Source organism: Paractinoplanes tereljensis (assembly GCF_016862435.1).
Taxonomy (GTDB): domain Bacteria; phylum Actinomycetota; class Actinomycetes; order Mycobacteriales; family Micromonosporaceae; genus Actinoplanes; species Actinoplanes tereljensis.
Genome location: NZ_BOMY01000021.1, coordinates 114,054 through 170,002, shown reverse-complemented (window position 1 = coordinate 170,002; position 55,949 = coordinate 114,054). Strand labels below are relative to the sequence as shown.

55 protein-coding genes (2 of these 55 cut by a window edge) are annotated in these 55,949 nt (G+C 70.2%); 35 read left to right on the top strand and 20 right to left on the bottom strand.

The genetic code is table 11. From position 1 onward, the window contains the following. The 8 genes from Ate02nite_RS15145 to Ate02nite_RS15110 form a co-directional block, all read left to right on the top strand. Positions 1 to 961 carry the 3' portion of a DHA2 family efflux MFS transporter permease subunit gene (locus Ate02nite_RS15145; RefSeq protein WP_203805784.1) on the top strand. Its footprint begins 458 nt before the window's first position, so 961 of the gene's 1,419 nt are visible here — the last part of the coding sequence; its start codon lies beyond the left edge, outside the window; its stop codon occupies positions 959 to 961. 107 nt (positions 962 to 1,068) lie between these two features. After that, positions 1,069 to 2,340, top strand: a complete 1,272-nt coding sequence (locus tag Ate02nite_RS15140; protein WP_203805782.1) for a GAF domain-containing protein — start codon at positions 1,069 to 1,071, stop codon at positions 2,338 to 2,340. Between the two features lie 180 nt (positions 2,341 to 2,520). After that, a complete protein-coding gene (locus tag Ate02nite_RS15135) occupies positions 2,521 to 3,006 on the top strand; it encodes a GNAT family N-acetyltransferase (protein ID WP_203805780.1) in 486 nt (161 codons plus the stop codon). A gap of 269 nt (positions 3,007 to 3,275) precedes the next feature. Then, on the top strand, positions 3,276 to 6,077 hold the full coding sequence (locus tag Ate02nite_RS15130; protein WP_203805778.1) for a S8 family serine peptidase: 2,802 nt from the start codon (positions 3,276 to 3,278) through the stop codon (positions 6,075 to 6,077). Positions 6,078 to 6,138: 61 nt separating this feature from the next. Continuing rightward, positions 6,139 to 6,630, top strand: a complete 492-nt coding sequence (locus tag Ate02nite_RS15125) for a beta-class carbonic anhydrase (protein WP_203805776.1) — start codon at positions 6,139 to 6,141, stop codon at positions 6,628 to 6,630. Between the two features lie 33 nt (positions 6,631 to 6,663). Continuing rightward, complete coding sequence (locus Ate02nite_RS15120) at positions 6,664 to 7,629, top strand: cation diffusion facilitator family transporter (RefSeq protein WP_203805774.1); 966 nt, start codon at positions 6,664 to 6,666, stop codon at positions 7,627 to 7,629. Between the two features lie 85 nt (positions 7,630 to 7,714). Then, on the top strand, positions 7,715 to 8,815 hold the full coding sequence (locus tag Ate02nite_RS15115; protein WP_239147425.1) for a cellulose binding domain-containing protein: 1,101 nt from the start codon (positions 7,715 to 7,717) through the stop codon (positions 8,813 to 8,815). A 280-nt stretch (positions 8,816 to 9,095) separates the two neighbouring features. Further along, positions 9,096 to 9,830, top strand: coding sequence for an SDR family oxidoreductase (locus Ate02nite_RS15110; RefSeq protein WP_203805772.1), 735 nt, complete (start codon positions 9,096 to 9,098; stop codon positions 9,828 to 9,830). Here the strand turns inward: Ate02nite_RS15110 and Ate02nite_RS15105 are convergent. From Ate02nite_RS15105 to Ate02nite_RS15075, 7 genes are all read right to left on the bottom strand, one after another. Then, entirely contained in the window at positions 9,790 to 10,620 is an 831-nt protein-coding gene (locus tag Ate02nite_RS15105) for a helix-turn-helix transcriptional regulator (protein ID WP_203805770.1), read from the bottom strand. The genes Ate02nite_RS15110 and Ate02nite_RS15105 overlap by 41 nt on opposite strands. Next, positions 10,598 to 11,482: an SDR family oxidoreductase gene (locus Ate02nite_RS15100; RefSeq protein WP_203805768.1), complete on the bottom strand. Its 885-nt coding sequence runs from the start codon at positions 11,480 to 11,482 to the stop codon at positions 10,598 to 10,600. The genes Ate02nite_RS15105 and Ate02nite_RS15100 overlap by 23 nt, the downstream gene beginning before the upstream one ends. Before the next feature lie 55 nt (positions 11,483 to 11,537). Beyond that, a complete protein-coding gene (locus tag Ate02nite_RS15095; RefSeq protein WP_203805766.1) occupies positions 11,538 to 11,870 on the bottom strand; it encodes a sigma-70 family RNA polymerase sigma factor family protein in 333 nt (110 codons plus the stop codon). Between the two features lie 25 nt (positions 11,871 to 11,895). Next, positions 11,896 to 12,768, bottom strand: coding sequence for a sigma-70 family RNA polymerase sigma factor (locus Ate02nite_RS15090; protein ID WP_203805764.1), 873 nt, complete (start codon positions 12,766 to 12,768; stop codon positions 11,896 to 11,898). A 132-nt stretch (positions 12,769 to 12,900) separates the two neighbouring features. Continuing rightward, positions 12,901 to 13,116: a hypothetical protein gene (locus Ate02nite_RS15085; RefSeq protein ID WP_203805762.1), complete on the bottom strand. Its 216-nt coding sequence runs from the start codon at positions 13,114 to 13,116 to the stop codon at positions 12,901 to 12,903. A 21-nt stretch (positions 13,117 to 13,137) separates the two neighbouring features. Further along, complete coding sequence (locus tag Ate02nite_RS15080) at positions 13,138 to 15,489, bottom strand: ATP-binding cassette domain-containing protein (protein WP_203805760.1); 2,352 nt, start codon at positions 15,487 to 15,489, stop codon at positions 13,138 to 13,140. 78 nt (positions 15,490 to 15,567) lie between these two features. Beyond that, positions 15,568 to 15,912 carry a VOC family protein gene (locus Ate02nite_RS15075; protein WP_203805758.1) on the bottom strand — a complete coding sequence of 115 codons (345 nt, stop codon included), beginning with the start codon at positions 15,910 to 15,912 and terminating at the stop codon, positions 15,568 to 15,570. Positions 15,913 to 16,134: 222 nt separating this feature from the next. Between Ate02nite_RS15075 and Ate02nite_RS15070 the strand changes: the two genes are divergently transcribed. Next, positions 16,135 to 17,058, top strand: a complete 924-nt coding sequence (locus Ate02nite_RS15070) for a glycosyltransferase family 2 protein (protein ID WP_203805756.1) — start codon at positions 16,135 to 16,137, stop codon at positions 17,056 to 17,058. Further along, positions 17,039 to 18,196, top strand: a complete 1,158-nt coding sequence (locus Ate02nite_RS15065; protein WP_203805754.1) for a mannosyltransferase family protein — start codon at positions 17,039 to 17,041, stop codon at positions 18,194 to 18,196. The genes Ate02nite_RS15070 and Ate02nite_RS15065 overlap by 20 nt, the downstream gene beginning before the upstream one ends. Here Ate02nite_RS15065 and Ate02nite_RS15060 read toward each other — a convergent pair. Together Ate02nite_RS15060 and Ate02nite_RS15055 are read right to left on the bottom strand one after the other, a co-directional pair. Further along, positions 18,168 to 19,247 carry a sensor histidine kinase gene (locus Ate02nite_RS15060; RefSeq protein WP_203805752.1) on the bottom strand — a complete coding sequence of 360 codons (1,080 nt, stop codon included), beginning with the start codon at positions 19,245 to 19,247 and terminating at the stop codon, positions 18,168 to 18,170. The genes Ate02nite_RS15065 and Ate02nite_RS15060 overlap by 29 nt on opposite strands. Then, entirely contained in the window at positions 19,244 to 19,903 is a 660-nt protein-coding gene (locus tag Ate02nite_RS15055; RefSeq protein WP_203805750.1) for a response regulator transcription factor, read from the bottom strand. Before Ate02nite_RS15055 ends, Ate02nite_RS15060 begins: the two co-directional genes overlap by 4 nt. 86 nt (positions 19,904 to 19,989) lie before the next feature. On the opposite strand from Ate02nite_RS15055, the gene Ate02nite_RS15050 reads away from it, so the two are divergent. Beyond that, entirely contained in the window at positions 19,990 to 20,925 is a 936-nt protein-coding gene (locus Ate02nite_RS15050) for a S1 family peptidase (protein ID WP_203805748.1), read from the top strand. Between the two features lie 120 nt (positions 20,926 to 21,045). Here the strand turns inward: Ate02nite_RS15050 and Ate02nite_RS15045 are convergent, their stop codons facing one another. From Ate02nite_RS15045 to Ate02nite_RS15030, 4 genes are all read right to left on the bottom strand, one after another. Further along, on the bottom strand, positions 21,046 to 21,966 hold the full coding sequence (locus Ate02nite_RS15045) for a pectate lyase family protein (RefSeq protein ID WP_203805746.1): 921 nt from the start codon (positions 21,964 to 21,966) through the stop codon (positions 21,046 to 21,048). After that, positions 21,966 to 23,495, bottom strand: a complete 1,530-nt coding sequence (locus Ate02nite_RS15040; protein WP_203805744.1) for a pectate lyase family protein — start codon at positions 23,493 to 23,495, stop codon at positions 21,966 to 21,968. The genes Ate02nite_RS15045 and Ate02nite_RS15040 overlap by 1 nt, the downstream gene beginning before the upstream one ends. 77 nt (positions 23,496 to 23,572) lie before the next feature. Further along, positions 23,573 to 24,334 (bottom strand): HpcH/HpaI aldolase family protein, encoded by a 762-nt coding sequence (locus Ate02nite_RS15035; protein ID WP_203805742.1) that lies wholly within the window; start codon positions 24,332 to 24,334, stop codon positions 23,573 to 23,575. Continuing rightward, a complete protein-coding gene (locus Ate02nite_RS15030; RefSeq protein WP_203805740.1) occupies positions 24,331 to 25,212 on the bottom strand; it encodes a 2-hydroxy-3-oxopropionate reductase in 882 nt (293 codons plus the stop codon). The genes Ate02nite_RS15035 and Ate02nite_RS15030 overlap by 4 nt, the downstream gene beginning before the upstream one ends. Before the next feature lie 118 nt (positions 25,213 to 25,330). Between Ate02nite_RS15030 and Ate02nite_RS15025 the strand changes: the two genes are divergently transcribed. Continuing rightward, on the top strand, positions 25,331 to 26,152 hold the full coding sequence (locus tag Ate02nite_RS15025) for an NAD-dependent epimerase/dehydratase family protein (protein WP_203805738.1): 822 nt from the start codon (positions 25,331 to 25,333) through the stop codon (positions 26,150 to 26,152). Here Ate02nite_RS15025 and Ate02nite_RS15020 read toward each other — a convergent pair. Then, positions 26,149 to 26,898, bottom strand: a complete 750-nt coding sequence (locus tag Ate02nite_RS15020; RefSeq protein WP_239147424.1) for an IclR family transcriptional regulator — start codon at positions 26,896 to 26,898, stop codon at positions 26,149 to 26,151. The genes Ate02nite_RS15025 and Ate02nite_RS15020 overlap by 4 nt on opposite strands. A gap of 198 nt (positions 26,899 to 27,096) precedes the next feature. On the opposite strand from Ate02nite_RS15020, the gene Ate02nite_RS15015 reads away from it, so the two are divergent. From Ate02nite_RS15015 to Ate02nite_RS14955, 13 genes are all read left to right on the top strand, one after another. Continuing rightward, positions 27,097 to 28,419 (top strand): sugar ABC transporter substrate-binding protein, encoded by a 1,323-nt coding sequence (locus tag Ate02nite_RS15015; RefSeq protein WP_239147423.1) that lies wholly within the window; start codon positions 27,097 to 27,099, stop codon positions 28,417 to 28,419. Continuing rightward, on the top strand, positions 28,416 to 29,336 hold the full coding sequence (locus Ate02nite_RS15010) for a carbohydrate ABC transporter permease (protein ID WP_239147422.1): 921 nt from the start codon (positions 28,416 to 28,418) through the stop codon (positions 29,334 to 29,336). Before Ate02nite_RS15015 ends, Ate02nite_RS15010 begins: the two co-directional genes overlap by 4 nt. Next, entirely contained in the window at positions 29,333 to 30,196 is an 864-nt protein-coding gene (locus Ate02nite_RS15005; protein WP_203805734.1) for a carbohydrate ABC transporter permease, read from the top strand. The genes Ate02nite_RS15010 and Ate02nite_RS15005 overlap by 4 nt, the downstream gene beginning before the upstream one ends. Then, entirely contained in the window at positions 30,193 to 31,455 is a 1,263-nt protein-coding gene (locus tag Ate02nite_RS15000) for a glucarate dehydratase family protein (RefSeq protein ID WP_203805732.1), read from the top strand. Before Ate02nite_RS15005 ends, Ate02nite_RS15000 begins: the two co-directional genes overlap by 4 nt. Beyond that, positions 31,449 to 32,558, top strand: coding sequence for a hypothetical protein (locus Ate02nite_RS14995; RefSeq protein WP_203805730.1), 1,110 nt, complete (start codon positions 31,449 to 31,451; stop codon positions 32,556 to 32,558). The genes Ate02nite_RS15000 and Ate02nite_RS14995 overlap by 7 nt, the downstream gene beginning before the upstream one ends. A 284-nt stretch (positions 32,559 to 32,842) precedes the next feature. Next, positions 32,843 to 34,132 (top strand): glycosyl hydrolase family 79 C-terminal domain-containing protein, encoded by a 1,290-nt coding sequence (locus Ate02nite_RS14990; RefSeq protein WP_203805728.1) that lies wholly within the window; start codon positions 32,843 to 32,845, stop codon positions 34,130 to 34,132. Then, a complete protein-coding gene (locus Ate02nite_RS14985) occupies positions 34,129 to 35,424 on the top strand; it encodes a BNR-4 repeat-containing protein (RefSeq protein WP_203805726.1) in 1,296 nt (431 codons plus the stop codon). Before Ate02nite_RS14990 ends, Ate02nite_RS14985 begins: the two co-directional genes overlap by 4 nt. A 36-nt stretch (positions 35,425 to 35,460) precedes the next feature. Beyond that, positions 35,461 to 35,850 (top strand): ankyrin repeat domain-containing protein, encoded by a 390-nt coding sequence (locus Ate02nite_RS14980; RefSeq protein WP_203805724.1) that lies wholly within the window; start codon positions 35,461 to 35,463, stop codon positions 35,848 to 35,850. A gap of 39 nt (positions 35,851 to 35,889) precedes the next feature. Next, positions 35,890 to 36,933, top strand: coding sequence for an NAD(P)-dependent alcohol dehydrogenase (locus tag Ate02nite_RS14975; RefSeq protein WP_203805847.1), 1,044 nt, complete (start codon positions 35,890 to 35,892; stop codon positions 36,931 to 36,933). Positions 36,934 to 36,965: 32 nt separating this feature from the next. Beyond that, positions 36,966 to 37,868: an NADP-dependent oxidoreductase gene (locus Ate02nite_RS14970; RefSeq protein WP_203805721.1), complete on the top strand. Its 903-nt coding sequence runs from the start codon at positions 36,966 to 36,968 to the stop codon at positions 37,866 to 37,868. A 67-nt stretch (positions 37,869 to 37,935) separates the two neighbouring features. Further along, the gene (locus Ate02nite_RS14965; protein ID WP_203805719.1) at positions 37,936 to 38,367 is read left to right on the top strand and encodes a protealysin inhibitor emfourin; all 432 of its coding nucleotides are present in this window, start codon (positions 37,936 to 37,938) and stop codon (positions 38,365 to 38,367) included. Between the two features lie 42 nt (positions 38,368 to 38,409). Further along, complete coding sequence (locus tag Ate02nite_RS14960; protein ID WP_203805717.1) at positions 38,410 to 38,592, top strand: hypothetical protein; 183 nt, start codon at positions 38,410 to 38,412, stop codon at positions 38,590 to 38,592. A 239-nt stretch (positions 38,593 to 38,831) separates the two neighbouring features. After that, positions 38,832 to 39,497, top strand: coding sequence for an esterase/lipase family protein (locus Ate02nite_RS14955; RefSeq protein ID WP_203805715.1), 666 nt, complete (start codon positions 38,832 to 38,834; stop codon positions 39,495 to 39,497). Between the two features lie 52 nt (positions 39,498 to 39,549). Here the strand turns inward: Ate02nite_RS14955 and Ate02nite_RS14950 are convergent, their stop codons facing one another. From Ate02nite_RS14950 to Ate02nite_RS14940, 3 genes are read right to left on the bottom strand one after another with little or no spacing between them, the layout of a single operon-like run. Beyond that, positions 39,550 to 40,053 carry a DinB family protein gene (locus Ate02nite_RS14950; protein ID WP_239147421.1) on the bottom strand — a complete coding sequence of 168 codons (504 nt, stop codon included), beginning with the start codon at positions 40,051 to 40,053 and terminating at the stop codon, positions 39,550 to 39,552. After that, entirely contained in the window at positions 40,050 to 42,230 is a 2,181-nt protein-coding gene (locus tag Ate02nite_RS14945; protein WP_203805713.1) for a putative bifunctional diguanylate cyclase/phosphodiesterase, read from the bottom strand. Before Ate02nite_RS14945 ends, Ate02nite_RS14950 begins: the two co-directional genes overlap by 4 nt. Before the next feature lie 38 nt (positions 42,231 to 42,268). Further along, entirely contained in the window at positions 42,269 to 42,556 is a 288-nt protein-coding gene (locus Ate02nite_RS14940) for a hypothetical protein (protein WP_239147420.1), read from the bottom strand. 100 nt (positions 42,557 to 42,656) lie between these two features. Here Ate02nite_RS14940 and Ate02nite_RS14935 point away from each other — a divergent pair, with 100 nt between their 5' ends. From Ate02nite_RS14935 to Ate02nite_RS14920, 4 genes are read left to right on the top strand one after another with little or no spacing between them, the layout of a single operon-like run. Continuing rightward, positions 42,657 to 42,983 (top strand): PadR family transcriptional regulator, encoded by a 327-nt coding sequence (locus Ate02nite_RS14935; RefSeq protein WP_203805711.1) that lies wholly within the window; start codon positions 42,657 to 42,659, stop codon positions 42,981 to 42,983. Further along, positions 42,983 to 44,008: a hypothetical protein gene (locus Ate02nite_RS14930; RefSeq protein ID WP_203805709.1), complete on the top strand. Its 1,026-nt coding sequence runs from the start codon at positions 42,983 to 42,985 to the stop codon at positions 44,006 to 44,008. Before Ate02nite_RS14935 ends, Ate02nite_RS14930 begins: the two co-directional genes overlap by 1 nt. A gap of 16 nt (positions 44,009 to 44,024) precedes the next feature. Then, positions 44,025 to 44,462 (top strand): YciI family protein, encoded by a 438-nt coding sequence (locus Ate02nite_RS14925; RefSeq protein ID WP_239147419.1) that lies wholly within the window; start codon positions 44,025 to 44,027, stop codon positions 44,460 to 44,462. Next, complete coding sequence (locus tag Ate02nite_RS14920) at positions 44,462 to 45,688, top strand: RNA polymerase sigma factor (protein ID WP_203805708.1); 1,227 nt, start codon at positions 44,462 to 44,464, stop codon at positions 45,686 to 45,688. The genes Ate02nite_RS14925 and Ate02nite_RS14920 overlap by 1 nt, the downstream gene beginning before the upstream one ends. Here Ate02nite_RS14920 and Ate02nite_RS14915 read toward each other — a convergent pair whose 3' ends face one another. After that, entirely contained in the window at positions 45,689 to 46,429 is a 741-nt protein-coding gene (locus tag Ate02nite_RS14915) for a hypothetical protein (protein ID WP_203805706.1), read from the bottom strand. It abuts the gene before it with no gap. Between the two features lie 129 nt (positions 46,430 to 46,558). Here Ate02nite_RS14915 and Ate02nite_RS14910 point away from each other — a divergent pair, with 129 nt between their 5' ends. Continuing rightward, positions 46,559 to 47,737: an MFS transporter gene (locus Ate02nite_RS14910; RefSeq protein ID WP_203805704.1), complete on the top strand. Its 1,179-nt coding sequence runs from the start codon at positions 46,559 to 46,561 to the stop codon at positions 47,735 to 47,737. 161 nt (positions 47,738 to 47,898) lie between these two features. After that, positions 47,899 to 49,731, top strand: a complete 1,833-nt coding sequence (locus Ate02nite_RS14905; RefSeq protein ID WP_239147418.1) for a right-handed parallel beta-helix repeat-containing protein — start codon at positions 47,899 to 47,901, stop codon at positions 49,729 to 49,731. Here the strand turns inward: Ate02nite_RS14905 and Ate02nite_RS14900 are convergent. Then, the gene (locus Ate02nite_RS14900; RefSeq protein WP_203805702.1) at positions 49,681 to 50,313 is read right to left on the bottom strand and encodes a hypothetical protein; all 633 of its coding nucleotides are present in this window, start codon (positions 50,311 to 50,313) and stop codon (positions 49,681 to 49,683) included. The two genes, Ate02nite_RS14905 and Ate02nite_RS14900, sit on opposite strands and share 51 nt — an antisense overlap. A 208-nt stretch (positions 50,314 to 50,521) precedes the next feature. Between Ate02nite_RS14900 and Ate02nite_RS14895 the strand changes: the two genes are divergently transcribed. Next, entirely contained in the window at positions 50,522 to 50,947 is a 426-nt protein-coding gene (locus Ate02nite_RS14895) for a hypothetical protein (protein ID WP_203805701.1), read from the top strand. Then, positions 50,944 to 53,529: an FxSxx-COOH system tetratricopeptide repeat protein gene (fxsT, locus tag Ate02nite_RS14890; protein ID WP_203805699.1), complete on the top strand. Its 2,586-nt coding sequence runs from the start codon at positions 50,944 to 50,946 to the stop codon at positions 53,527 to 53,529. Before Ate02nite_RS14895 ends, fxsT begins: the two co-directional genes overlap by 4 nt. A 194-nt stretch (positions 53,530 to 53,723) precedes the next feature. Here fxsT and Ate02nite_RS14885 read toward each other — a convergent pair whose 3' ends face one another. Next, on the bottom strand, positions 53,724 to 54,179 hold the full coding sequence (locus tag Ate02nite_RS14885) for a hypothetical protein (protein ID WP_203805697.1): 456 nt from the start codon (positions 54,177 to 54,179) through the stop codon (positions 53,724 to 53,726). A 151-nt stretch (positions 54,180 to 54,330) separates the two neighbouring features. On the opposite strand from Ate02nite_RS14885, the gene Ate02nite_RS14880 reads away from it, so the two are divergent. Both Ate02nite_RS14880 and Ate02nite_RS14875 read left to right on the top strand, forming a co-directional pair. Next, entirely contained in the window at positions 54,331 to 54,906 is a 576-nt protein-coding gene (locus Ate02nite_RS14880) for an NUDIX domain-containing protein (protein WP_203805695.1), read from the top strand. Next, a protein-coding gene (locus Ate02nite_RS14875) for a hypothetical protein (RefSeq protein ID WP_203805693.1) crosses the window boundary here: on the top strand, positions 54,899 to 55,949 show its 5' portion. The gene runs 350 nt beyond the window's last position; 1,051 of the gene's 1,401 nt are visible here — the first part of the coding sequence; its start codon is at positions 54,899 to 54,901; its stop codon lies off the right edge, out of view. The genes Ate02nite_RS14880 and Ate02nite_RS14875 overlap by 8 nt, the downstream gene beginning before the upstream one ends.

Sequence of the window (55,949 nt, the reverse complement as noted above, 5' to 3'; positions counted from 1 at the left end):
CGGCCTGATCCTCGGCGCCGGCGACTGGCGCTGGCTGTTCCTGGTGAACGTGCCGCTCTGCCTGGCCGGCCTGTTCCTCGCGTGGCGGATGATCCCGGCCGACGCTCCGGGCCGGCGCGTACGGCTTGATGTAGTCGGCCTGGCTTTGTTGTCTCCCGCCCTGGTGGCTTTGCTGTGGGGTCTGTCCAACGTGAGCGGTGGCGGTGGTTTCGCCCAGCTCGACGTGCTGCTGCCGCTGATCGGCGGAGCGCTGCTGCTGGCCGGTTTCGTGCTGTGGGCGCTGCGCCGCCGCGGCGACGCCCTGGTCGACCTCGAAGTGCTGCGGTCCCGCCCCACCTGGGCGGCCACCACGCTGATGTTCCTGTCCGGCGCCTCGCTCTACGGCGCGATGCTGCTGCTGCCGCTGTACTGGCAGGAGCTGCGCGGCGAGACCGCCCTGGCGGCCGGGCTGCTGCTCATCCCGCAGGGGGTCGGGTCGCTGCTGAGCCGCACCGCCGCCGCCCGCCTGATGGACCACGTCAGTGCCCGGTGGGTCGCGCTGATCGGGTTCGTGCTTGTCGGCGTGGCCACCGTGCCGTTCGCGCTGGCCGGCGCCGACACGGCGACCTGGCCGCTGCTGGTGGCGCTGTTCGTGCGCGGCCTCGGGATGGGCATGGTGATGATTCCGCTGATGACGGTCGCTTTCATCGGCCTCGAACGGGAGAAGGTCCCGCACGCCAGCATCGTCACCCGCATCGCGCAGCAGGTCGGTGGCTCGGTCGGGGTGGCCCTGCTGGCCGTCATCCTGGCCACCGCCGCGACCGGCAACTCGCTGGTCTCCGCGTTCGACATCGCCTTCTGGTGGACGGTCGGCTTCACCGCGGTGGCGGTGCTGCTGTCCTTCCTGCTGCCCGGCCGGGTCGCCACCGAGGGCGGCGCGCCGGCCTCGCCGGAACCCGCGCTCGCGCCGGCCAAGGCCTGACCCCGAATCGTGATGGCGCGCCCGTGGGCTCGGCGAACGTTTGCTGGTAGACAAGTACGTCCGGCGGCTTCAGCTTTCCGGTGACCGGCACCGAAGCGGAGGACGACATGACGGCGATATCAGGAGCGGACGAGGACCTACGGGCGTTGTCCGGCCAGTCCACCGCCGTCTTCGCCTCGCTGACCGGCCCGGAACACCGGGTGGAGACCGCGAACGCGGCGTTCCTCGCCACCATCGGCGACGACCCGTCCCGCGCCGGAGCCGCCCTGGTAAAGCTGATCGACGAGGCCTACCGAACCGGCGAGCCCAGCGTCGGCCGAGACATCCCGGTAGGCGCCGGCTCGGGTGAGCCGGTCGATGCCGCCGGCCCCCGCGAAGGTTCGGGCGCGTTCGGCTCTTCCGGGTCTCGCGTCGGCCCGGGCGCGTTCTTCGACTTCACCGTCGAGCCGCTCCGGGGTGCTGACGGCGAGGTGACCGGGGTTCACCTGATCGGCGTGGAGACCACCCAGATCCGGCACGCTCAGCGGCTGATGGCCGAACATCGGGCCCTGCTGGAGCAGATCGCCCGCCAGGCACCGCTGACCGAGGTGCTCGACGGGATGGCCCGCTGCATCGAGCAACTCGCCCCGCAGGAGGTGCTCGTCTCGGTGCTGCTGGCCGACCCGGACGGCCGGCACCTGCGGCACGGTGCCGCGCCCAGCCTGCCCGCCTTCTACAACGAGGCGATCGACGGGATCGCCACCGGCGACGGTGTCGGCTCCTGCGGCACTGCCGCCCACCGGCGGGAACCGGTGATCGTCACGGACATCGCCACCGACCCGTTCTGGGACGACTTCCGCGACCTGGCCGACCGGGCCGGCGTGGCCGCCTGCTGGTCCACCCCGATCCTGGCCCGCGACGGCGGCCTGCTCGGCACCTTCGCCATGTACCACCGGGTCCCGCGCGTCCCGGCGGAGAGCGACCTGGCCCTGGCCCGGGTTTTCGCCGGGACAGCGGCCCTGGCCATCGAACGCCATCACGACGAGCAGGCCCGGCTGGCCGCGGAGGCCCGCGCCAAGGCCGCGAACGACGAGCTGGCCCGGGCGAACGACGGCCTGGGCACGGCGATGCGCGCCGAGCAGGAACTACGGGCCGCCGCGGAACTCGCCGACCGGATGCACGCAGCGGCGGCCGCCCAGGCTGCCCGGCCGCACCCGGAGCGCTGCCAGCTAGGCGGCTCGGCAGGTTGTACGGCCCCGGCCGAGATCAAGCTCGCCGACTCGTGGGGCGACGCGGCCTGGGGCTGCCCGGCCCATGTCGAGGAGGCCATCATCAACGTCCGCTCGGTCTTCATAGCCAGCGAGGAACTAGGCGGCCTGGCCGCCTACCTCAACCGCTGACCTCGCCCACGCGAACCGGGCCGCCGCCGAAAGCCGGCCGTCGGCCCCGCCTGCGCAACCTCGGCTGCTGGTTTCGCTTGCGGAGGCTGGGCTGCCGCCGAGGAGGCCGGTGGCCTGGTCGCTGGCCTTGCCTGCGGAAACGGGGTCGCCGGCGGGGAGGCCGGCCGGTAGCTTGCGGCGATGCGCGTACGTGAGTATCAGGAAGCCGACTGGGCGGCGGTGTGGGCGATCGTCCACGACGTCGTCCGGGCCGCGGAGACCTTTCCCTTCGACCCGGACATGAGCGAGGAACTGGCCCGCTCGATCTGGGTCGAGGTGCCGCCGGGCCGGACCGTCGTCGCGGTCGACGGCGACCGGATTTTGGGGACCGCGAAGATGGGCCCCAACCGGGGCGGCCCCGGCGCGCACATCTCCACCGCGAGCTTCATGGTGGCGGCAGGCGAACGCGGCCGCGGCGTCGGCGCGGCCCTCTGCCGCGACGCGCTCGCGTGGGCCGAGGCTCAGGGGTACGCCGGGATGCAGTTCAACGCGGTGGCCGAGAGCAACCGGTCGGCCGTCCAGCTCTACGAACGGCACGGCTTCCAGGTGCTCGGCACCGTCCCGCGGTCGTTCGAGCATCCGGCGCTCGGCCGGGTCGGCCTGCACCTGATGTATCGCGAGTTCTGACAGTTCTTGCAAGACCGACCACAATGCCCGCTGGGGGAGCGTCCGCGCAACCCCAGGCGGGCCTTTCTTCGCCATCCGCGTTTGAATGTGGTTGCTGGCAACAAATCCCCGACCTGGGTCAACGTCTCCCACCTGCCGATGTCTCACCGTTGACATAGTCCCGAAACGGCTCTGCAAGAACTGCAAAAACTTGCAAGAACGCGATCGGCGTCGATACCTTCCGTCCGTTCGCGGGGGCGACCGTTCCCCGCGGCAGGGGGGAACAACGGATGAGACTCCGATCTTGGGCGGCCGCCTTCGGCGCGGCCACCGTCATGACAGGAGTGGCCGGCGCGCCGCCGGCCGCCGCGGCCCAGGGGGTGGCAGCGGCTCAGGGGGCGACCGTGGCTCACGGGAACGCGGTCCAGGGGGATTCCGCGGCCCATCACAAGGTCGCGGCCAAGGTGAAAACGCAGGTCGCGAACGGGAAGACGGCGTCGTTCTGGGTCATGCTGCGCGGTGGCGACGGCCTGGCGGCGGCCCGGGCGGCAAAGGGCAAGGCGAAGGCCACCGCCGTTTACCGGGACGTCCGGGCGGGTGCGAATCGCGATCAAGCTGCCCTGCGTACGCTCCTGGGTAAGCGCAAGGCGAAGTTCCAGGCCTATTGGATCGCCGACACCATGCGGGTCACCGGCGACGCCGGGACCCTGGCGGCGGTCGCCGCCCGGCCCGAGGTCAAGGCGGTCCTGCCGGACGACCCGATCCGGCTGCCGGCCGTGCAGGCCGGCGCCGCGCAGGCCGAGGTGCAGAGCGTCGAGTGGAACATCGACCGGATCGGCGCGCCCCGGGTCTGGAGCGAGCGCGGCGACACCGGCGCCGGCATCGTGGTCGCCAACGTGGACACCGGCGTCCAGTTCGACCACCCGGCGCTGGCCGCGAACTACCGCGGCCGCAACGCCGACGGCAGCGTCAGCCACGACTACAACTGGTACGACCCGTCGCACACCTGCGCCGACAACCTGCCCTGCGACAACGCCGGCCACGGCACGCACACGATGGGCACGATGGCCGGCGCCGACGGCATCGGCGTCGCGCCGGGGGCGAAGTGGATCGCGGCCAAGGGCTGCGAGACCAACTCCTGCTCGATCGGCGCGCTGCTCGCGGCCGGCCAGTGGATCGTCGCGCCGACCGACCGGGCCGGCGCCAACCCACGGCCGGACCTGGCCCCGGACGTCGTGAACAACTCGTGGGGCGGTGGCTCCGGCTTCGACCCGTGGTATTCCGAGGTGGTCAACAACTGGGTCGGGGCCGGCATCTTCCCGGCGTTCTCCAACGGCAACAACGGCCCGATCTGCGGTTCGTCCAGCACGCCGGGCAGTTACACGGCGACGTACGCGTCGGGGGTGTTCGACGTCAACAACACCATCGCGTCGTTCTCCAGCCGCGGTTCCGGCCAGGACGGCACGGTCAAGCCGGACATCGCCGCCCCGGGCGTCGACGTGCGTTCGAGCATCCCCGGCGGTTACGGCGTCTACAGCGGCACGTCGATGGCGTCGCCGCACACCGCGGCCACGGTCGCGCTGATCTGGGCGGCGGCCCCGGCGCTGCGGCACGACATCGCCGCCACCCGGGAGATCCTCGACGAGACGGCGATCGACACCGACGACACCTCGTGCGGCGGCACGGCCGCCGACAACAACGTCTGGGGCCAGGGCAAACTCGACGCGTACGCGGCGGTCACACTGGCCGTCAGCCCGGCCGGAAGCCTGTCCGGCACGGTCACCGGCGCCGGATTCCCGGTCTCCGGAGCAACCGTGACGATCGCCGGCCCGGCCTCGAAGTCACTGACCACGACCGCCGACGGCGGCTATCGCTATGCCCGGCTGCTCGCGGGCAACTATCACGTGCGGATCACCGCGTTCGGCTACGACACGTTCGAGGGGGACGTGTCGATCACCGGCGGTGGTTCGGCCCGGCTCGACGCCGCGCTGACCACCAGCGCTTCCGCGCTGATCAACGGCCTGCTCACCAGCGGCGGCAGTCCGATTCCGGGTGCGTCGGTGGCCTTGACGGGTACGCCGGTGTCCGTCACCAGCGATTCCGGCGGCCACTATCGTCTGGCGGTGCCGCTGGGCAGCTACGAACTGGTGGCCCGGCCGGCCGGTGGATGTGCCGCGCCGACCACCCGTCCGCTCACCGTCACCGGCGACCAGACGCTCGACCTCGACCTGCCACTGTTGTCCGACCACTACGGCTACACCTGCGCCGCGGCCACCGAGGGTTATAGCGAGGGCAGCCAGCAGTTGCAGATCACTGGCGACGACAGTTCTATAGCTGTCACGCTGCCGTTCTCGTTTCCGCTCTACGGAGTTGCACACACCCAGGCGTGGGTGGGCAGCAACGGCCTCATCGCGTTCGACAACGCCTCGACATCGTTCTCGAACACCACGCTGCCGTTGAACACCGAACCGAACAACGCGCTCTACCCCTTCTGGGACGACCTCTATATCGATGCGGCGGCCGGGGTCTACACCGCGGCCACCGCCGACACCTTCGTGGTCGAGTGGCGCAACGTGATGTTCTTCGGTGATTCGGCCCAGCGGGTGTCGGTCAGCGCCATCCTGCACACCGACGGCACCGTCACCTACCGCTATCGCGGTCTGATAGGGGAGCGGGCCACTGGCACGAGCGCCACGATCGGGCTGGAGAACGCGGGCGGCACGGACGGTTTCGCGTACGCGTACCTGACAAATGCCGTCGCCGACGGCAGCGGGGTGACCATGCACCCGCCGGCCAACCGGATCGCCGCGACGTTCAACGTCACCGCGACCACCGTCTGGGGCCAGAATGTGTATGTTGTGGGCAGCATCCCCGAGCTGGGCCAGTGGGACCCGGTGCGCGCGGTGCCGCTGTCGGCGGCGACCTACCCGGTATGGTCGGCGAGCCTCAGCCTGCCGCCCAACACGCCGGTCGAGTTCAAGTACCTGATCAAGAACACCGACGGCAGCTGGACGTGGGAGCCGACCCCGAACCGCACCACGGTGACGCCGCCGACCGGGCAATACATCACGCACGACACCTTCGGTTCCTAGTCGACCTATCGGAGTTGTGGTTATGGTGGGGCCGACACCGACTCGACCGGGAGGTCCCACCATGACCGTCACCGACGAACTGCTGGCCAACGCCGCCCAATATGCCGCCACCTTCGACAAGGGCACGCTGCCGCTGCCGCCGGCCAAGCACGTGGCGGTGCTGGCCTGCATGGACGCGCGTCTGAACCCGTACGGCCTGCTGGGTCTTTCGGAGGGTGACGCGCACGTCATCCGCAACGCCGGCGGGGTTGTCACCGCCGACGAACTGCGCAGCCTGGCCATCAGCCAGCGGCTGCTGGGCACCACCGAGATCATCCTGATCCACCACACCGACTGCGGCATGCTGACGTTCACCGACGACGGGTTCAAGACCGCCATCGAGAACGAGGTCGGCATCCGTCCGCCGTGGGCCGCCGAGGCCTTCACCGACCTGGACGCGGACGTGCGCCAGTCGCTGCGCCGCATCCTCGAGGACCCGTTCATCCCGGTGAAGAGTTCGGTCCGCGGCTTCGTCTACGAGGTGGAATCCGGCAAACTCCGCGAGGTCCACTGATTGCACGCCCCGGCCGATGGGTAACGGCCGGGTGTGGCAGCAGAGGGCAGCACTTTCCGTACGGTCATCGTCGCGGTCATCGCGAACCTGGGCATTGCCATCGCGAAGATCGTGGCCGCGCTGCTGACCGGGTCGGCGTCGATGTGGGCCGAGGCCGCCCACTCGGTGGCCGACACCGGCAACGAGGTGCTGCTCTTCGTCGGCCTGCGGAAATCAGACCGCGGACCGGACAAAGACCGACCCTTTGGGTACGGGCAGGAGCGCTACTTCTGGGCGTTCCTGGCCGCGCTCGGGATTTTCCTGGTCGGCGGCACCCTCTCGATCGGCGAAGGGATCCGCAGTCTGCTGCTGCCCGAGCCGGTCGAGTCGCTGTGGGTCGGCGTCGGCGTGCTGCTGGTCGCGGCGGTCTTCGAGGCGTACTCCTGGCAGACCGCCCGCAAGCAGCTCAAGCGCGACGCCGCCGAACGGCAGCGGTCGATGCGCGAACACCTGGCGCGGGCCTCGGACCCCAGCGCCACCACGGTGTTCCTGGAGGACACCGCCGCGCTGATCGGCCTGGCCGTGGCACTCGCCGCCCTGCTGCTGCACGCGTGGACCGGCTGGGCGACCTGGGACGCGATCGGCAGCATCGCCATCGGCGTCCTGCTGATCGCGGTCGCGTTCCTGCTGGCCCGCCGCTCCAAGGCGCTGCTGCTGGAGGAGGCCGCCCCCGACGACGTGGTCGACCCGATCCGGCAGCGGGTCGCCTCGGCCGACTGGACCGGCGACCCGTCCGACGTGCACGCCGTCTACGTAGGCCCGTCCAGCCTGCTGGTCAACATCAGCGTGACGCCCGCCCTGCGCCTGCAAGGCGAGCCGGCCGCGACACTGATCGCCGAGGTCGGCCGCTTGCGCGCCGAACTGCTGGCCGACCCCGCAATAGCCCAGGTCACCGTCACGCTCACCAGCGCGGAGCAGGCCTCCGCAGTTGCCGTCGCCGGCCAGGGTAAGCCCTCGTAGGACTCGCGTCGCTTGACGTATCGCCATTTGACGTCGATTCTGCTGGGAGCGCTCCCAATAGACCTACGTCGATGAGGTGTCGATCGTGCCGCGAAGGTTCCTGCTTGCCGTCCTGCTCGCGGCCGCCGCCATCGTCGTGGCCGTGGCGCCGCCCGCCCAGGCCGCCACCCCGGTGCGCATCATGGCGCTCGGTGACTCGATCACCGCCGGGCCGGGCTGCTGGCGCGCCAAGCTCTGGCACCGCCTGCAGACCTCCGGCTACACCGACATCGACTTCGTCGGCACCCAGTCCGATGGCGGCGGTTGCAATCCCGGCTACGCCTACGACTTCGACCACGAGGGACACGGCGGCTACGCGGCCACCGGCATCGCCGCCAACGACCAGCTCCCACCGTGGCTGGCCGCCGCCAAGCCCGACCTCGTCCTGATGCACCTGGGCACCAACGACATGTGGGGCGGTTACCTCCCCCTCGCTGACAAGCTGACCGCCTTCACCAAGCTGGTCACCCAGATGCGCGCCCAGAACCCGGCCATGAAGATCGTCGTCGCGAAGATCATCCCGATGAGCGCGGCCGCCTGCGCCACCTGCCCCGCCGACGTGGCCGCCCTGGACAACGCGATCCCGGCCTGGGCCGCCGGCCTGACCACGACTCAGTCCCCGATCACCGTGGCCGACCTGTGGACCGGCTACGACGCGGTAGCCGACAACGTAGACGGCGTCCACCCGAACGACACCGGCTTCCAGAAGATGTCCGACGCCTGGTACCCAGCCCTGACCCGAGCGCTAGGCACCACCACGACCCCAACCACAGCGCCCACAACGAGCCCGACCACAGCGCCGACGACAGCCCCAACCACGGCGCCCACGACCGCGCCGCCGACCGGCGCGTGCACCGCGACCTATCGGGTGGTCTCTCAGTGGACCGGCGGCTTCCAGGGTGAGGTCACCGTCAGCAACGCTTCCTCAGCGGCCTCGACCGGCTGGACCACGACGTTCGCGTTCACCAACGGCCAGACCATCAGCCAGGCCTGGAACGCCACCGTCACCCAGTCCGGCACGTCAGTGACCGCCCGCAACGTCGACTGGAACGGCCGCCTCGCCCCGGCCGGCACGGCCACCTTCGGGTTTCTGGCCTCGTCGTCCGCCACGAATGCCGTCCCAGCCGTGACCTGCGCCCTGACCTGATCCTGAGCCGGTTGGCCCGCGCGGCGCAGGCTGGGATGTGTTGAGTTCCTGTTCGCCGCGAGCGGGAACTCGCCAAGGTCGGGACCGGACGGGGCCAGCCCGGTCAGCGAAGTAAGCGGGCGCGTAGAGGGTGATCGCGACAAGCGCCACCCTCAGGAGAACCCGCTGCCGGGCATAGCCGCCCTCGGCGATCGGAGTTCCGTCCACATCTCGCCTGTCACAAACGGCGACCCGGTCCGGTCATTGCTGGCGACACGCCACAACCGGAGGGACAAGAACCATGAAGATCGCAGTTATCGGCGGGACCGGGCTTATCGGGTCGCAGGTTGTCAAGATCCTCAACGCGGCCGGGCACGAGGCGGTGCCGCACTCGCCGTCGAGCGGGCTCGACCTGCTCAGCGGGGCCGGGCTGGCCGCGGCTCTGGAGAACGTCGAGGTCGTGGTCAACCTGACGAACTCGCCGACGTTCGACGAGGCGTCGCCGGCCTTCTTCCGGACGACCATGGACAACCTGCTCGCCGCGGCGCAGACCGCGGGCGTACGCCACGCTGTTGTCCTTTCGATCGTCGGCGCCGAGCTGGTCCCGGAGCTGGTCTACTACCAGGCCAAGGTGCTGCAGGAGGACATCCTCAAGGCCGGCCCGATCCCGTACTCGGTGGTCCGGGTTACCCAGTTCTTCGAGTTCATCGGGTCGGTGCTGAAGTGGACCGCCGACGAGAACACCGTGCACCTGCCGTCGACCCTGATCCAGCCGATGGCCGCCGCCGAGGTGGCCCAGGCCGTCGCCGACGTCAGTGTGGGCAGCCCGCTGATGGGCACCCGCTCCTACGCCGGCCCGGAGGTGTTCGGCCTCGACGAGCTGGGCCGGCTGACCCTGGCGGCGCAGGGCGACAAGCGCGAGGTCGTCACCGACAACACGGCCGGCATGTTCGCCGCCGCCAAGGGCGACGCCCTCATCGCCAAGGAGGGCACGGTCATCGAGAAGACGTCGTACCGGGAGTGGCTGGCCCGATGACCGACAGCAGCCGCAGCTTCTCGTGGGCGCCGGTGTAGACCACGAGCTGCTGCGACTGGTCCGGGTCGATCAGCCGCTGGCAGTGCAGCTCGAGCTCCCCGACCTCGGGGTGTTCGAGCCGCACCGGCCCGCAGTAGGTCCCGGCCACCGGATGCTGCCGCCAGAGGGCGGCAAATTCCGGGCTGCGGGCCCGGAGATCTCCGACGATCGCCTGCGCTTTCGTCGATTTTCGGGTGTACGCCGTGAGCAGGTCAGCCACGATCAGCCGACTCTGTTCGTCCCGCTCGTCAAGGGGGTAGATGAGCCGGCTCGCCGGGTCGGTGAACCACCGGTAGTGGAAGCTGCGCGCGAGCCCGGTGTAGCGACCGGCGTCGCCCATCAGCGCGACGTGCAGCGGCGTCTGCAGCAGCGTCTCGCCGACGTGCGTGACCACCTGGGCGGCCGCGTCGCGCAGCCCGTCGAAGATCCGCAGCATCCCCGGATTGACGTGCTCGCCGTCGGCGGTGCGGGCCGGCGTCGCGTACCCGGCCAGCTGGAACAGGTGATCCCGTTCTTCCATGGAGAGCCGCATCCCCCGGGCGAGCGCCCCGAGCATCGGCGGGGACGGTTGCGGCCCGCGCGGCTGTTCGAGCCGCGTGTAGTAGTCGATCGACATGTCGCTGAGCACCGCGACCTCCTCGCGGCGCAGCCCGCGGGTGCGCCGCCGAGGTCCGCGCGGAAGCCCGACATCCTCGGGTTGCAGGGCTTCGCGCCGGGTGCGCAGATAGTCAGCGAGCCGCGCTCGGTCCACTGAGTTTCCTTTCGAAGGTGACACCGGTAAGTGCCACGGACTCGTCCCAGAGCCGCGCCGCCACGTCCCGGTCGCGGGCCGGCCGGTAGACGGCCAGCTCGGTCGGTGCGCCGGTGAACTGTCCAAGTCCATCTGGCCCGTAGAGCTTCCCGCCCTCGGCTGTTGCGGCGTAAAGGATCGGTAAAACACCCTGGTCGACGCCCTGCACCAAGACACCCCAGCGGGCCAGCCGGGTCATGATCGCCTCGTGCGGCGACGGCTTGGCCCGGCCCAGGTTGGGCCCGGCGCCGTAGAGCCCGGTGAGCGTCGTGCCCGGGTGAGCGGCGTTGCTGACGAGGTCCGAACGCCGGTCCAGTTCCAGGGCGAACAACAGGTTGGCCAGCTTGGACTGCCCGTACGCCCGGACCGGCGAATACTTCCGCTCGGCCTGCAGGTTGCCGAAGTCGAGCCGGGCCTGCCGGGCCGCGCTGCTGGTCACCGTGGTGACCCGGCGCAGCAGCGGCAGCAGCCGCCCGGTCAGCGCGAAGTGCCCCAGGTAGTTCGTGCCGAACTGCAGCTCGAACCCGTCCGCCGTGGCCTGCCGGGTCGGGGGTGCCATCACCCCAGCGTTGTTGATCAGCAGGTCGATCGGCCGGCCCGCGGCGAGAAGTTCCGCCGCGAGGGTGGCCACCGAGTCCAGCGAGGCCAGGTCCAGGGCCCGCAGCTCGGCGCCGGGGAGCACCTTCGCGGCCTTGTCGAGGTCACGCACGGCGCCGATCACGTCCGCGCCGGCCGCCGTCAGCCGCCGGGCCGCTTCCAGGCCGATGCCGCTGCTCGCCCCGGTCACCAGCACGAGTTTTCCAGTCAATGAAGTCGAGGTCATGCCGGCAACGGTGCCGCGGGTCCGGCGGCCCAACCATGGTCTCTCGATACAAGGCTCAGAGCCGGCGCCATCGGCTCAGCTTCACCGGGTTGAGCACGATCCACAGCGCGGTGATCCGGGCGGCGGCGACGTCGACGGCGACCACCACGAGCGCCTGGCCGGCCCGCCACAGGGCGAGCCCGTCCGCCCCGTTGACCGACTCCACCGTCAGCGAGGTGTCCGGCCGGTCGCACAGCAGCTCGGCGACCAGCGCGGTGACCGCGGCGGCGCCGTACACCGCACCCTGGCCGTCGCAGACCGCCACCACCGAGGTGGACAGGGCCGCACGGATGCCCGCCAGGTCCGACGCCCGGCAGGCTTCCGCGAACTCCCGCACGACAGGGTGCATGCTCGTAACTGACCGGGTCGCACCCCTATTTGTGACCGGCGAACGCGCCGATCTTGTCCTGGTTGGCGATCCACAGGATCTGCTCGATGCCCTGGTCCGAGGCGATCACGGTCATCACGCCCTCGACGGCGCCGTTTCGGCGCAGCACGGCCGAGGTCTGCCCGTTGGTGGTGACGAGCGAGATCTCCACGTCCGCCCAATACCACGTCGAGAGGGCGCTGTAGAACTTCGCGACCCGGACCGGGCCGAGCACCGGCCGGCGGGCGACCCGGATGGCACCGTTGCCGTCGGAGATGCTGGCCACGTCGGCGGCGAGGAGCCGTTCGAGTTCGGCCAGGTCGCCGGTGCGGGCCGCCGCCAGGAACGTGGTGAGCAGCTCTTTCTGGGCGGCCGGGTCGACCTCCGTACGCTTCTCGCCGGTCATGTGTTTCTTGGCCCGGCTGACCAGCTGGCGCACGGCCGGCTCGGTCGACTGCAGCACGTCGGCGATCTGCGCGTACGGATAATCGAACGCCTCCCGCAAGACGTACGCGGCGCGTTCGTGCGCGGTCAGCTTCTCCATCAGCATCAGCGAGGCGAACGCGAGCGCCTCGCCGCGCTCGGCCCCGAGGTAGGGGTCGGCGCTGGTGTCGACCGGTTCGGGCAGCCACGGCCCGATGTACGTCTCCCGGCGCACCCGGGCCGACTGCAGGTGGTTGATGGCCAGCCGGGTCGTGGTGGTCGCCAGGAAGGCGCCCGGGTTGAGCACCTTGCTGCGGTCGGTGGTCTGCCAGCGCAGCCAGACGTCCTGCACCAGGTCCTCGGACTCGGTGGAGCTGCTGAGCATCCGGTACGCGATACCGAAAAGCCGCGGGCGCAGGCTCGCGAAGACCGAGGAGGCGTCATCCAGATCCGTCACCCCGCCATCGTGGTCCCTCCGTACCAAAAATCTCCAACCTCTGTCACAGATTTCACCGTCACCCGGTCTTGCCTGCTGACGGACATCGAAGCTCAACCCAGAGGGAGTCAGCCACAGGGTCGCCGCGCTGGTCTACGTCTGCGCGTTCGCCCCCGACCACGGCGAGTCCGCGTTCGCGCTGTCCACCAAGTTCCCCGGCAGCACCCTCGGCGACGCGCTCACCGCGTACCCGGTCGCGACCGGCGGCAACGAGCTGGCCATCCGCCCGGACGTCTTCCACCACCAGTTCGGCGCCGACGTCCCGGCCGGGCAGGCCGTGAGCGAACCGGAGGCCGTGACCGCCTCCATCCTCGAGGCCGTCGCCGCGGCCTAGCCGGCCACGTAGTCGGCCAGGTGCTTGCCGGTCAGGGTGGAGCGGTCGGCGATCAGGTCGCGGGGAGTGCCCTCGAAGACGATTTTGCCGCCGTCGTGGCCGGCGCCGGGGCCCAGGTCGATGATCCAGTCGGCGTGGGCCATCACGGCCTGGTGGTGTTCGATGACGATCACCGACTTGCCGGTGTCGACCAGGCGGTCGAGCAGGCCCAGCAGGTGGTCGACGTCGGCCAGGTGCAGGCCGGTGGTCGGCTCGTCCAGAACATAAAGGCCGCCCTTGTCGCCCATGTGGGTGGCCAGCTTGAGGCGCTGCCGCTCCCCGCCCGAGAGGGTGGTGAGCGGCTGGCCCAGGCTTACGTAGCCGAGGCCGACCTCGGACAGGTGGGTGAGGATCTTGTGGGCAGCGGGGGTCTTGGCGTCGCCGTCGGCGAAGAAGTCGACCGCCTCGGCCACCGGCATGGCCAGGACCTCGCTGATGTCGCGGCCGCCGAACTTGTATTCGAGCACCGCGTCGTCGAAGCGCCGGCCCTCGCAGACCTCGCAGGTGGTGGCGATGCCGGCCATCATGCCCAGGTCGGTGTAGGTGACGCCGGCGCCGTTGCAGTTCGGGCAGGCGCCCTCGGAGTTCGCGCTGAACAGGGCCGGCTTGACGCCGTTGGCCTTGGCGAAGGCCTTGCGGATCGGTTCCAGCAAGCCGGTGTACGTGGCGGGGCTGCTCCGCCGCGATCCACGGATCGGCGTCTGGTCGACCGACACCACGTCCTGATTCTTGGCCAGCGAACCGTGGATCAGCGAGCTCTTGCCGGAGCCGGCCACCCCGGTCACCACCACCAGCACGCCGAGCGGGATGTCCACGCTGACGTCCTGCAGGTTGTGCCGGTTCGCGTTCTTGATCGCGAGAGTCCCGGACGCCTTGCGGACGTCGGGCTTCAGCTTGGCCCGGTCGTCGAGGTGGCGGCCGGTGAGGGTGCCGCTGGCCCGCAGCCCCTCCAGGGTGCCCTCGTACATCACCTGGCCGCCGTCGGTGCCGGCTCGCGGGCCGAGGTCGACGACGTGGTCGGCGATCGCGATCATCTCCGGCTTGTGCTCGACCACCAGGACCGTGTTGCCCTTGTCCCGCAGCTGCTTGAGCAGGTCGTTCATCCGCTGGATGTCGTGCGGGTGCAGGCCGATGGACGGCTCGTCGAAGACGTAGGTGACGTCGGTGAGCGCCGAGCCGAGGTGCCGGATCATCTTGGTGCGCTGCGCCTCGCCGCCGGAGAGCGTGCCGGACGGGCGCTCCAGCGACAGGTAGCCGAGGCCGATGTCCACGAACGAGTCGAGGGTGTGCCGCAGCGACGCGAGCAGCGGTGCCACCGACGGCTCGTTCAGGCCGCTCACCCACTCGGCCAGGTCGCTGATCTGCATCGAGCAGCAGTCCGCGATGCTGACGCCGCTGATCTTCGAGGAGCGGGCCGCCTCGGACAGTCGGGTGCCGGCGCACTCGGGGCAGGTGGTGAACGTGACGACCCGCTCGACGAACGCGCGGATGTGCGGCTGGAGCGCGTCGATGTCCTTGGACAGCATCGACTTCTGGATATTCGGCACCAGACCGACGTACGTCAGGTTGATGCCCTCGATTTTGATCTTGGTTGGTTCTTTGTAGAGCAGGTCGTTCAGTTCGCGCTTGGTGTATTTCGCGATCGGCTTGTCCGGGTCGAAGAAGCCGCAGCCGCGGAAGATGCGGCCGAACCAGCCCTCCATGCTGTAACCGGGGATGGCGATCGCGCCCTCGTTGAGCGACTTGCTCGCGTCGTAGAGCTCGGTCAGGTCGAAGTCGGTGACCGCGCCGCGGCCCTCGCAGCGCGGGCAGGCGCCGCCGACGATGCTGAAGGCCCGCCGCTCCTTGACCTGCTGCCCGCCCTTGTTGAGGGTGACGGCGCCGGCCCCGGAGACCGAGGCGACGTTGAAGGAGAAGGCCTGCGGCGAGCCCACGTACGGCTTCCCGAGCCGGCTGAACAGGATGCGCAGCATCGCGTTGGCGTCGGTGGCGGTGCCCACGGTCGAGCGCGGGTCGGAGCCCATCCGCTGCTGGTCCACGATGATCGCGGTGGTCAGGCCTTCCAGGACGTCCACGTCCGGCCGGGCCAGCGACGGCATGAACCCCTGCAGGAACGCGCTGTACGTCTCGTTGATCATCCGCTGTGACTCGGCGGCGATGGTGTCGAACACCAGCGAGCTCTTGCCCGACCCGGACACCCCGGTGAAGACGCTCAGCCGGCGTTTCGGGATCTCGATGCTGATGTCTTTCAGGTTGTTCTCACGCGCACCGTGCACGCGGATCAGGTCGTGTGAATCGGCCTCGTGCACAGTCTCTCCTAGGTAATCGCGTCAGCGGCACGCCGGGCCTGAAAGCGGCCCGGCGTCACCCTTGACCAGGTTACGGCTTCACTTGTCCTGGACCAGCCCGAGAACGTTACCGTCGGTGTCGGTGAACGACGCCACGAGCCGGCCGCCGCCGACGTCGTGCGGCTGCTCCTTGACGGCGCCGCCGGCCGCGGTGACCTCGGCCAGCTTGGCCTCGATGTCGTCGACGTGCCAGTACGCGGTGGGGCCGGTCAGTCCCTGCGGGCCACCGCCCGGTACCAGGCCGATGTGCTGGCCGGCGACGTCGAAGCCGACGTACCACTCGCTGTCGGCGGACGGCTCGGTCTCCAGCAGCGCGGCGTAGACGGCTTTGGCTTTGCCCAGGTCAGCGACGGGGTGCAGGACCGTCTTGATGCCGTGGTTCATGGGTTTTCCTCATCTCTTTCGTCCTGCCCGAAACGCTAACCGGGTCGTCCGGCCGGGACTTCTCGTTTCCTGACCGGTTACCCGGTTGCATGCCGGCACCAGAAGAGATTTGTATCTCCTGTGCAACTCCCATGAACGTGCCACGTCGCCGGTAACCCGTCCGGCAGCTCTCGCCGGTTGGCCCAACCTTTCCTGGCGAAGATCAGGAAGGGGAGACGTCACATGGATGTGCCGCAACTGTCGGTAGTTGTGCCCGTGTTCAACGAGGAGGACGTGCTGCCGCTGTTCGCCGAGCGGCTCCGGCCCGTACTCGATGGTCTCGGGGTTTCCTACGAAGTGCTTACCGTCGATGACGGCAGCACCGATGCCACGGCGGCGGTGCTGGAGGTGATGCGCCGGCGGTGGCCGCAGCTGCGGGTCGTCCGGCTGCAGCGCAACAGCGGCCACCAGAACGCGCTGACGGCCGGTCTGCACCGCGCCCGCGGCGAGTACGTGGTCAGCATCGACGTCGACCTGCAGGACCCGCCCGAGGCGATCGCCGAGATGCTCCGGGTGGCCGAGACCGGTGGGCTCGACGTCGTCTACGGCATCCGCAGCGACCGCAGCACCGACAGCCCGTTCAAGCGCTGGTCGGCCGGGCTCTATTACCGCCTGGTCCGGCGGGTGGTCGGCCGCCGGGTGCCGGCTGACGCCGGCGATTTCCGACTCCTCAGCCGTACGGCGGTGGAGGCGCTCGCCGGTCTGCCGGAGCACCGCCCGGTCTACCGCCTGCTGGTGCCGTGGCTGGGCCTGCCCAGCGGCGAGGTGACCTATGCCCGGGAACGGCGCGCCGCCGGGCACTCGAAGTACCCGCTCGGCAAGATGATCCGGCTGGCCGTGGACAGCCTCACCAGCTTCACGGCCGCGCCGCTGCGGATCGCCACCTGGCTGGGCTGCACCGGCCTCGCGCTGGCCGGGCTGCTCGCGCTGACCGGGCCGTCGATCCTGGTGGCGGTGGTGTTCCTGGGCGCGCTGCAACTGCTGTGCCTGGGGTTGCTCGGTGAGTACGTGGCCCGCATCTTCACCGCGATGCAGGGTCGTCCGGCCTACGTGGTCGTTTCCGATACGGCCACCGAAGGAGCACGCGTTGCAGTCCCTACTCGCTGAACCGGTCCTCGCCGAGCCGGCGCTGGTCACCACCCCGGTCCGGCGACCCTGGCGGACGGCGTTCCTGGCCGCCCTGGCGGTCTGGGCCTCGGTCACCGTCACCCACGTCGCGGTGATGGCGGTGGCCTGGCTGCCGCGCGGCCGCCCGTTCCCCGACCTGCTGCTGAGCCTGAACGGCTGGGACGCCGGCCACTACGTCCGGATCGCCGAGAGCGGTTACCACCTCGGCCCCGGCTTCCCGGCGTTCTTCCCGCTCTACCCGCTGCTGATCCGGCTGACCGGCGGAACCCCGCTCAGCGCCCTGTTCGTGGCCAACGTCGCCGCGTTCGGCGCCCTCGCGGTGCTGCACCGGCTGGCCGACCACGAGTTCGGCCCCCGGGTGGCCCAGCGCGCGACCTGGTACCTGGCTGCCTTCCCGACCGGGTTCTTCCTGTTCATCGGCTACAACGAGTCGCTGTTCATCCTGCTCGCGGTCGGCGCGCTGTACGCCGGGCGCCGCGGTCACTGGTGGCTGGCCGGTTCGCTGGGCGCGCTGTCGTCGGCCACCCGGCTGTTCGGCCTGCTGCTGATGGTGCCCCTCGCGATTGAATACCTGCGCCAGCGGCGCCGGCTCGGCCCGGACGTGCTGTCCCTGGCCCTGGTGCCGCTGGGCGTGGTCGCCTACAGCGTCTACTGCGCGATCGAGCTCGGAAACCCGCTCGCGTTCAGCGTCGCCCAGGACCAGTGGGGCCGCCGCTACACGTTCCCCGGCGAGGCCTGGCTGATCGCGCTGCGCCAGATGGGCGGGCACCACCTGCTGGACAAGGCCTCGCTGGCCGCGCTGCTGGACACCGGCACCGTCCTGCTCGCGGTGATCCTGCTGGTCCTGTGCGTGGTCGGCCCGTACAAGTTCCGGCGCGACCAGCTCTACCTGGTGGTGCAGGGCGCGCTCACCCTGATCCTGCTGATGTCGACCGAGGTGGGCGGCCGCTCGATGCAGTCGGCCGCCCGCTACGCGATGGAGGCGGTGGCGATCTTCCTGGTGCTGGCCCGGATCGGCGCCAACCAGATCGTCGACCGGACGGTGCTGGTGATCGGCATCGCCCTGCACGCGGTCTTCCTGGTGATCTTCATGGCCGGGACGTTCCTGGTCGGGTGACCGGGCCTGGTCGGGTGACCGCGGCCGGGAACGACACCTGGACCCGGAGGCCGTCGTGACCGGTCGAGGTGGCGGCGATGATGCCGTCGTGGGCCCGGACGATCGAGCGCGCGATGGCCAGGCCGAGGCCGGCGCCGCCGCTGTGGTCGATCCGGGCGGCGGCCCGCCGGCGGAACGGCTCGAACAGGGCGGAGACTTCGTCCGGGGGCACGTCGTCGCCGGTGTTGGTGACGATCAGGGCCGGGTCGTCGCCGACCTCGACCTCGACGGTGCCGTCGGCCCGGTTGTACTTGAGGGCGTTCTGCACGAGGTTGGTGACCAGGCGTTCGAGCAGCACCTGCTCGCCGTGCACGGTCCGGGGCCGCAGCTCGGTGGTGATCGTGATGCCGGCCTCGGTGGCGGCGGTCCGGTGCTTGTCGACCACCGCGGCCACGATCTCGTCGAGCCGCAGCTGCGACCGGGCGAGCAGCCCCCGGTCGCTCTCGCTGAGCACCAGCAGGCCCTCGATCAGCCGCTCGTTGCGCTCGTTGGTCTCCAGCAGCTGCGCGGTGAGCAGGGTGAGCTGGTCCTCGCTGAGGGTGCGGGCCATGCTCACCTCGATCAGCGTGCGCTGCACGGCCAGGGGAGTGCGCAGCTCGTGCGACGCGTCGGCGGCGAACCGGCGCTGCGCCTCGTAGCCCACCGCGATCCGGTCCATCATCTCGTCGATCGCCCGGCCCAGCACGGCCAGCTCGCCGTTGCCCGGGCCCGGGCGCAGCCGGTGGCCGAGGTTCTGCGGGCCGACGTCGGCGATCGCCGGGGCGAGGTCGCGGACCGGCCGCAGGCACCAGCGCACCGCGAAATAGGAGGCCGCCAGGAAGGCCGCGAACACCGCGAGCACGCTGAACAGCGCCACCCCGTTGGGCCGCTGCCGCAGCTGCGCGCAGACCTCACCGTTCACGCACCACGACCGCCCCGCGTCCACCAGCAGGTCGGCGACCGGTGCGATGTACTGCGCGGTGAGCAGCAGGACCGCGCAGACCAGCAGGATGCGCCGGGCCGGGGACCTCATGCGCCGAGCCGGTAACCGGTGCGCGGCACGGTGTGCAGGACCGGTGGGTCGCCCAGCTTCCGGCGCAGGGTCATCACGGTCATCCGTACGGTGTTGGTGAACGGGTCGGTGTTCTCGTCCCAGGCCTGTTCGAGCAGCTCCTCGGCGCTGACCACCCGGCCGCCGGCCCGCAGCATGACGTGCAGCACGGCGAACTCCTTGGGCGAGAGGGTCAGCACGCCGCCGTCCCGGGTGGCGGTGTGCCGGGTGACGTCCAGGACGATCCCGTCCTGCTCCAGCACCGGCGGCAGCGCCGGGGCGGTGCGCCGGGACAGCGCCTGCAGCCGGGCCACCAGCTCGGCGAACGCGAACGGCTTGGTCAGGTAGTCGTCGGCGCCGAGCCCCAGCCCCTCGACCCGGTCCCGGATGCCGGCCGCGGCGGTCAGCAGCAGCACCCGGGTGGTCAGCCCGGCGGCGGCCATCCAGCGCAGCACCTCGTCGCCGGTGCGGCCGGGCATGTCCCGGTCCAGCACCGCCACGTCGTAACGGTTCACGCCGAGCCGCTCCAGGGCGGCGTCGCCGTCGTAGACGACGTCGACGGCCATGGACAACCGGCGCAGCCCCTCGGCGACCGTGTCGGCCATCAGTTTCTCGTCCTCAGCCACCAGTACACGCACGCCGCCACCCTGGCACAGCCCGGATAAAGAAGTCATAAGGACGCCCATGACGGTCGCCAGACGCCCTGATCAGCACCGTGGTCCAGGTGTCGAAGACTCTGCCCAAGCTCCTGGCCGTCCTGGTGGCGACCGTGGCCGCCGTGGCCTGCGCCGCGTCGCCCGCGTCGGCGATCGCGAACGGCCAGAACGCGCGCGACGGGGCCTATCCGTTCGCCACCCTGCTGACCATGACCGGCCTGCCCGCCGACGACGGCGGCACCCGGGACAGCTCCTGCTCGGGCGCGCTCATCGCACCCCGCTGGGTGATCACCGCCGGCCATTGCTTCCGGGACGCCGCCGGCAAACGGGTAAGCCGTCCGGTTGCCCACCGTACGACCGCGACCATCGGCCGTACGAAGGTGAACGGTTCGGGCGGCCGGGTGGTCGACGTGGTCGCGGTCCGGCAGTCGGACACCACCGACGTGGCCCTGGCCGAGCTGGCCGAGCCGGTCACCGGCATCACGCCGCTGCGGATCGCCACCGAGGCGCCCACCCCCGGCGAGCTGGTGCGGCTGGCCGGCTTCGGCCTGCTGACCGACAGCGAACAGAGCCCCACCACCCGGTTGCAGACCGGCCAGTTCACCGTCGGCAACGTCGGTTCCGCACTGATCGAGACGTCCGGCCGCTCCCCGCACCGGGACACCAGCCCGTGCCGGCACGACTCCGGCGGCCCGTACTTCCGCGAGCCCAAGGGCCAGGGCCCGGTGCTGGTCGCGGTGGTCAGCTCCGGACCGAGCTGCCCGCACCGCGGCGGCGACGACAGCGCCCGAATCGACAACATCAGCGCCTGGATCACCGCCGTGACCAGCGCCGACCCAAGCCAAGACAGCTGGGAACGGCTGGTCCCGGCCGTCGTCCTGCTGCTCGCGTTGCTCGTCGCCGCGGTGCTGGTCGCGGTGCTGGTCGGGAGGCGGCGCCGACGGCCGCCGCTGGTCGCGGCCACCCCGGTTCGCCAGCGCGAATACGCCCGGCAACGCCATTAACTAGAGCCAGGCGGTCCACCTACGCTCCTTTTTGAGTACGCCGTCCGACCAGTCCCGTGACATCAGTTTCGGCTGGGCGAGACTCACCCTCCGCGCGCCCGCATCCGGGCGGGCCCGACCTCAGATCCGGCCGGCGCCGGCGCCGGCCGACACCAGCGATGGAACGGACGCCGCCGGGTCCAGGGTGTAGCCGTAGTAGGTGCTCGGCTCGGTGACCGTGCCGCCCGCCTCGCACGCTCCCGAGGCCGTGAAGATGTTGTTGCGCTGGACCAGGCGGCCCGGGGCGCTGTCGGCGTAACCGCTGGTGGAGAAGCACGGGTAGGGGACACCGGCGAAGTAGTTGCCCTCGAGCAGGATGCCGCCGTTCATGGTGGAGGCCACCCCGTACAGCGCGTTGTTGGTGAAGTAGTTGTTGTAGACGTGCACCGGGTCGCCGAAGCGCACCCGGGGATGCCGCTGCCGGGAGCCGTCGAACCAGTTGTGGTGGATGCTCACCCGCAGGTGGCCGACGTCGGTGGAGGCGGCGCCGTCGGAGTGGCCAATCAGCATGCTCTTGTCGGTGCCGGCGAAGTGGTTCCAGGAGACGGTGATGTAGTCGGCGCCGCGCACGATGTCGACCGAGCCGTCCACCGGGCGGACGAACGTGTTGTGGTCGATCCAGATGTGGTGCGACTGCTGGCCGACGTTGACCGCGTCGTCCTCGGCGTCGGTGAAGGTCAGGTTGCGCACGATGACGTTCGACGACTTGTAGAAGTCGAACCCGCCGCCGGTGATGGTCGCGGTCGAGCCGAGCCCGGTGATCGTCTTGTTCGGCCGTACGCCCTGCTTGCTGGTGATCGCGATGGTCCCGCTCACCTGGATGTTCAGCGGGCCGACGGTGTCGATCGCGGTGAGCAGCTCGTCGGTGGTGTCGACGGTGACGGTCGCGCCGCCGACCCCGCCGGTGGTGCCGGTGGCGAAACCGTCGGCGACGGCCGCGGCCAGCGGTGCGGGCGCGGCGGCCAGCGTGGCCGTCATGATCAGCGTGAGTGCGGCGTGCATCAGATCCTCCCGACTCCGGCGCCCGCGGTGACGACGGACTTCACCGTGTTCGGGTCGTCCAGGGTGTACGAGTAGTAGGTCGACGGCTCCTGCACGGTGCCGCTGCAGACGGGTGCTCCCGATTCGCCGACGAAGACGTTGTTGCGGGCCACGCAGCGGCCGGCCGGTCCGGCGTACGTGTTGGTGATCGGCTCTTCCACGTCTTCGAAGTAATTGCCCTCGACCACGCAACCGGCGGTGTTCTGGCAGGCCACCCCGGTGTCGGTGTTGTAGAAGTAATAGTTGTTGTAGACGTGTACCGGCTCGCCGAAACGCACCCGCGGGTTGCGCTGCGGCGTCGCGTCGAACCAGTTGTGGTGATAGGTCACCTTGAGCCGGCCGGTGTCCTGCGCGCCGTTGTTGTCGTCGTGGCCGAGCAGCATGTTCTTGGTGTGCTGGTGGGTGTGGTTCCAGGAGACCGTCACCAGCGACGAGCCGCGCTTGATGTCGATCAGCCCGTCGTAACCCTGGGCCAGGTCGTTGTGGTCGAGCCAGACGTGATGCGAGAACATCTGCACGTTTATCGAGTCGTCGCCGGCGTTGCGGAACGACAGGTTCTGCACGATCACGTTGTGCACAACGCCGGCCGGTGGAGTGGTCACCTCGGAGACCGGCAGCCCGATGTTGAAGCCGCCGCCGGTGATCCCGGCCGTCGCGCCCACCCCGAGGATCGACTTGTCGCTCGTCACGTCGTACATGCCGGCCGGCAGCACGATCGTGCCGCTGACGCAGACGGTGAGCGGACCGCTTGTCGCGATCGCGGCGAGCAGCTCGGCCGCGGTGTCGACGGCCACGGTCGGCCCGCCCGCGCCGCCGGTGGTGCCGGCGGCGAAGCCGGCCGGCGTGCCGGCCACCCGGCATTCGCCGGGCGGGGGCGGCGAGGTGGTCGGGGTGGGTTGCGGTTCGGGCGCGGCGGTGTCGACCAGGACGTCGTCGAAGGAGACGCTGGCGTACGAGGCGAGCAGACCGATCCGGCCGCTGGCGAAGGCGGAGTCCACCGCCTGTACGACCGGTACGCCGTCGACCGAGCCGGTAAGGGCCGAGCCCCGCACAGTCAGGGCGAGCGTGCTGCCGCCGGCCACGGCTGTCGCCAGCACGGTGGCCGCCCCGCCGGACACCCGCTGCAGCTGAATCGCACCGCCGCCGGTGATGACCAGGGCGTAGTACTCGCCGGACGAGCGGACCCGGGCGGCGATGCCGACGGTGCGGTTGCTCGCACCGAAGGCGATCGGCCGCACCCGGGCCGAGACCGTGTAGTCGGTCCACGAGGTGACGCCGGCCAGGGACCGCGCGTTGGCGCTGGTGCTGGACTGCCGGTAGGCGGGGGAGCCGTCGGTGACCACCGACCAGGAGCCGCCGTTCGTGCTCCAGCCGGTCGCGTTGCCGTCGTCGAAATTGTCGCCGAACAGCGTGTCGGCATAGGCGGGAACGGTCGCGACCGCGCTCAATAAAACGACGGCCGCAATGATGATCCAGCGATTTTTGGCCATGGCTATTCCTTCGAAACAGGCGCGCCTTTCCGAGTGCCCCGAAGGTAGATATCTAAATAGATCGAAGTCAATAAATTCTATGTGCAGGAATGTTGCAGCTGCCGCACCACCTCGGTCGCGCAGCGGGCCAGCAGGGACGCGTCCGAACCGACCCCGACGAAGCGGAACCCCAATTCGGTGTAGGCAGCGGCCTGGGCCGCGTCGCCGGCCAGGATGCCGGCCGCGATCCCGGCGTCCTTCGCGGCCACGAGCACCTGATCGAGCGCCGCGCTGAATTCCGGGGCGTCGAACCGGCCGGGACAGCCCAGGTCGGTGGACAGGTCGCGGGGGCCGACGAAGAGCACGTCGACGCCGGGCACGGCGGCGATCTCGGCGGTCGCGGCGAGGGCGCTGCGGCTCTCGATCTGCACGATGCCGACCACGCCGTCGTTCGCGGTGTCCAGGCCCTCGGGGCGCAGGCCGAAGTCGTACACCCGGTTGTAGGTGGCGACGCCGCGGTCGCCCTCGGGTGGGTAGCGCAGGTGGCGCACGGCCGCCCGGACGTCCTCGACCGAGTCGAGGCGCGGGAACATCACGCCGGCCACGCCCGCGTCGAGCAGCCGCCCGGTGCGGATCCGCTCGGCCGACTCCACCCGGGCCAGCATCGGCACCCGCCGGGCCTCGGCGGCGAGCTGCTGGTGCAGCAGCGCGCGTTCGTCGCCGCCGCCGTGCTCGAGGTCGACCAGCAGCCAGTCGAACCCGGCCACCGCACAGGCCTCGGCAGCCAGCGCCGACCCGAGCCCGAGGAACGTGCCGAACAGCGTGTCTCCGGCCGCCAGCCGGTCCCGCAGCCCGCTCATCGGTTCAGCCCCGACAGGTGTTCCACGCCGCGCAGCAGCACACCGTGGTCGAGATGGCCGTTGCCCAGCTCGCGGACCGCCTCCATCAGCTGGGCGACCAGCTCGCCCACCGGTAGCGCGACCTTGGCGGTGCGGGCCGCGTCGAGCACGATCCCGAGGTCCTTGTGGTGCAGGTCGACCCGGAACCCCGGTTTGAACCGGCGGTCCAGCATCGCGGTGCCCTTGCGGGCCAGCACGGTGCTGCCGGCCAGCCCGCCGCCGAGCACCTCCAGCCCGCGGCCCGGGTCGACGCCGCTGGCCTCCAGCAGCACGATCGCTTCGGCGACCAGCTCGATGGTGCCGGCCACGACCAGCTGGTTGGCGGCCTTCACGATCTGCCCGGACCCGGCCGGCCCGACGTGCACGATCGTGCTTCCCAGCGCCTCGAACACCGGCCGGGCCCGCTCGAAGTCGGCGAGGGCCCCGCCCACCATGATCGACAGAGCCGCCTCGATCGCGCCCTGCTCGCCGCCGGACACCGGGGCGTCGAGAGCCGCGAGACCGGCGTCGCCGGCGGCCGCCGCGATCAGCCGGGCGGTCTGCGGCCGCACCGTGCTCATGTCGATGATCAGCGTGCCCGGATCGGCGTGCATGAGCACCCCGTCGGCGCCGAGCACGACCGAGGTCACGTCGGGGGAGTCGGGCAGCATCGTGATCACCGCATCCGTGCCCCGGGACGCCTCCGCGACCGACCCGGCGGCGCGCCCGCCCGCGGCGACCAGCCGGTCGGTCCCGCCCGGCCGCCGGGTGTGCCCGACCACGTCGAAGCCGGCTTTCACCAGGTTGTCCGCCATCGGCGCGCCCATGACCCCGAGACCGATGAAACCGATCGTCCACATATGTGTATGCCAATCTAGGAGCTGGATGGCTTACAAGGTAGGAAAATCCGAAGGGCCGGTCAAGTTCCATTTATGTACGCGGATGTTAGGCTCCCGGCCACCATAGAGGGGAGCTTCGATGCGCATCCTGGTCACCGGCGGAGCGGGCAAGGTAGCCACGTCACTGCGGTCCCGGCTGGTCGCCGACGGCCGGGTACTGCGGCTGTTCGACCTGGTCCGGCCACCCGAGCTCGACGACGCCGGCGCCGAGGAGTTCGTGCTCGGCTCGCTGGCCGACCCGGATGCGGTGGCCGCCGCCTGCGCGGGCGTCGACGCGATCGTCCACCTGGGCGGCCAGAGCAAGGAGGCCGACGCCGGCGAGGTGCTGCGCTCGAACGCGCTGGGCACCTATCACCTGCTGGAGACGGCCCGCCGTCAGGGAATCAACCGCCTGATGCTGGCCTCGTCGTCGCACGCGGCCGGCTTCCACCTGCGCGACGTGGCCACCTACCCCGACGGCCTGCCCGCCGGCCTGCCACCGCGGCCCGACACCCTCTACGGGTGGAGCAAGGCCGCGGTCGAGTCGCTGGCCAGCCTCTATGTGGACCGCTTCGGCCTGGACGTCATCTGCGTACGCATCGGTCTGTGGTTTCCGACCCCGCCGCAGAACCGCGGGCTGGCCACCTGGCTGTCCCCCGACGACGGCGCCCGCCTGGTGGAGGCCTGTCTGTCCGCCCCCAGCCCCGGCTTCCGCATCATCTGGGGCGTAAGCCGCAACACCCGCCGCTGGTGGTCCCTGGCCGAGGGCGAGGCAATCGGCTATTTCCCCAAGGACGACGCCGAGATCTACGCGGCCGAGCGCATCGCCGAGTTCGGCGAGCCCAACTTCGACGACGACCCCGAGCTGAATCGCGTAGGCGCCTGGTGGTGCGACTGGCCGCTGGCCCAGCGAATGGGCTAGCGGATGCCCTCGTGGCGTAGGCGGCGGGCCAGGGCGGCGGTGTGCCGGGTTACCGCGTCGGCCACCTCCTCGATGTGGCCGGGAGTGGCGTGGTCGGCCGGCATCGAGCAGGAGATCGCGTCGGTGGCCGGGATGCGGTAACCGACCGCGACCGCGACGCAGGCGACGCCCTCGGTGTTCTGCTCGCGTTCGAAGGCCCAGCCCCGCTTGCGCACCACGTCGAGTTCCTCGTGCAGCGCGGCCCGGCCGGCGATGGTGCGTGGCTGCAGCGCCTCCAGCTGCAGCGGCAGCAACTCGTCGACCTCGGCCTCGGTCAGCTCGGCCAGCAGCGCCTGGCCGAGCGCGGTCACGTGGGCCGGGAGCCGGCGGCCCACCCGGGACACCCGGCCGCCCGAGTCGCGGGCCTCGCGGCTGGCCAGGTAGAGCACGTGGGCGTCGTCGCGCCGGGCGTAGTGGATCGTGTAGCCGACCTCGCCGCGCAGGTCTTCCAGGGTCTCCTGGGCGAACCGCAGCGCCGGGTCCCGGTCCAGGTAGGCGGTGCCGGACAGCAGCGCGTGCGGCCCCACCCCGAACGCCGAGCCGGTCTCGTCCGCCTCCACCCACTTGAGCTCGCGCAGCGTGCGCACCAGGGCGTGCAGGCTCGACCGCGGGTAGCCCATGCGTTCCTGCAACTCGGACAGGGTCAGCCGGGTCGGCGACGCGGCCAGTGTCTCGAGGATCTTCACGGTGCGCTCGGCCGATTTCACCGGCGAGGCGTCATTGATCGTTGCTGATCCGTCAAGAGTTGCCGGGACGGGTTGCGTGCGAGCCCGAGGCATTGATACCCACCATTAAGAAGGATTGTTTCCAGAGTGTTGACGGTCATCATACCGGCCGCTAGCTTGTCTCTACTCGCGTGACACACACGAAACACGCGTCCACATATGTAGACAGGAGGCAGGCACGTGTCTCGTAGGGGAGTGCTCGCCATGGCGGTGACCGTCGTCGTCGCGGCCGGCTGCCTCGCGGCGTGCGGCGACGACAGCCCGCAGGCCGACGCCAAGACCGAACTGCAGATCTGGGTCCGCAAACCGCCCGGCTCCAACACCGAGAAGACCGATCAGCAGCTGGCCGCCGCGTTCACCGCCAAGACCGGCGTGCCCACGCACGTGACCGCGCTGTTCGACGACTTCGAGACCAAGCTGCAGCAGGCGGCCGCGCAGAAGAAACTGCCGGACATCGTCATCAACGACACCGACCGGCTCGGTGGCCTGGTCAAGCAGGGCCTGGTGCGCGAGGTCGACCGTACCGCCCTGGCCGGGCAGGGCGACCTCACCCCGGCGTCCTGGCAGGCCGCGACCGGCGCGGACGGCAAGATCTACGGCGTACCCTTCTCGGCTCAGTCCTTTGCCCTTTTCATCCGCAAGGACTGGCGCGCGAAGCTGGGCCTGCCGCTGCCGAAGTCCTGGGCCGACCTGGACGCCCTGGCCACCGCCTTCACCACGAAAGACCCGGACGGCAACGGCAAGCCCGACACGTACGGCTATGTCATCCCGGCCTCCACCAAGCGCGGCTACGCCTCCTGGTACTTCGCGAGCTTCCTGTGGTCGGCCGGCGGCGACTACCTCGCCGGCGACACCGGGAAGTTCACCCCGGCGATCAACAGCGCCTCGTCGCTGGCCGCCGCCAGTGAGTTCCGGAAGCAGTTCTGCGTCGACAAGAGCGTCGTGCCCGGCTCGGTGACCGCCGAGACCACCCAGGCCCACCCGCTGTTCGAGACCGGCAAGGGCGGCATCTACTTCACCGGCCCGTACAACATGGCGCGCTTCGACAAGAACCTGGGTAGGGACAAGTACGAGGTGATCGCCCTGCCCGCCGGGCCGGGCGGCAAGAGTGTGTCGCTCGCCGAGGGGGAGAACGTCTACCTGATGGCCGGATCGGCCAACCCCGACGGACAAAGCAAATTCGCCGAGTACGCCATGTCGGTCGACGGCCAGACCCTGGGCATGGCCGGTGACACCGACGGCAACGTGGTGCGCCTGCCGGTCAACGCGAAGGTCGACATGGCGTCGGTCCGCACGGACACCCGCTGGCAGCTGTTCGCCGACATCTACCAGAACGGCGCCCGCTACGTCCCGGTCGTCCCGGACTGGACCCCGTTCCGGCAGGCCTCGGCCGACACCCTCAACGCCCTGGTCGCCGACTGCGCCGCCGACCCGAAAGCGGCGCTCGACAAGCTCGCCCAGACCTTCGACGCCGAGCTGACCAAGCAGGGAGCGAAGGCGTGACCGCCACCCTGGCTGCGCCGCCGGCCCACCGAGAGGCGGCACCGGTGGCGCGCCGGGGTAGGCGGTTCAAGCACGCCGGCGCCTGGCTCTGGCTCGCCCCGGCACTGATCCTCTTCGCGGTGTTCAAGTTCGTGCCGATGGCCCGGGCGATCAGCATGAGCTTCAAGGAGGTACGCCCGTACCTCGGCGACCGCTGGGTCGGCCTGGACAACTACCGGGCCGTGCTCGGCGACGACGCGTTCCGGGCGGCGGCCGGCCACACCGTCGTGCTGGCGGTGGGCGAGACGGTCGGCTCGATCGTGGTCGGCCTCGCTCTGGCCCTGCTGCTCGAGGGCACCGCCCGGCACCTGTGGATCGTGCGCACCGCGGTCTTCCTGCCCACCGTCACCGCGATGGCCGTGGTGGCCGCGCTGTGGCGGATCATCTACTACCCGGCCCCGGACGGCGCGCTCAACTCGGTGCTCGGCTGGCTCGGCCTCGGACCCGGGCAATACCTGGACTCGCCGCACACCTCGCTGTGGTCGGTGATGGCGGTCGGCATCTGGCGCGGTGCCCCGTACGACATGATGATCTTCATTGCCGGCCTGGCCGGCGTCGACCGCACCCTCTACGAAGCCGCCGCGGCCGACGGCGCCGGACCACTGCGCCGGCTCTGGCATGTGGCCTTCCCGGCAATGCGCCCGGTCTTCGCCATCGTCGTCACCCTGGCCGCGATCCGCGGGCTGCGCGTCTTCACCGAGATCTTCCTGCTCACCAACGGCGGCCCGAACGGCTCCACCGAGGTGGTCATGACCCTGGTCTACAAACTCGGCCTGGAACGCAACGAACTCGGCGTCGCCGCGGCCGGCTCGATGCTGCTGCTGGCCGCCACCATCCTGCTCACCCTTCTGGTTCAGCTGCTGCGGCGGCGGTCATGAGACAACTCGACACCGCCCTGGGCCTGGGCGCGGTCCGTGGCCCGATCGGCCGGATCATCAAATTCGCGCTGTACGCCCTGGCCGTCTTCATCTTCGCCGGCCCGCTGATCGCCCTGCTGGTCAGCGCGTTCGGCCGGGTCACCGACCCGACCAAGCTCTCCCTGCTGCCGCACGACCTCACCCTGGACAACTTCCAGGCCGCGGTCGATCAAGGGGTTCTGCGGTACCTGGCCAACTCCCTGATCGTAGTCGGCGGGGGGCTGCTGCTTCAGATCGCGGTCAGCGTCTCCGCCGCGTACGCCCTGGCCCGTAAGCAGTTCCCCGGCGTACGCCTCGTCATGCTCTTGATTCTGTCCACCATGATGTTGCCCGAGGAGATCCTGGCGATCCCGCTGTCGCTGGTGCTCGCCGACGTGCCGATCATCCACATCAACCTGGTCGGGACGCTCGCCGGGATGATCGTTCCGGTCGGCGCGTGGGCGTTCGCGATCCTGGTGATGACCGAGTTCATGCGCGACGTGCCGATCGAACTCGAGGAGGCGGCCCGCCTCGACGGTGCCGGTGACCTGCGCATCTTCTGGTCGGTGATCCTGCCGGTCTGCCGCCCCGCGCTGGGCGTGCTGGGCATCTTCGGCTTCACGATGATCTGGGACCAGTACATCCTGCCGCTGCTGGTCGCCCAGGACGCGAGCCAGTTCACCCTCGCCCTCGCGCTGCGCAGCCTGCGCGCCGACGAACAGGTCGGCACCGGGGTGCTGATCGCCTCGGCGCTGCTCGCGCTGCTGCCCTCGGTCGTGGTGTTCCTGGCGCTGCAGCGCCAGTTCATGCGCGGCCTGACCTCCGGAGCGATCAAAGGATGACAATGCTTTCGGTACGCGGGGTAAAGGTCACACCGATCGCCTTTCCCGATCCGCCCCTGCTGAACTCGGCCGGCGTGCACGAGCCGTGGGCGTTACGTGCGGTGCTCCAGGTGTTCGCGGGCGACCTCGTCGGGTTGGGCGAGACCTATGGCGACATAGCGCATCTATCGCTTTTGGGAGCGGCAGCAGCGTCTCTCGATGGCCTGGATATTTACGACCTGTCAGGTTTGTCTCAGCGGATAGCCGCGGCCATCGGCACCGTCGACGCACCCGACCGGCACGGGCTCACCGGCGACTCGACCGCCGCCAAGACCCTGGCCCGAGTCGTGTCGGCGTTCGAGGTCGCGCTGCTCGACCTGCAGGGACAGGCCATCGGGCGGCCGGTCCACGACCTGCTCGGCGGGAAGGTGCGCGACCGGGTGCCGTTCTCCGCGTACCTCTTCTACAAGTGGGCCGGCCATCCCGGCGCGTCACCGGACGCCTGGGGGCCGGCGCTCGATCCCGCCGGGATCGTGGCCCAGGCCCGCTCGATGATCGACCGCTACGGCTTCGAGTCGATCAAGCTCAAGGGCGGCGTCTTCCCACCCGCCGAGGAGATCGACGCGATCCGGGCGCTGCGCGACGCCTTCCCGTCGCTGCCGCTGCGGCTCGACCCCAATGCCGCGTGGACCCCGGCGACCTCGATCAAGGTCGCGGCCGAGACGTCCGGACTCCTCGAATACCTGGAGGACCCGACCGGCGGGCTGGCCGGGATGGCCGAGGTGGCCGCGCTCGCCCCGATGCCGCTGGCGACCAACATGTGCGTGGTCGCTTTCGCCGACCTGCCCGAGGCGGTACGCCGTGGCTCGGTCCAGATCGTGCTGGCCGACCACCACTACTGGGGTGGGCTGCGCGCCTCGGCCGAACTCGCCGCGATCTGCCGCACCTGGGGACTCGGCGTCTCCATGCACTCCAATTCCCACCTCGGCATCAGCCTGGCCGCCATGACGCACCTCGCCGCGTCGACGCCTTTTCTCACGTACGCCGTGGACACGCACACGCCGTGGCAGTCCGGGGTGGACGTGGTCACCGCGCCGCTCGAGATCAGCGGGGGAGCGGCCACCGTGCCGGACACGCCCGGCCTGGGCGTGACCCTCGACCAGGACGCGCTCGCCCGGCTGCACGAGAACTGGCTGCACTGCGGTATCCGCGAACGCGACGACACCTCCTACCGGCAACGGTTCGAGCCCGACTACGTCAAACGGAGGCCGCGATGGTGAACGGGCACGCCTATCCGTGGGATGTGCTGGGCGATCCCGGCTTTCTCGCCCGGGCGCCGCAGCGGATCACGCTGGCGGCGGCCTATCACTCCACGCGAGCCGCCACCCCGATGCACCCGGCGCATCGCATCGTCGACGCCCGGTGGGCGGCGCTCTATCGCCCGGTGCGCCCGTCGGCCTGGAAAGGCCAGGATCTGCGGCCGATCGAGCCGTCCTGGGTCGCGTCCCCGGACGCCTTCGGCGAGGCCGCGACCCTGCTCAAACAGGCCGGCCACCAGGTGACGGCCTGGATCGTGCTTACACACAACACCCGCCTCGGCACGCGACGACCGGACGTCACGGTGGTCAATTGCTTCGGCGAGCCCTATCCGTACGCGTTGTGCCCCGCCCACGCCGAAGTGCGCGACCACGCCGCCACCCTCGCCGCGGAAGCCGTCCACGACCTGGACCTGGACGGCGTCTCGCTGGAGGGTTGCGGCCAGATGGGCGTCACCCATCTGGGCCACCACGAGAAGACCGACGGCGCCTGGACGCCGTCCACCGCCCGGCTGCTGTCCATCTGCTGCTGCACCGGGTGCCGGACGGCGTGGGCGGCCGACGGCCTCGATCCGGCCGAGGTGGTGGCCGCACTGCGAGCGGCCACGCGCGCGGCCGAGGTGCCGTCTGCTCCGGCAGCGGGCGGGCCGGCCGGCGAGGTGCTGGCGGCGCTGCTGGCGGTCCGGCATCGGCACACCGACCTGCTGCGCGCTCAAGTGCTCGCCGCTCTTCCCTCGGACCTGCCGGTCACGCTGCACGCGCACCCGGACCCGTGGGCGACCGGCCCCTCGCCGGGCCTGACCGCTTCCGCCGCCGCCGACGTGGATGCCCTGCTCGTGCCGTGCTGGCCGCTCGGCTCCGAGGACCTGGTCCGGCAGGCGGTCGCCCACGGCCGGCCGGTCGACGCCTACGTGACCCTGCTCCACCCGACGGATCCCGCCACGCTCGCGCCGCACGTCCAGGCTCTCCGGGCCGCCGGCGCCAGCCGCTTCAGCCTTTACCACCTGGGCCTGGCCCCCGCCTGGCGCCAGGACCTGTTCGCCGCGGTCGCCGCCGCGGTCGCATGAAGGAGCCCACCGTGTACCGAAGAGCAGCGGCACTGGCCGCAGCCGGCCTGGCCGTCCTCGCCATAGCCCCACCCGTCCACGCCCAAACCGTGAGTCCCACCAACGTTGGCCGCCCTAACGTTCGTCTCACTAACGTTGGGCTCACTAACGTTAGGGCGACTAACGTTGGGCTGCCTAACGTTGGGCACACTAACGTTAGGGCGACTAACGTTAGCGGCGCTAACGTTAGTGCCGCGGTCGCGGTTGACTCGGCGCATCCGGGTCGGCGGCTCAACGCTGACGCCGTGGGGCTGTCGTTCGAGATGCGGGAGCTTGGCATCGGGAACCTGGACCCGGCCAAGGGCAACATGACCCAGCTGATGCGCACGCTCGGCCCGAGCAACCTGCGGATCGGCGGCAACACTCTCGACCGCGACACCCTCTGGATTCCGGCCGGGCAGACCCCGCCCGACCCCAAGCCGGCCTGGGTCGAGGACATCGTCACCCCGGCCGACCTCAAGCGCCTCCGCGCGCTGCTCGACGCCACCGGCTGGAAGACCGAGGTAGGCGTCAACGTCGGCCGCTGGGACCCGGCCCGGGCCGCCGACCAGGTCCGCGCGATGGACCGCATCCTCGGCAAACGCCTGGTCGCGGTGGAATGCGGCAACGAACCGGACCAGTGGGCGGGCAAGGCCCTGCGCCCGGCCGGCTTCGACTACCCGCAGTACCACGCCGACTGGTCGGCCTGCGCCGACGTCGTCGGCCACGACCGGATCGCCGGCCCGGACACTGCCGGCACCTCCTCGTCCTGGGCGGCCTCGCTGGCCGCCGACGAGCACGACCGGATGGCGATGCTGACCGTCCACCAGTACGCGTCGGGCCCCGACATCACCATCGACCGGATGCTGGCGCCCGGCCAGATCGCCGCGCAGCTCAACTCGGTCGCCGGCAACCTGGCCGCGGCCACCGCGAACGGCCTGCCGATGCGGGTCGACGAGGCCAACTCGGCCTACAGCGGCGGCGTCGACGGTGTCAGCAACAAATACGCGTCCGCGCTCTGGGTGATCGATTACGGACTCTCGATGGCGCAGGCCGGGATGGCCGGCGTCAACATCCACGGCGGCCTCGGCGTCTGCAACGACCCGATCTGGAACGGCAAATTCCAGCGCTACACCCCGATCTGCGCGTCCAGCAAGGCCTACGAGCTCGCCCAGCACTACCGGGTCATGCCGATCTACTACGGCATCTGGATGGCCCGGCAGATGGGCCCGGGCCGATTCCTTCCGGTCACCCTCAATACCAACAACAACATCTCGGCGTACGCCGTGCGGGGCGACGACGGACGCACCCGCATCGCCCTGGTGCAGAAGGACGCCGCCCCGGTCGAGGTGACGCTCACCGTCGGTGGCCGCGATCGAGCCGCCTCGGTGCTGGCGATGACCGGCACCGCACTCGACCAGGAGACCACCGCCGTGCAGGGCGCGACGGTCGACGCGAGCGGCCACTTCCGGCCGGTGCCGTCAAAGGCCCGGGTCGCGGGCGGCACGCTGACGCTCACGGTGGCGGCCGGTAGCGCCGTGGTGGTGACGCTGTGAAACGACGTACGCTGCTGGCCTCGGGTTTTCTGCCTTTTGTGCCCTTGCCGAAGAGCCCGGAACTGGTGACCGTCGCGGCCGCCTCAGCGGCCCGCACCGACCGCCGGCCGGTGGCCGGCGGCGTGCACGACCCCCGGGCCGGCAAGACCTTCATCTCCTGGGGTGGTTTTCAGGAGGACAACTACGTTCAGGAGTACGACCACCGGCGGCGCACCTGGTCGGCGCCGGTGCGGGTAGCCGGCGGCGACAACGACTCGCACAACTACCCGACCCTGGTCCAGGCCGACGACGGTCACCTGCTGGTCTTCCGCGGCCTGCACAACCGCGAACTGTGGGTGGCCCGATCCCCGCGCCCGCACTCGATCGCCGGCGTCTGGACCGACACGATCATCCCGGAGGGACTCGGTGCGACCTATCCGATGCCGGTGAAGACCTCCGCCGGGCACCTTTTCGTGTTCATCCGGGAGACGGCCGGCGACTTCGACCCGGCGTTCCCCACCGACACCCGGCCGATGAAGTACGTGCGGTCGGTCGACAACGGCCGCACCTGGCAGAGTTCTACCGCCCTGACCGGCGACCGCTGGTGCATCGCGCCGCTCAACCGGCCGGACAACATGAACGAGATCTACCTCGGCCAGCTGCGCCACCTCACCAACCCGGAACGCATCGCTATGGTGTGGACGCTGGCCGGCGGCGGGCCGGAGGGCCACCTGCACGACCGCTACCACCGCAACGTCTACTACGCCGAGTTCGACCCGTCGACCCTGCGGTTCCGCTCGGCCGGCGGGCACGACCTGGGCACCGTCGTCGACGACGCCGGCCAGGAGCAGCACCTGAAGGTCGCCACCACCGAGCTGCAGGCGGTGAACCCGCGCTCACCCGACTACATCAGCCTGGTCGGCGCCACGCTCGGCGGCCGGGCCCCGTTCGTGGTCTGGATGCAGCTCGACGAGCAGGCCCGGGTGCACGGCCACGCCGCGGTGCACCGCCCCGGCCACGGCTGGCGCCACCAGGACCTGGGCACCGGCGCCCGGTTCCGCGACATGGAACCGGCCGACTCGCTCTCCTGGCGGGTCTACGCCACCCCGGATCCGGCGGCCACCGGCGTCGACACGTACCGCCTGGTCCCGGGCCGATCCTGGCGCCGCGAGTCGTCGCTGGCCACCCCGCAGCCGATCCAGCGGATCGAGGTCATCGCCGGGCACCGCCGCTCGCCGCGCCTGCTGCTGACCGGCGCCAGCAGCGCCCGCGAGGTCACCGTCGCCGACGGGGACGTGTACGTGACCGGTTGACCAAGGCCCGTTACCACGGGTGGGTAGGCTTTCGGGGTGGCTGAACTGGATGAAGAGACGATCGCGTTCGCCCATCGCATGTTCGATCTGGCCCGCTCCGGTGGCACCGAGGAGCTGATCGGCAACGTCATCGCGGGTCTGCCGGCCAATCTCACCAACGACTCCGGCGACACCCTGCTCATCCTCGCGGCCTATCACAACCACGTCGACACCGTGATCGCGCTGCTGGAGCAGGGGGCCGAACCGAACCGGGTCAACGACCGGGGGCAGTCCGCGCTGGTCGCCGCGGTGTTCCAGCAGAACCCCGAGACGGTCAAGGCACTGCTCGCCACCGGGGCCGATCCGGCCGGCGGCACGCCGTCGGCGCTGGCCACGGCTGATTTCTACGAGCTTCCGGAGATGGTCGCGCTGCTGCGCGGCGCCTGATTCCGCACGCTCCACCCGTAACTCTGTTCGGAGGACACCATTCGTACCGTCAACGCCATCGCCGCGCCCTCGGCCACCGAGCCGCTCGTGCGCACCACCGTCGAGCGGCGCGACGTCGGGCCGCGCGACGTTCTGATCGAGATCCGGTATGCCGGTATCTGCCACTCCGACATCCACACCGTGCGCGGCGAGTGGGGTCCGATCGCCTACCCGCAGACCGTCGGCCACGAGATCGTCGGCGCGGTCACCGAGGTCGGCGCCGAGGTCACCCGGCACGCGGTCGGCGACCGGGTCGGGGTCGGCTGCATGGTCAACTCCTGCCGGGACTGCGCCAACTGCCAGGCCGGACAGGAGCAGTACTGCCTGGCCGGCAACACCGGCACCTACACCGCGGTCGACCGGGACGGCACGATCACCCAGGGCGGTTACTCGACGCACATCGTGGTGGACCAGGACTTCGTGCTGCGGGTGCCGGAGTCGATCCCGTACGAGCAGGCGGCCCCGCTTCTCTGTGCCGGCATCACGACGTACTCTCCGCTGTCGCATTGGAAAGCCGGACCCGGCACCAACGTCGCGGTGGTCGGCCTGGGTGGCCTCGGCCATATGGCCGTCAAGATCGCCGCCGCGATGGGCGCCGAGGTGACCGTGCTGTCGCAGACCCTCGGCAAGAAGGAGGACGGGCTGGCCTTCGGCGCGAAGCACTACTACGCCACCGGTGACCCGGCCACGTTCGAGAAGCTGGCCAACACGTTCGACCTGATCATCAACACGGTCAGCGCGCCGGTCGACATGGGCGCCTACCTGTCGCTGCTGCGCCTGGACGGCACCCTGGTCGCGGTGGGTGCCCCGCCGGAAGCGCTGCCGGTGCAGGTGTTCTCGCTGTTCGGCAACCGGCGCTCGTTCGCCGGATCGAGCATCGGCGGCATCGCCGAGACCCAGGAGATGCTGGACTTCTGCGCCGAGCACGGCATCGCGTCCGAGGTCGAGGTCATCGACGGCGACGCGGTCAACGAGGCGTACGAGCGGGTGCTCAAGTCCGATGTCCGCTTCCGGTTCGTGATCGATATCGACTCGATCCGCTGAGCTGAACGCTCCGCTCGGGGAAGATGGGCAGCATGAAGGCAGCCCGTTTCAGCCGGTTCGGTGGTCCGGAGGTCCTCGAGATCGTGGACCTTCCGGACCCGCATCCCGGGCCGCGGCAGATCCGGATCGCGGTGCACGCGGCCGGGGTCAGCCTGAGCGACTGGAAGAAGCGCAAGGGTCTGATGGATCAGGACCTCCCGCAGACCCTGGGCTACGAGGCGGCCGGGATCGTCGACGAGATCGGTGACGGCGTCTCCGGTGTCGCGCTCGGCGACCGGGTGTTCGGCGTCAACGGTGACGGGGCCGCCCAGGCCGAGCGGGCGGTCCTGTCGGCCTGGGCGCCGATCCCGGCGTCGCTCGACTTCGCGCAGGTCGCCGCGTTGCCGGCGGCCATCGAGACGGCCGCGCGGGCGCTCGACCAGCTCGGCGTCACCGGTGGCGGCACGCTGCTGATCAACGGCGCGTCCGGGAGCGTCGGCAGCGCTGCCGTGCAGTTCGCGGTGGCCCGGGGCGCCCGGGTGATCGGTACCGCCAGCCCGGCCAACCACGACTACCTGCGCTCGCTCGGCGCCGAGCCGGTCGGTTACGGCGACGGTTTGGCCGGGCCGGTGCTTCGGCTCGCGCCCGGCGGCGTCGACCGGGCGCTCGACGTGGCCGGCAGTGACGTGCTGCCGGAACTCATCGAGCTGGCCGGCGGGGCCGAGCACGTCCTGACGGTGGCCGATTTCGCCGGCGCGCGGAAGTACGACGTGCGGTTCAGCCGGGGGGACTCCGGTCGTGCGCTCTACATTCTCGGCGAGATCGGCGGGCTGATCGAGTCCGGCCGTTTCGCGCTCCCGCCGGTGCGGACGTTCCCGCTGGCCGAGATCGCCGAGGCGCACCGGGTCAGCGAGTCGGGCCGGGCTCGGGGCAAGATCGTATTGTTGCCTATTTAGCGGCATATGCCCGAAATGATAGACTCAGCCGCGAGGCGTCAATGGTGACGCCGGACGGAGAAGAACCATGCGCCGCATCGCCATTTTGGCCACGTTGTGCTCGATTGCAGCACTCGCACCGGCCGCACCGGTGGCCGCCGCACCGGGTTTGGCTCCCGCTGCTTCGATCGTGCTGGACCGCTCGGGCGGCTTCGCCGGGCGCCAGGAGACGTTCTCGGTCGACCGCACCACCGCAGGCGGCGACCGGGCGCTGCGGTTGGTCGCCACCCCCGAGTTCCGCTGGCTGCGCAGTTCGTACCAGCCGGCGAACCCCTGCTGCGACCGCTACTTCTACCGGGTCGCCGTCACCTACCGGGACGGCCGCCGCCAGACCGTCTCGACCGTCCAGGGCGCGTCCGCCCCACGCATCCTCTGGGACGTCATCGCCGAGGTGGAGCGGGTCGGCGCACGCCCGGCGTATCCGGTAGCGGTCAGCGGAGCCGCTCCGCCGGTCCGGTGATCATTCTCGACCTGTCCTCTCCATAGCTGCGAGAATGCGCGGATGGACGACCAGAAGCAGCACGCCGAGGACGATCCGAACACGACTACGCCGATGAGCCGCCGAGCACTCTTCGGCCGCACCGCCCTGCTGGCCGCGGGCGGGGCCGCAGTCCTCTTCGGCCTGACCGCCTGCCCGGGCGGCGACGGTGATGACGACGACGAGGATGACGAGGACGACGACTAGGCAGTGACCCGGTCGTTGTGGGCCCGGCCCTGTTGGGTCGGGCCTTTTCGGCCTCTTGGGTCGGGCCCGCCCGGCGCGGGCGCGCGGAGGGTGAGTGCCGCCCAGCGAAACCGGGGGCCAGGGGACTGGTCCGACGGCGTACTTGAAAAAGAGCGTGACGAGCGCTGGTGATTTCGCCGATGCGTGGTGGGTTTTGTTGCACTGAGGATGCAGAGACCCCGAACGCCTCTGGAGGTTTCATGCGTCGTCTCGTCGTCCTCATCACCGCCGTGCTGGCCGCGCTCGCGCTCAGCCCGGCCCTTCCCGCGGCCGCCGCCCCCGGCACGCCGGTGATCTTCGTGCACGGTTACACCGGCAGCGCCTCGAACTGGACCACCGCGATCTCGGTGTTCCGTTCCGGCGGTTATGCGAGCAGCGAGCTGTTCGCCTACGAGTACAACTCGTACGGCAACAACATCACCAACGCGCAGGGCCTGGCCAGTTACGTCAGCCAGGTGCGGTCGCGGACCGGCGCGGCCCAGGTCGACATCGTCAACCACTCGATGGGCGGCCTGGTCAGCCTCTGGTATCTGAAGCAGCTGGGCGGCGCGCAGTACGTGCGGCACCTGGCCTCGATCGCCGGCGCCAACCACGGCACCACCTACGCGAGTGCCTGCCTGATCTACGTGACCTGCCAGCAGATGTATCCCGGCTCGTCGTTCATCAACACGCTGAGCGCCGGCGACGAAACCCCGGGCAGCACCAAGTACGGAACGTGGTACTCCCCGTGCGACGGCATCATCATCCCCTACACCAGCACGGTGCTGAGCGGCGCCACCAACAACTACGTGGCGTGCCAGACCCACATCGGCTACCTGACCGACACGGTCACGCTCACCCAGATCCGCTCCTTCCTGGCGACCTGATCTGGCCCGGAGACGGCCGCGCCCCAACCGGGGCGCGGCCGTCGCGCGTGGTTCAGCCGTCGAAGCCGGTGCTGCCGTCCAGCTGTTCGCGCAGGATGTCGGCGTGGCCCGCGTGGCGGGCGGTCTCCTCGATCATGTGGACGTAGATCCAGCGCAGCGAGACCTGCCCGAGCCGGGGCTGTGGCGCCGTCGCGTCCAGCGTGAATCGGCTCGCCACCGCGCGGGACTCGGCGCAGGCGCGTCGGTAGTCGGCGATCAGGTCGTCGACGGTGTCGGCGGGGTCGATGGCCCAGCCGTCGTCGCGGACCCGTACGCGAGCCGTCGGGCGCTGGTCAAGAACGCCCTGGAACCATTCCCGTTCGACCGAGGTCAGGTGTTTCACCAGCCCGGCGAGGGTGGTCGAGGAGGGGACCAGGCGACGCTGGGCGTCCTGGATGGACAGGCCGTCGACCTTACGGACCACGATGTCGCGGTAGAGGTCGAGGAAGGCCTCGAGCACGTCGCGTTCACCGCCGGCGCTCACCAACTCGTCACGGGTCAGCGGCGGCGGTTTCACGACGCCCAGTCTAGGGCGAGGGTGAAGTCCGGGTGGGTGGACGGCTTGCCGAAGTAGTAGCCCTGCAGGAACCGGTAGCCGAGTTGCTGCAACGCCTCGGCCTGCTCGGCGGTCTCCACTCCCTCGGCGACGGCGGTGAGGCCGAGGCCCTCGCTGATCTGGATCAGGGAGCGGGCGATCACCGTGTGCCGGCCGGTCTCGGTGATGTTGTCGACGAAGGATTTGTCGACCTTGAGGATGTCGACCGGGACGGTCTGCAGCAGGCCGAGCGACGAGTGGCCGGTGCCGAAGTCGTCGAGCGCGATCAGGACGCCCAGGGCGCGCAGCTCGTGCAGGGTGGTGATGGCCTGGCCGCCCTGGAAGACCGCCGTCTCGGTCATCTCGATGGTCAGGCAGTCGGCGGGCAGCTTCGCGGCGGCCAGCGTCCGGGCCACCGTTTTGGCGAAGCCGGGCCGGGCCAGCTGCCGCGCCGACGCGTTGACGCTCATCCGGTCGGGGGCCGGCGCGCCCAGCTCGGTGCGCCACTCGGCGAGTTGCCGGCACGCCGTGGCCAGAATCCACTCGCCGAGCTCGAAGATCAGCCCGTTCTGCTCGGCCACCGGGATGAACTCGACCGGGCTGATCGGGCCGCGCTCGGGGTGTTCCCAGCGCACCAGGGCTTCGACGGCCACGACGCGCAGGTCGGGGACGGCGACGATCGGCTGGTAGACCACCCGGAACTGGCCGCTGTCCAGGCCGGCCCGCATCTGGGCGCCGAGCTCGGCGTACTGGCTGGTGCGCTCGTCCAGGGCCAGGCTCCAGCGGCGGAACGGCTCGCCGGTCTGCTTCGCCGCGTACATCGCCACGCCGGCCCGGCGCAGCACCTCGGCCGGGTCGGTGGCGCCGACCCCGTCGCTGAGCCCGACGCCCGCGCCGAGCAGTAGTTCGTAGTCGTCGACCCGGATCGGGTCGTGGACCGTGGCGACGAGCCGGCGCCCGGCGCCGAGGTCCGGCAGCAGCACCGCGAACTCGTCGCCGTCGGTCCGGGCCACCACGGCACCCGGGCCGGCGGCCTCGCGCAGCCGGTCGGCGAACCGCACCAGCAGACGGTCGCCGACCCGGTGGCCGACCTCGTCGTTGATGGCCTTGAAGTTGGTCAGCCCGAGCACCGCCACGTGGGCCTCGCCGCGGGCCAGCGCCTCGCTCATCACCTCGTAGAGGTGCCGGCGGTTGCTGAGGCCGGTCAGGTCGTCGTGCATGGCCAGGCCGTGGATCCGGTGCACGAACCCGGCCATCCGGGCCAGGCCGAGCAGGAACAGGGCCACCGCCGCGCCGCCGATCACCAACCGGTCGATGCCGTCGGCGCCGATGCCGGGGACGAACAGCATGGCCGGGGCCAGCACGGAACAGCCACCCAGCACGGCCAGGCGGCGCGGGCTGACCCGCCGTACGGTATCGGTCTTGGGGTTGGCGGGCGGCGCCGCCATCGACGGGTGCAGGGCGGCGGCCGCCCACAGCACGTACGCCAGCATCCAGCCCCAGTCCAGCAGCTGGCCGTCGTACGACCAGTAGAGCGTGGCGACGGAGAAGGCGACGTCGGAGACCAGCAGGAGCACCGCCGCGATTCCGAGCATGTTCGTGCTGGCGGTACGGGCGGCCGGCTCGACGAACAGCAGCGCCAGCATGGCCAGCAGCAACGCGTCCAGCGCCGGGTACGCCGTACTGATGAAGCGTTCCAGCGTCGAGGCGGACCCCGCGATCGCGACCGGGTGCAGCACGAACACCCAGATGGCCAGGCCCAGCCCGGTCGCGACCATGGCGGCGTCGAGGACGCCGCCGGCGTTGCCGCGGCGCCGGCGCACGAGCAACAGCAAACCGGCGATCAGCGGCAGGTACGAGCCGACGTAGAACAGATCCGCGAACGAGGGGTACGGCTCCTCGTGCCGCACGTACTCGTAGTACTCCCAGGTGAAGTCACCGAGGACGGACAGGATCTGCCCGGCCGCGAAGAGGTACCACATGGCCGGCCGGGCGGGCCGATGCAGCCGCAGCGCGACCAGGATCAGCAACCCGGACGTCAGGCCGATGCCGTCGTAGACGAGGTTCGCCCCGAAGGTGTCCGCGGGTATCAGGTAGTAGCCGACGACCGCCAGCAACCCGGCCGCAACCCAGCCACGCCAAAGCCTTACTTCGTGCACGGCCGTTCATCGGCGTGCCGACGTCAGACATTAAGAAATCAGAACGGCGGGGCGTCCTCGCCCATCAGGGCCAGCACGACGCCGCCCTTGCCACTCTTCAGGCTCTGCACCACGACCTTGCCGGTGCTGCCGTCGGGCAACTCCAGCGTGAAGGTCTTGCCGACCGCGTTCTTGGGGCCGTTGCCGGCGCTGTTGGCGGGCCGGAAGTCACCGGCCCACGGTGCGGGTCCACCCTTGCGGGCGGGCTCGGCGAAGAGAGCGGCGGTGCCGGGAGTCCGGGTGCCGTCTGCGGAGAGGAGCACTGAGGCGCTGCGAAAGGTAGCCATATGCGCCAAGGCTATCGCGGATTGTGCCCGCCGGACCCTTGCGACGCCACTAGTCTTGATTCAGACTAGTGGTAGATCGCGACTAGTCAGGGAGGCGATGATGACGGACTCAGCCGGCGGGTGGCTACGCGGGGCGCTGGACCTCGCCATCCTCGCCGTCCTGGCCGAGGGCGACCGCCATGGGTATGCATTGGCCCAGCGCCTCGCCGAGCATGGGGTCGGCCAGATCAAGGGCGGCGCGCTCTACCCGGTGCTCGGCCGGCTCGAGGCAACCGGGGCGGTGTCCGCCGACTGGCAGCCGGGCGAGGGCGGCCCGGGCCGGAAGGTCTACGCGATCACCCCGGCGGGCCGCGACCGGCTCGCCGCCGAACGAGACCAGTGGCGGGCCTTCGCCGCCGCTTTCGACCGGATGCTGGAGGGCGACTGATGGCGAAGACCGAGCCGTTCGAGGCCTGGGAACTGAGGACGCGGATCGCCCTGGGCGACCAGGGCCTGGGCTACCACGCGGCCAACCCGATCATCGCGGACGTGCGGGCACACTGCGAATACACGAACGAGTCGCCGTACGAGGCGTTCGGCGACCCGGCGGAATTCGCCGCGACCACCGCTGCCGAGCAGCCGCCGGAACTGCTGGAGAAGGTCGACCGGGACGGCGAGACGCCGCTGGGCCATCTGACCGGTCAGCTTTTCGTGCTGTCGCTGGCCGCCGCCGTACTCCCGCTGTTCTTCGCGGCCGTAAAGCGCTCCTGGACCTTCCCGGTCACCACGGCGGCCCTGGCCGGCACCGCCCTGCTGATCCTGGCGCTGTTCGCGGTCGGTGCGGTGCCACGCGCCCTGCGGGCGTCCGGCCGGCCTCACCTGGCGAAGTTCAGCTACCTCGCTACCGCGGTCCTCGGGGCGGGCGCGGTCACGGCGTTCATGGGCCTGTCGCGCGAGCACCTGTTCCGGGTGCCGGCGCTCGCCATCGTCGCGGCCGCGCTGGTCAGTCTGTATCTGCTGACCCGCGCCCCGAAGAAGCCCGCCGACCTCGTCCCGCACGTCTCACCCACCCCGCGGACAGGTTCGCCGACCGGCGCGGAAGCCTGGCTGACCCGCCTGACCGGCCTGCTGATCGGCCGCTACGACCTCGCCCCGGAACGCGCCGCCGACCTGGCCCGCGAGGCCCAGGCCCACCTGGCCGAGTCGGGCCGCACCCCGGAGGACGAGTTCGGCCCGGTCGAGGACTACGCGCTCGAGGTCTCCCGGCACGAGCCGATCCGCAAGGAGCCGTTCCACCGGACCCGGGCCGGCCGGATTGTCGGTGGTGTCGCCGGCGTGTTGATCTGTGGCGGCGCGTTCATCCAGTGGCTCGGCAGCGGTCCCTGGTGGGCCGCGTGGCTGCTGGCTTTCCCCGCCACCCTGGGCTCCATCTGGATGCTGATCAAGAGCTGGACCGTGTCGATCCGCGGGTAACTCGTTCGACGTTAGGGTGCGAGAGCCGATCGGCGGCCCGCTGGACGAGGAGAACGCGATGCCGAAGTACATGCTGATCATGCGGGGCACCGACGAGTCGAACGCGGCGATGATGGCGAACATCGAGGAGATGATGGCCACCAGCCGGCAGTTCATCGAGGACATGTTCAAGGCCGGGGTTCTCCTCGCGGCCGAGGGACTCGACGACCCGGGCCAGAGCGTGGTGGTCGACTTCGGCGGCGACGCGCCGGTGGTCACCGACGGGCCGTACGGCGAGACCAAGGAACTGTTCGGCGGTTACTTCATGGTCGACGTCGCCTCGAAGCAGGAGGCGGTCGAGTGGGCCCGGCGGGTCCCGGCCGCGCCCGGCGCCAAGGTCGAGGTCCGGCGGGTGGCCGGCGACGACGAGACGCCGCAGGACACCCAGGATTCCGTCGCGGAGCGCCGGGCCTGATGGGAACGGCCGACGTCGAGGCCGTCTGGCGGATCGAGTCGGCCCGGATCGTCGCCGCGCTGGCCCGGTTCACCGGCGACTTCGGGCTGGCCGAGGACGCGGCCCAGGAGGCGGTGGCCGAAGCGCTGGTGTCATGGCCGGCAGACCCGCCGGCCAATCCGGCCGGCTGGCTGATGACGACGGCCCGGCGGCGGGCGATCGACACGATCCGCCGCCGGGCCGCCCTGCAGGACCGATATGTACGCCTGGCGGCCGAGCCCGGGATCGAGGTGGCGGTCGACGACTACGACCTCGACCCGGACCGGATCGACGACGACGTCCTCGCGCTGATGTTCGTCAGCTGCCACCCGGTGCTCTCGCCCGAGGCCCGGGTGGCGCTGACCCTGCGGGTGGTCGGCGGCCTGTCCAGCGAGGAGATCGCCCGCGCGTTCCTGGTGCCGGTGCCGACCGTGCAGGCCCGGATCACCCGGGCGAAGAAGACGATCGCGGCGGCCGGGGTGCCGTTCGAGCTGCCGCCCGCCGCCGAGCGCCGGGAACGCCTGGGCGGGGTGCTCAGCGTCCTCTACGTGATCTTCACCGAGGGGTCGACGGCCACCTCGGGCGACCGGCTGCTGCGACCCGACGTGGCGTACGAGGCGATCCGGCTGGCCCGCACGCTGGCCGCGCTGCAGGCGGACGAGCCGGAGGTGCACGGCCTGCTCGCGCTGTGCGAGCTGACCGCCGCGCGTTTCCCGGCCCGGACCGGCCCGGACGGTTCGCCGATCCTGCTGGCCGACCAGGACCGGCGGCGGTGGGACTTCTCGGCGATCCGCCGCGGGCTGACCGCGCTGACCCGGGCCTCGACGCGCGGCCTCGGCCCGTACGGCCTGCAGGCCGCGATCGCCGCCGCGCACGCGTCGGCGCCGTCGGTCGAGGCCACCGACTGGGACCGGATCGTGCTGCTCTACGAGGCGCTCGGCCGGGTCGCGCCGTCGCCGGTGGTCGAGCTCAACCGGGCCGTCGCGGTGGCCATGGCCACCGGCCCGGAGCAGGGCCTGGCCATCGTGGACGAGCTGGTCGCGGCGGACCGGCTCCCCGGTTCCCATCTGCTCCCGGCCGTACGCGGTGAGCTGCTCGCCCGGCTGGGCCGGCACCCGGAGGCCCGCGCCGAACTGGAGCTGGCCGCCCGGCTCTGCGCCAACCAGCGCGAACGCTCGGTGCTGCTGGACAAGGCGGCCGCCCTTTGATCAGCCGACCATCTGCTCCCACAGGCCGGGGTTGCGGTAATGGTGGTGCGCCCCGGTCTCCAGCACCGCCCGGAACGCGGCCAGGTGCTCGGTGTGCGGTGGCAGATGCAGGACGTCGAGCAGCTCCATCGCCGCGACCGGGGACAGATCGCCGTACACGTCGTGGTAACTCATCAGCAGGCCGCGGAAGACCGCGTGGTGCAGCTCCGGCAGGGCCGTCGCGGCCTCGTAGATGTCGTGCTTGAGAGACCAGCGGACCGGCCCGGAATTGGCCAGAACCCGGGCTGCCCGGCGGTGCATCCGGCCGGCGGCCAGCTCCCGCAGGCGACGACGAGACCGCAGATGCCGTACGTCGTCGGCCAGCACCGCCCCGAACGCCGCGTCGACGGTGTCGCGGTCGGAGAACCAGTCCACCCACAGCGAATAGAGCACCGCCTCGCACGGCGCGGCGCCCTCGAGCCGCTCCCGATAACCGGCCCAGAGTGCGTCGTAGACCCCCGGTTCGTCGCGCTCGGCCACGTACCACCCGATCTCGACGGTCACCCAATATTGGTCCACCAGGTCGAGCAGTCCCAACCCGAGCCGCAGGCCACCGTCCACCAGCAGGTCCCGCGTCCACTCGTGGACGAGATCGTTGTCGCCGATTTCCCGGCCGTCGTCGAGCCATCGGCCACCGGCCTGCCGTGTGATGCCGTGTGCCGCCAGCCAGCGCGCGGCCTCGGCCGCCTCCCGTGTGCGCATGCCCGGCATTGTGAACGGTCGGCGCCAACCGGGGCCACGCGTTTTCCCGCATGATGGCGGCATGACCGAGCGAAGCGAGTGTCATGATCGCGCTTTGGGTCTTCCGCTCTTTCGTCAAGGTAGGGCGGCATGACGATGCGCCGGGCCTGGGCCGCGCTTGTCGTGTTGTCGCTTGCCGCGTTCGCCTTCGTCACCACCGAACTGCTGCCGATCGGCCTGCTCGCCGTCATGGCGCCTGATCTGGATCGGTCACGGTCGCAGGTGGGGCTGCTGGTGAGCGGCTACGCCGTGGTCGTCGTGCTGGCCTCGATCCCACTGACCCTGCTTACCCAGCGTGTTCCGCGGCGGCAACTGCTCACCGTCACGATGGTGTTGTTCGCGGCCGCCAATCTGGCCGGTGCGCTGGCTCCGACGTACGAAATGCTGGCCGGCGCCCGACTGATCACCGCGCTGACGCAGGCTCTTTTCTGGTCGGTTTCGGCGCCCGCCGTGACCGGCCTCTTTCCGGTCGGGAAACGCGGCCGGGTGGTCGCCCTGTTCGGTGTCGGACCGGCGCTGGCGCCGGTTCTCGGCGTGCCGATCTGCACCTGGCTGGGCCAGCAGACCGGCTGGCGCAGCGCGTTCGTGCTGATGGCGGCGTTCGGGGTAGTGACGGCGGTGGCGGTGGCCGCGCTACTTCCGTCGTACCGGCCGGAGGCCGGCGGCGCGGCCCGCGGGACCGCGCCGGACCGGCGCAAATTCCGGATCATCGTGCTGGTCACGGCGGTGGGCATCACCGGCTTCCTGACCTTCTACACGTACGTGACACCGTTCCTGCTCGACGTCTCGGGATTCGGTGACGCGGCCCTGGCCCCGCTACTTTTCGTGGCCGGGGCGGCCGGCACGCTCGGTACCGTCGCGGTCTCCCGCACACTCGACCGTCACCCGGTCGGATCGATGCTGGTGCCCCTGGCGATCGGCGCGATCGCGCTGCTGGGTCTCGCCGCCCTCGGTGGGTTGCGGCCGGTCACGGTGGTGCTGCTGGCCGGGCAGGGGCTGGCCTACGCCGCCTTCGCGACCGCCCTGCAGAACCGGATGCTGCAGGTCGCGCCGGGCAGCACCGACCTCGCCTCGGCCACCCTGGGTTCCGCGTTCAACATCGGCATCGCCGCGGGTTCACTCGCCGGGGGCGCGCTGCTGTCCGCGCACGGGCCGCGCCCGCTCGCCCTGACCGGGGGTCTGCTGGTGGTGGCCGCGGTCGCGCTGCTCGCCGCCGACCGCCGCTCCACAGTAAGTGAATGCAACAAACCTGCAAATCAGATTCATTGACTAGCGTATATCGGCGGTGGGAGATTCCAACTCGGAATACCCGTCCCCCGGAACCGCCGGTACCCCGCCCCAGGGACGCGTTGCACGCTGCGTTTAGACAGCGACGAAATTAAATTCCTTACGCGCCGGCGGTATCCATTTGCGACAAGGAGTAAATGCGCATGGCACCACACCCACGCGCCCGCCGGATTCGCCGGCTGGCCGGTGTCGGCGGTCTGGTCACGCTGGTCACGGCGGGCCTCTTCGTCACCGTAACGAACGCTGAGGCGGCCACCGTCTTCAGCGCCGACTTCGAGAACGGCAGCACCAGCGCCTGGTCGAAATCGGGCGGCACCTGGACGGTCGTCGCGGACGGCACCCAGGTGATCCAGCAGTCCGACACCGGCTCCGAGCGGGCCCGCGAGTTCGCCGGCCAGACCAGCTGGACGAACTACTCGGTGCAGGCCCGGGTCAAGGCCACCTCGTTCGCCACGACCAGCGGCGTGGTGTCGCTCGCCGCCCGGGCCGCCGGTGCCACCAAGATGTACCGGCTGTCGCTGACCGGCGCCAGCAAGGTGCAGCTGGAGACCATGAACGGCAGCACCGTCACGGTCCTCGGCAGCCTCAGCCAGACGATCTCCACCAGCACGTTCTACACGCTGAAGCTGTCGGTGAACGGGTCGACGATCAGCGGCACGGTCAACGGCACGAGCGTCGGCAGCGCCACCGACAGCACGATCAGCGCCGGCCGGATCGGCCTGCTCACCGAGCACGCGTCCGGCCGCTTCGACGACGTGGTGGTGGACGACGGCGGCACGACCACGCCGACCACGTCACCGACCGCCTCGCCGACCACGTCACCCACCGCGTCGCCCACGGTTTCCCCGACCGTGTCGCCTACCGTGTCCCCGACGACCTCGCCGCCGAGCTCCAGCGCTCTCTACGTCGCGACCAACGGCACCGACTCGGCGGCCGGCACCCAGGCGGCGCCCACCACGCTCGCCTCGGCGGTCACCCGGATCGCGGCCGGCGGCACCATCTACATGCGCGGCGGCACCTATGCCTATGCGGCGACCCAGACCATCGCGGCCGGAAACAACGGCACGTCGAGCGCCCGCAAGACTCTTTCGGCGTACCCCGGGGAGACTCCGATTTTGAATTTCTCGGCCCAGGCCGAGGACACCGCGGCCCGCGGGCTCGCGCTCAACGGCAATTACTGGCGCCTTTACGGCCTGATCGTCGAACGGGCCGGCGACAACGGCATTTTCGTCGGCGGTAGCAACAACATCATCGAGCGAACGGTCACCCGTTTCAACCGCGACACCGGCCTGCAACTCTCCCGGATCGCCTCGGACACGCCGAACAGCCAATGGCCGGCGAACAACCTGGTGCTGTCGGCGGAATCGCACGACAACGCCGACTCCGACGGCGAGGACGCCGACGGATTCGCCGCGAAACTCACCGTCGGCAGCGGAAACATCTTCCGGTACGCCGTTTCGCACAACAACATCGACGACGGCTGGGACCTTTACACGAAGACCGACACCGGCGCGATCGGCGTGGTCACCATCGAGGACTCACTGGCCTACAACAACGGCACCCTGTCCGACGGTTCACAGGCCGGCGCGGGCGACCGCAACGGCTTCAAGCTGGGCGGCGAGGACATCGCGGTGAACCACATCGTGCGGCGCAGCTTCGCGGTGAAGAACGGAAAGCACGGCTTCACCTACAACAGCAACCCCGGCTCCCTGACCATCGCGAACAACGTCGCGGTAGACAACACCGAACGAAACTTCAACTTCGACGCCGGCACCTCAACATTCACCAACAACACTTCGTGCCGTACGTCGAGCGGCACCAACGACCGCATCATCGGCACAGCCGACAGCACCAACCAGTTCTGGTCCGGCACCAACGGCTCCCGGTGTTCCGCGTACACCGGCCCCCTGACCTGGTCCTTCGACTCAACCGGCAAACTCGTCGTGAAGTTCGGCGGCGTGGTAGCCACCCCGTAGCGCAGCCCCGGCCGGGGCAGTAACACCCCGGCCGGGGTCCGCTGCTAAGTCTGACTTGAATCGCGTCCGGGGCCGCGGCGAGATTTCGTTGCGGCACTCGAGCCGGCGCTCTCGCTGGCCATTCGCGCAGCAGGTTCGGTCGCAGCGATAGCGTTCCGCGCGTTCGATCAAGTCCTGGAGATCCGGCCGGCCGTGCACAATGTACGGGCGGCTCGGATCCTCCTCCATGCCGAAGCCGTGCCTCAGCAACTGAAGGCGGGCGTGCCAATATCGAAGCACCCAACGGCGCGGCACGATCCCCTGGCCGGACAGCATCCCGAGCAGGTCAAAGATCGCCAGCGAACGGACCATCAGGTACTCCTCATCGGAGTCGTGCGGTGGCACGTCGCCGGTCTGGATGGCCCGGTAGACGAGTAGCCGGCCGCGCTGCAAATCGCCGCTGAGCATCACGTTCTGAATTGCGATGAAGCTGGTCGTCCGCGCGTTCCGCCGGCTGATCAAGACGGTCGAGAGTGACACCAGGATCGCCAGCAGAGCGATCAAAAGGCTGAGGATGTCCTTGTTCGCGCTTACCCATTCCATGGCAGTGGTCCTTCCGCCCAAGAACCGGAGCGCATTCGACCGTATCGCCGGCCGGCAACCGGCGGGCCAGCCGCTTGCCGCCGCCTGCGCCCCTAGCCTCGCGTCGTGAAACCGGCATGGTCTTTCCGCCGATCGATCGACCACCCTCCGTGTTGGATTGTGGTACTGATCGAGTCCCGGATCGGCCGGCTTGTGAGGAGTGTGCGTCGTGGACATGGATGCGGCGGCTTTGGCGGCAGCGGCGGTGCCGCACGTGTTGGCAGCGATCGGCGCATATGGGGCGGCTGTGGCGTCGAAGGTGGAAGAGGCTACGGCGTCGGCGACGGTGCGCCTTGGCGGTCGGGTGTTGCGGCGTGTGCTGGGCCGCACCGAGTCGGCGGCCGCAGTGCAGCAGGCGGTCGACGAGGTTGCAGAGCTGCCTGAAGACGCCGATCGGGTGGCGGTGTTGCGGGCGGAGTTGCGGCGGGCGTTGCAGGCCGATGCAGGGTTGGCGGCTGATGTCGCCGGGCTGCTGGGTGAGGCTGGCATTGCGGTGACGGCGTCGGGGCCGCGGTCGGTGGCGATGCGTGACAATTCGGGGATTGTGCAGACCGGGGATGGTAGTGCCGCGTGGCAGGGGCCGGCCCCGCGATGAGCGCGCCCAGCGGCGATCCTGTTGCAGCGGCGGCCGGGGCGCGGTCGGCGGCGGCGCGGGACAACGCGGGGATTGTGCAGACCGGGGATCGGGCGCGGGCGGTGCAGGGTCAGTTGGTGCCGTTGGGCCAACCGGCGGATGTGTCTGTGCCGGTGCCCGCGCTGGTGGGCTTGCCCAAGCTGCCGGTGAAGTCGTTCGTGGGCCGGGATGAGGAGCTGGCCAAGTTGGGACAGCTGATCGCGGCGGGTGCTGGGGTGGTGGCGCAGTCCCAGGCGGTGCATGGTCTGGGTGGGGTCGGCAAGACCGAGCTGGCCCTGCAGTACGCGCATACCCACCGCCGTGAGTATCCGCTGGTGTGGTGGGTGAACGCGGATGGTCCGGAGGCGATCGAGTCCGGGTTGGCGGAGTTGGCCTACCGGTTGCATCCCGACGCGCGGATCGTGGCGCAGGAGCCGGAGGCGGCCGGGTGGGCGGTGGGCTGGCTGCAGGCTCATCCGGGGTGGCTGCTGGTGTTGGACAACGTTGAGCGGCGCGAGGACGTAGACGGCCTATTGGCGGAACTGGCCGATGGTCATGTGCTGATCACGACACGGCGGGATGTGGGGTGGGAGCAGATCACCGATGGGTGTCTGCGGGTGGAGGTCTTGACGCCGGAGGCGGCGGTGGCGTTGCTGGTGCGCCTGTCGGGGCAGGACGACGAGGCGACGGCGGCGGTGCTGGCGGGCGAGTTGGGGTGTTTGCCGTTGGCGTTGCAGCAGGCGGGCGCCTATCTGCGGCAGACCCGCACACCGATGGGCCGCTATCTGCGGCGGCTGCGGGCCGATCCGGGTGGGCTACTGGGATCGGTCGCGGCGGGAGACTCCGCGCGGCGGGCGGTCGCGCAGGTGTGGTCGGTGACCCTGGAGCAGATCGGCGGTCAGTCGACGGTGGCGGTGCGCCTGTTACGGGTGTTGTCGTGTCTGGCCCCGGATCCGGTGCCTCGTGATGTGCTGGCCGGTCTCGATCTCGACCCGCCCGTCGTTGATGAGGGGTTGGGGGTGCTGGCGTCGTACAACATGATCACCTTGTCCGAGGCGACGGCCACGGTCCATCGGCTCGTCCAGGCCGTCGTCGCCGATCACGTCCACCACACCACCGCCGACTCGCCAGATGAGCCGGAGGCGACCGCCGATCGCGACGACATTCTGTCCGCGACGATTCGGGCGCTGGGTGCGGCAATCCCGCAGGGTGATGCCGGGAAGCAGCCGGCGACCTGGCCGCGCTGGGCAGCGCTGGCCCCACACATCGCCGCCGTCGAGCTGGTTTGCCCGGAGGACGTCAGCGGTGTTGATCTGGCACTCCTACTCAATGAATGCGCGATCTTTGAACAGTCCCAGGGCCGCTATCGCAACGCCTTCCGGCAAAAACGACGCGCACTGACGATCTTGGAGGCCGCCCTCGGCCCCGATCACCCCGACGTCGCGATAACGCTGGACAACCTCGCGGGCAGCTTGCAGTATCTTGGTCGCCCGGCTGAGGCCGAGCCGCTGCAACGCCGTGCACTGATCATCACCGAGACCGCCCTCGGCCCCGACCACCCCTCCGTCTCCATCACACTGGACAACCTGGCGGGCAGTTTGCGGGCACTGGGCCGGGCTGCCGAGGCCGAGCCGCTGCAACGCCGCGCTTTGACCATCATCGAGGCCGCCCTCGACCCCGACCACGCCTCCGTCGCCATCAGGCTGAACAACCTGGCGCTCAGCTTGCAGTATCTGGGCCGCCCGGCCGAGGCCGAGCCGCTGCAACGCCGCGCTTTGACCATCATCGAGGCCGCCCTCGGCCCCGACCATCCCTCCGTCGCCATCACACTGGACAACCTGGGACTCAGTTTGCGGGCACTGGGCCGGGCTGCCGAGGCCGAACCGCTGCAACGCCGCGCTCTGACCGTCATCGAGGCCGCCCTCGGCGCCGACCACCCCGACGTCGCGATAACGCTGGACAACCTCGCGGGCAGCTTGCAGTATCTGGGCCGCCCGGCCGAGGCTGAACCGCTGCAACGCCGCGCTCTGACCATCGTCGAGGCCGCCCTCGGCCCCGACCACCCCTCCGTCGCCGTAAGGCTGAACAACCTGGCGCTCAGCTTGCAGTATCTGGGCCGCCCGGCCGAGGCTGAACCGCTGCAACGCCGCGCACTGACCATTACCGAAGCCGCCCTCGGTGCCGATCACCCCGACGTCGCGATCACGCTCGACAACCTGGCGATCAGCTTGCAGGATCTGGGCCGGGCTGCCGAGACCGAACCGCTACAACGCCGCGCACTGAGCATCACTGAGGCCGCCCTCGGCCCCGACCACCCCTCCGTCGGCATCAGGCTGAACAACCTGGCGATCAGCCTGCAGTATCTGGGCCGCCCGGCCGAGGCCGAAGCGCTACAACGCCGCTCACTGACCATTACCGAGGCCGCCCTCGGCGCCGACCACCCCGACGTCGCCGTCAGGCTGAACAACCTGGCGGGCAGTTTGCGGGCACTGGGCCGGGATGCCGAGGCCGAACCGCTACAACGCCGCGCGCGTGAGATTCGTGCTGCTCTCCAAATCGAGTAGACAGGGGTCGGGACCACACGCCAGAAGGATCGGTTCCGAGCACGACAACGCCAAAAGCGCGCGATGCGTCCATGGCGCGCCACCTAGGGACGGGGATTGAGGCCGCACCCGGCCACTCGAAGCTGCCACGAGTAGCAAGTCGAGTGAGCGGATCCGGTGCCTGGGTATGGTTCGACTGCTGACGTTTCGCTGGCTCAGCTGCTGGCTGCGGCCTGCTGGGCCTGCCAGATGGCTATCTGGACGCCGACCACGCAGATCTGGACCGGCAGCGGCATCCCGGGCAGATCCGCCTCGATCGCGCCCGACCACGCGCTCGTGCGCCGCAGTGAACCCACCGGCACCCCGTCGGCCAGCAGCTCCTGCCGGTTGCCCCAGATGGAGGCGCGCTGGAACTCGTACACCCGGCCGTCGGCCTGTACCGACCAGCGCTTGCGGCCGGCCCGTTCGATCAGGGCTACCTCGCTGCCCATCGCGTCGAGCATGCGGTATTTCGTGCCCCAGCCGTTGGCGCGTACCTCGTAGTCGCGGCCGTCCACCTGGAACGTTCCGCCGGTGCGCCACCACGTCGGGTCCCAGACCGCTACCGGGCGGCCGTCGGTGGACAGCTGGTAGCGGCCGCGCCAGATGCCTATCCGTTCAGCGGTCAGCATGCGCACAGGGTAACTACCTGCGGCCAGTGCGGTGTCCGCAAACCGGGCGAGGCCTGCAGGGCTACTACTCGGCAAGCCGTCCGCCCAATCGGGCTCCGACCTCACCCGTTCGAGCGAGGGTGTCGGCGTAGCCGCTCGTTAGCTTTGAGCAATGGATCACGACGATGCACGGCCCGGCATCAGCCGGATCGGGGACCCTCGGGTCGTCTACTCGAACCGGCACGGTGCTCTCGCCGATGACGATGTCCGTGGCCCGCGTGGCGACATCGGACGGTACCTGCGGTTCAGCTGGGCCAACGGCGGCGTCGTGACCGTGCCGTTTGACGGGCGGCAGTTCCACCTGTGGGAGATGTACCGGTATCCGATCGGCGATTACTCGTGGGAGTTCCCACGCGGAGCCGCCGATCCGGACGAGCCCATCGAAAAAACGGCGGCGCGCGAACTGGCCGAGGAAACCGGAATGGAGGCTCAAGAGCTCACCCGAATGGGTGACATCTATGCCGACACCGGACTGATCGCGCAGCCCTGTGCTGTGGTCCTGGCTTGGCTTTCCCCCGGCGCCGAGGCGAAACCGCGCCGGCCCGAGCCGTTCGAGGCTGTCGCCGGGACGTTGGCGCTCACCATCGATGAACTAACCGATCACCTGCGGGCGGGAAAGATCCGCTGCGGGCTCACGATCGCCGCGTTTCACCTGGCTCGGTTGCATCTGGAGGAACGAAATGGTTGACCTTCCGCAGCTCGGCCACCTCAGCTACCCCACGTTCCTGCAAACCCACGTGAAGGCCCGCCCCGGACTGAAGCTGGGTGATCCGGGGACCTTCGAGCAGTACATCAAGAGGAGCGCGCTGTACTGGCGCGGCATGGTTGTTCCCGATTCGGACCTCAACAACAACGAACTCTTTCACCAATTGGCCGAAGACTCGGAAAGCGTCTTCTGGGAGGCACTGCGCAGCGGGTTCCTCAGACGGGCCCCGCGACGTGACGGCCGCGGCAACATGTTGTCCCAGACCGAGGTCGCCGAAAACCTGAAGAGAAGCAGTCGCGAACGATACGAGAAAATTCCGGCCGAGTATCTGCGGCGTCTCTCGGCCGAATTGGATCGCACCGCTGCCGACGACGCCGGGCTTGGCTGGCAGGTCACCGATGTCACCAAGATCTTCGGACAGCACCTGCTTGCGTTGCTGCGCGACCCGCAGAGCCGGGTGAAGCGGTCGGCGCCGGAGCTGCACCTCATCGACCGTTTTGAGCAGTGGGCGGATGATCGGGTCAAGGCCGAGGTCTACTTCGGTGCGGCCGATCTCGAGACCGAGCTGAAGGGAACCGCCGCACCCGAGGTCTGGGGGAAGGTGTGGCCCATCGCGCTTGAGGCGCATGCGGGCAACATCCCGCTGGCGTACCGCGGGAATCTTCCGACCCTCGGACTCACCGAGGGCAGTGACCGGCTCATCCCGGCCGGTCCCGAATCGACCGGCGTGGAGAGTCAGCTCGAGACGATGGGATACGTCGGCGGTGGGGCCGGCATCGGGTTCGAGATCCGGATGCCGGTAGATCCGATCGGTGCCCGCTTCGATATCAACTATCCGCGGCTGATGGAGCTGAGCCTCGCCGAGATCACCGAGCTGCGCGAGGCGTCCGAACCCACGACGTTCATGGAGACTCGGTTCACCGCCGCTGGCTCGGCCCGCAACTATGCCGAGCGCGCCCGGGAACTCAACGAGCTGACCCTGGCGTACGAGGAGAAGCTGATGCGGACCGGCGTTCTCCTGACCG

What these genes read in the sequence shown, in the direction of transcription:
- Ate02nite_RS15030 (WP_203805740.1), bottom strand. Translation starts at nt 25,212, where the DNA reads ATGTGGACGATCGGTTTCATCGGTCTCGGGGTCATGGGCGCGCCGATG.
- Ate02nite_RS15070 (WP_203805756.1), top strand. Translation starts at nt 16,135, where the DNA reads ATGGATGTGCCGCAACTGTCGGTAGTTGTGCCCGTGTTCAACGAGGAG.
- Ate02nite_RS14935 (WP_203805711.1), top strand. Translation starts at nt 42,657, where the DNA reads ATGACGGACTCAGCCGGCGGGTGGCTACGCGGGGCGCTGGACCTCGCC.
- Ate02nite_RS14930 (WP_203805709.1), top strand. Translation starts at nt 42,983, where the DNA reads ATGGCGAAGACCGAGCCGTTCGAGGCCTGGGAACTGAGGACGCGGATC.
- Ate02nite_RS14960 (WP_203805717.1), top strand. Translation starts at nt 38,410, where the DNA reads ATGGACGACCAGAAGCAGCACGCCGAGGACGATCCGAACACGACTACG.
- Ate02nite_RS14900 (WP_203805702.1), bottom strand. Translation starts at nt 50,313, where the DNA reads ATGGAATGGGTAAGCGCGAACAAGGACATCCTCAGCCTTTTGATCGCT.
- Ate02nite_RS14910 (WP_203805704.1), top strand. Translation starts at nt 46,559, where the DNA reads ATGACGATGCGCCGGGCCTGGGCCGCGCTTGTCGTGTTGTCGCTTGCC.
- Ate02nite_RS15035 (WP_203805742.1), bottom strand. Translation starts at nt 24,334, where the DNA reads ATGAGCGGGCTGCGGGACCGGCTGGCGGCCGGAGACACGCTGTTCGGC.
- Ate02nite_RS14915 (WP_203805706.1), bottom strand. Translation starts at nt 46,429, where the DNA reads ATGCGCACACGGGAGGCGGCCGAGGCCGCGCGCTGGCTGGCGGCACAC.
- Ate02nite_RS14995 (WP_203805730.1), top strand. Translation starts at nt 31,449, where the DNA reads ATGGTGAACGGGCACGCCTATCCGTGGGATGTGCTGGGCGATCCCGGC.
- Ate02nite_RS14905 (WP_239147418.1), top strand. Translation starts at nt 47,899, where the DNA reads ATGGCACCACACCCACGCGCCCGCCGGATTCGCCGGCTGGCCGGTGTC.
- Ate02nite_RS15060 (WP_203805752.1), bottom strand. Translation starts at nt 19,247, where the DNA reads ATGAGGTCCCCGGCCCGGCGCATCCTGCTGGTCTGCGCGGTCCTGCTG.
- Ate02nite_RS15110 (WP_203805772.1), top strand. Translation starts at nt 9,096, where the DNA reads ATGAAGATCGCAGTTATCGGCGGGACCGGGCTTATCGGGTCGCAGGTT.
- Ate02nite_RS15100 (WP_203805768.1), bottom strand. Translation starts at nt 11,482, where the DNA reads ATGACCTCGACTTCATTGACTGGAAAACTCGTGCTGGTGACCGGGGCG.
- Ate02nite_RS15040 (WP_203805744.1), bottom strand. Translation starts at nt 23,495, where the DNA reads ATGGCCAAAAATCGCTGGATCATCATTGCGGCCGTCGTTTTATTGAGC.
- Ate02nite_RS15005 (WP_203805734.1), top strand. Translation starts at nt 29,333, where the DNA reads ATGAGACAACTCGACACCGCCCTGGGCCTGGGCGCGGTCCGTGGCCCG.
- Ate02nite_RS14885 (WP_203805697.1), bottom strand. Translation starts at nt 54,179, where the DNA reads ATGCTGACCGCTGAACGGATAGGCATCTGGCGCGGCCGCTACCAGCTG.
- Ate02nite_RS15085 (WP_203805762.1), bottom strand. Translation starts at nt 13,116, where the DNA reads ATGGAGGCGGTCACGGCCTCCGGTTCGCTCACGGCCTGCCCGGCCGGG.
- Ate02nite_RS14970 (WP_203805721.1), top strand. Translation starts at nt 36,966, where the DNA reads ATGAAGGCAGCCCGTTTCAGCCGGTTCGGTGGTCCGGAGGTCCTCGAG.
- Ate02nite_RS15140 (WP_203805782.1), top strand. Translation starts at nt 1,069, where the DNA reads ATGACGGCGATATCAGGAGCGGACGAGGACCTACGGGCGTTGTCCGGC.
- Ate02nite_RS15135 (WP_203805780.1), top strand. Translation starts at nt 2,521, where the DNA reads ATGCGCGTACGTGAGTATCAGGAAGCCGACTGGGCGGCGGTGTGGGCG.
- Ate02nite_RS15130 (WP_203805778.1), top strand. Translation starts at nt 3,276, where the DNA reads ATGAGACTCCGATCTTGGGCGGCCGCCTTCGGCGCGGCCACCGTCATG.
- Ate02nite_RS15025 (WP_203805738.1), top strand. Translation starts at nt 25,331, where the DNA reads ATGCGCATCCTGGTCACCGGCGGAGCGGGCAAGGTAGCCACGTCACTG.
- fxsT (WP_203805699.1), top strand. Translation starts at nt 50,944, where the DNA reads ATGAGCGCGCCCAGCGGCGATCCTGTTGCAGCGGCGGCCGGGGCGCGG.
- Ate02nite_RS14920 (WP_203805708.1), top strand. Translation starts at nt 44,462, where the DNA reads ATGGGAACGGCCGACGTCGAGGCCGTCTGGCGGATCGAGTCGGCCCGG.
- Ate02nite_RS15095 (WP_203805766.1), bottom strand. Translation starts at nt 11,870, where the DNA reads ATGCACCCTGTCGTGCGGGAGTTCGCGGAAGCCTGCCGGGCGTCGGAC.
- Ate02nite_RS15045 (WP_203805746.1), bottom strand. Translation starts at nt 21,966, where the DNA reads ATGCACGCCGCACTCACGCTGATCATGACGGCCACGCTGGCCGCCGCG.
- Ate02nite_RS15075 (WP_203805758.1), bottom strand. Translation starts at nt 15,912, where the DNA reads ATGAACCACGGCATCAAGACGGTCCTGCACCCCGTCGCTGACCTGGGC.
- Ate02nite_RS14965 (WP_203805719.1), top strand. Translation starts at nt 37,936, where the DNA reads ATGCGCCGCATCGCCATTTTGGCCACGTTGTGCTCGATTGCAGCACTC.
- Ate02nite_RS14955 (WP_203805715.1), top strand. Translation starts at nt 38,832, where the DNA reads ATGCGTCGTCTCGTCGTCCTCATCACCGCCGTGCTGGCCGCGCTCGCG.
- Ate02nite_RS15125 (WP_203805776.1), top strand. Translation starts at nt 6,139, where the DNA reads ATGACCGTCACCGACGAACTGCTGGCCAACGCCGCCCAATATGCCGCC.
- Ate02nite_RS14940 (WP_239147420.1), bottom strand. Translation starts at nt 42,556, where the DNA reads ATGGCTACCTTTCGCAGCGCCTCAGTGCTCCTCTCCGCAGACGGCACC.
- Ate02nite_RS15000 (WP_203805732.1), top strand. Translation starts at nt 30,193, where the DNA reads ATGACAATGCTTTCGGTACGCGGGGTAAAGGTCACACCGATCGCCTTT.
- Ate02nite_RS14880 (WP_203805695.1), top strand. Translation starts at nt 54,331, where the DNA reads ATGGATCACGACGATGCACGGCCCGGCATCAGCCGGATCGGGGACCCT.